Source organism: Mesorhizobium sp. INR15, assembly GCF_015500075.1.
Lineage (GTDB): Bacteria > Pseudomonadota > Alphaproteobacteria > Rhizobiales > Rhizobiaceae > Mesorhizobium.
The window spans coordinates 3,017,433-3,073,854 of the sequence record NZ_CP045496.1 but is presented as its reverse complement, the minus strand read 5'-3'; the positions used below and the strand labels follow the sequence as shown (position 1 = coordinate 3,073,854).

Below are 56,422 nucleotides of genomic sequence, written 5' to 3'. Positions count from 1 at the left end.
GTGATGAGCACCGTTGATCAAATGCAATCCAGAGGCTCCCTGATCGAGAGGATCGCCGCTGATCGTCCCTCGCTCAGCAAGGCGTTTGGCCGCATCGCCGATGTGCTGATCAGCGCGCCCGCCGAATTCATGGGCCGCTCCATCCAGGAAATCGCCGCCTCCGCCGGCGTCAGCGAACCTTCCGTCGTGCGCTTCTGCCGCCACTATGATTTTGACGGCGTTCCTGATTTCCGTATCGCTTTGGCCATGTCGCTGGTGGCCGAGAATGCCAATCCGAGCCGGCCCTTCCTCGAACCGACGATCGCCGACAAGGCCTTCGTCAACCGGGCGATGAAAATGGCCGTGGCCAGGGAGGCCGTGCAGCTGATCGACAGCGACCGCTCGCTGATCCTCGATTCCGGCTCGACGATCCAGTATTTCGCCCAGCATCTGCGCGCCGCCTCCGGCCGCACCATCCTCACCACCGGCCTCAACATTATCGAGACGCTGTGGGGCTGCCGGCAGCACACGGTGATGCTGCCCGGCGGCACGGTGCGCTTCGATGCGCGCGCGCTGACCGGCCGCATGGTCGAGCAGTCGCTTGAGAACATGCGCTTCGACACGGTCTATTTCGGCGCCGACAGCATCGACCCGGAGCATGGGTTGAGCACCTTCAACGAGGACGAGGCACACCAGAACGCGGCCATGGCCAATGCCAGCCGGCGCCTTGTCGTGCTGGTCGATTCGACCAAATTCCGCGCCCCAAGCCTGCACCGTTTCTGCGGCATCGAGCGCATCGACACGATCGTCACGGATCGCAACATTCCGGCAGATATCGAGAGCAGCCTGCGCGACCGTGGCGTCAAGCTTCTGATCGCGGACCACACTGGTGAAGACAGCATAAAATGAGCGCCAAGCAGCAGACCCGCAACGATCCCCTCGAACGCTGGGTGACCTTCAACGAAGCGATGGCGCAGCCAGGCATCTGGCGCGGCTGGGCCGATCCGCTCGGCCATCACGCCGAGGCGATAGCGGCCTGGATCGCGGAGCGCGGCCACGCCGAGATCTGGTTCTGTGGCGCCGGCACCTCCGCCTTCATCGGCGACACGCTGTGCGCCTATCTGAACGCGCCACCGCGCCAGCCACGCTTTCGTTCGGTGCCGACAACCGATCTGGTCAGCTGCCCCGGCAATTTTGTCCGCACCGACCGCCGCATCCTGGTCGTGTCGTTCGGGCGCAGCGGCAACAGTTCCGAGACGATCGGCGCGCTCGATCTGCTCGACGCCCATATGCCCGGCGCCGACCGTCTGCATTTCACCTGCAACGCCGCCGGCGCACTGGCGACGCGGCAGCCGCCCGGGCCCGGCGAGCAGCGCACCGTGGTGATGCCGGCCGGAACCAACGATGCCGGCTTTGCCATGACCTCGAGCTACACCACGATGCTGCTCAGCGCGCTGGCCTGTTTCGACCCGCACCCGCCGCTGGCGCTTGGTGAAACGCTTGGCCGTCTTGCCGATGCCGGCGAGACCGTGCTTGACGCGGCCCTGCTGGTCGCCCGCGCTGGCCGCCGGCCGCCGTCGCGCGCCGTCTTCCTCGGCTGCGGTCCCCTCACCGGATCAGCGCGTGAAAGCGCGCTCAAGGTGCTGGAACTCGCGCATGGCAACATCCCCACCGCCTGGGATTCGACGCTCGGCTTCCGCCACGGCCCGAAAGCCGTCGTCGACGCGGAGACCCGCGTGCATGTGCTCATGTCCAGCGACCCGCACACGCGCAGATATGACCTCGATGCCGCCAACGAGATCCGCGCCCAGTTCGGCGCCGGCTGCGCCGTCACGCTTGGGCCCGACAAGGCCAATGTCGACCTGCATGTGCCGATGATAGGCAACGATGCCTGGAGCAGCGTGCTTTATGTGCTGGCGGCGCAGATACAGGCCATCGCCTGGTCCGACGCGCTACGCATCAATGTCGACAACCCGTTCACCGAGGGCAATCTGTCGCGCGTCGTCGACGGCGTGACGCTCTATCCCTACCCGGCGGCGCACTGAACATGTTCGGCGGCATCGACCTTGGCGGCACGAAGATCGAGGCGTGCCTGTTCGACCCCGATCTGAAGGAGATCGCGCGGCGGCGGGTGCCGACACCCAGGCAATCCTTCGATGAATTGCTCGACGCGCTGGTCGCCCAGTATGAATGGCTGCGCGCCGAGGCCGGAACAGCCGCCCTGCCCGTCGGCGTCGGCATTCCCGGCCTCATCGAACGCGCGACCGGCCTGTCGCTGACCTCCAACCTGCCGGCCACCAACCGGCCGCTGCATGACGAACTGTCGCGCCGGCTGGGCTTTGCCGTGCCGGTCGACAATGATTGCAAGTGCTTTGCCCTTTCGGAAGCCAATGGCGGCGCCGGCGAAGGCTATGACACCGTCTTCGGCCTCATCCTCGGCACCGGGTGCGGCGCCGGCGTCTGCCACAAGGGCCAGCTGGTCGTGGGTCTGAACGGCTTGCCCGGCGAAGTCGGCCATTTCGGCATCGCCATGAATGCCGCACCGCAAGTCACCTTGCCGATGCGGCAGTGCAATTGCGGCCGCTACGGCTGCTATGAAACCCTGGTTTCCGGCCCCGGCATGACGGCGCTGGCCAGGAGCCTGAAAGGGCTCGACCTGTCACCGGAGCAGATCGCCAGCGGCGCTGCCGCCGGCGACGCCAATCTCGCCGAAATCCTCACCGTCTGGGCCGACATTGTCGGCGAGTTGCTGCGCACCATCCAGGGTACGATCGACCCTGACTGCATCGTGCTTGGCGGCGGCCTGTCGCGCATAGAGGGCGTTGCCGAATTGCTGGCGCGGCAAATGCCGGGACATTTCATCGGCGGCATGCGCGCGCCGGCGATCGTCGTTGCCAGGTATGGCGATTCCAGCGGCGTGCGCGGCGCGGCGATGCTGGCCGCGCGGCAGCCGGTCCATTCGGGCTGATCGCCAGGCCATCTCTGAACCGCGCGAAAAGTCGAAGTCGAAAGGTGAAAATGATGTCCGCGAAAACATCCCCCCTTGGCTATGTGCTGACACCATCGGGCTGGGTGCATGGCCATGTTGTCTGCGAGGATAGCCGCGTCGCCAGGATCGAGGGCGAGCCGGTGTTCGTCACCGACAAGCCGGACCTGCCGTATATCCTGCCCGGCTTCATCGACCTGCATGTGCATGGCGCGCAAGGCGTCGACTATTCCAGTGGCGAGGACGCCATCCGCCAGTTCACCCGCTTCCATGCCGCCAGCGGCACGGCGGCGATGGCGCCCACCACCTCGACATCGACGGTGGAGGTCATCGAACGGTCGCTGGCCGATATCGAGAAAGTGCGGCTGTCGCCGCGCCCCGACGAGCCCACTGTGCTCGGGGCACATCTTGAAGGCCCTTTCATCAATCCGGGCAAGCTCGGCGCCCAGCGCGATATCACGCGCAAGGGAGATGCCGCCCTTGCGCTGAAATGGGCCGGCATCTGCCGTCTGGTGGTCGCCACCGTCGCCCCGGAAATTCCCGGCGGCATCGAGGTCATCGAAGCGCTGACGGCGCGCGGCTGCCGCGTGCAGGTCGGCCATAGCCTCGCCACCTTCGAAGAGACCGCCAGCGGCTTCGCGCATGGCCTGTCAGGCTTCACGCACCTGTTCAACGGCATGTCGGGCCTCGACCACCGCAAGCCGGGCGTCGCCGCCTATGCCTTGGCCAGGGGCCGCTACGCCGAGCTGATCTGCGACCTCAACCATGTGCATCCGGCCCTGGTGCTGGCCGCCTATCGCGCCATTCCACGTCTCTATGCCATCACCGACGCGACCACCGCCGCCGGCTGCCCGGATGGAAACTACAATTTTGGCGGCGATCATCCGATCGTCAAGAAAGGGCTGACCATCATGCTGGCCGACGGCTCGTCTCTCGCCGGCAGCGCCATCACCATGCTCGACGCTTTCCGCAACCTGGTGTCGCTCGGCCTGTCGGTCGCGCAGGCGTCCGATCTCTGCGCCACGCGCCAGGCCGAATATCTCGACCTGAGCGAACTTGGCCGGCTGGTGCCGGGCAGCCTCGCCAGCTTCGTTGTCCTCGACAGCGCGCTTGCGTTGAAATCCGTCTGGCTGCGCGGCCACCAGACCCTCTGATCGAAGGCAACATCAGGAAGTCACCGCGCCGCGATGGCACGATGGCGATGGCGGCAATCCAGGCCATGGAACGATATCCTTGGCCGACCGTTTAAACGGTGGCGGAGGTCCCCATGAACGATGGCGCGGCAATGCCGGTCGGACGGGCGCTTTCATCGGCCGAGCTTGTCAACACGATGTCGCACTTCCATCGCGCGGAAATCGCCCGGATGGCAGGGTGGCGGGATCGGCTCGACAGAACGACGAATTGGGCCATTACCGTCGTGGCGGCGATGTTGTCCGTCTCACTCTCCACCGCCAGCGCCCATCATGGCGTCTTGTTGTTCGCCATGCTTCTGGTGCTGCTGCTGCTCTGGATCGAGGCGCGCCGCTACCGGTTCTTCGACTTCTACCGCGCGCGTGTTCGCCAGTTCGAGCGCCACTATTTCGCGCAAGTGTTCTCGCCGCAGCCTGAATTCGCATCGGACTGGCTCCTCATCGTCGCTGAAGGTCTGCGCGCACCGAAATTCCTGCTTTCGCAGCGTGTCGCCTTGGCGCGCAGGTTACGCCGCAACTACATCTATCTGTTCCTGATCCTCTTGCTGGCCTGGGTGCTCAAGATATCGACGCCCAGCCTGCAGAGCGCGGGGGTGAAGGTCGGCTTTGTCGGCTCGCTGCGTGAGGCGGTGGATGGCGCCGCGCTCGGTCCCATCCCGGGCTTTGCCATCGTGATTGCCGTCGCCGCCTTTTATGCCGCCTTGCTGATCGCCGCCTTCGTCACGATGGGTGATGACGGAGAACTTTCTTTTGGAGACGTTCACGTCTAGCCGCCATCGCTGCAACGCAACCAGTGCTCGCGCGTTGTTGCCACCAGTGCATTGGGTGTTGAGGGATTCATGAACCGGTTGCTTGCGGCGCCGAAACGCAGTTTCGCGGCGATACTGCTCGTGGCTCTGGCCTTGGCCATGGCATCCGGTCCGCTCCTGGCGGCGCAGCCAACCGGCCACAGCTCGGGTCTTGGCGGTTCGGCCGAAGGCATATTCATCGCCGAAATCGTTCTCTTGCTGATTGTGGGCCGTGGCCTCGGCGAGATTTTCCAGCGCTTTGGCCAACCGGCGATCATGGGCCAGCTGATCGGTGGCATCCTGCTTGGCCCGTCGCTGTTCGGCTGGCTGTTGCCATCGGCGCAGCACCTGATCTTTCCGACAGAACCGGCGCAGAAGAGCATGATCGATGCCGTCTCGCAGCTCGGCATCCTGCTGCTTCTGCTGCTGACCGGCATGGAGACCGATCTTCGGCTGGTGCGCCGCGTCGGTGCGGCCTGTTTCTCGATCTCGATCACAGGCGTCATCGTGCCTTTCGCCTGCGGCTTCGCGCTGGCGCAAGTGCTGCCGGACAGCCTGTTGCCCGACCCGACGCAGCGCATCGTCGCCGGGCTGTTTCTCGGCACCGCGCTTTCGATCTCCTCGGTCAAGATCGTCGCCATGGTAGTGCGCGAGATGAATTTCATGCGCCGTAACCTCGGCCAGGTCATCATCTCCTCGGCGATCATCGAAGACACGATCGGCTGGCTGATCATCGCCATCACCTTCGGCATCGCCACCAATGGCAGCCTGCAAGTGCTGCCGCTCATCACCACGGTCGCCGAGGTGGCACTGTTCATGGTGTTTTCCTTCACGCTTGGCCGCCGCCTGGTGTTCACGCTGATCCGCTGGACCAACGACACGTTTCGCAGCGAATACGCCGTCATCACCGTCATCCTCATCATCATGGGTGTGATGGCGCTGACCACCAACATGATCGGCGTGCACACCGTGCTCGGTGCTTTCGTCGCCGGCATACTGATCGGCGAGTCGCCGATCCTGTCCGATCACATCGAGGGCCAGTTGCGCGGCGTCATCACCGCGCTGTTCATGCCGATCTTCTTCGGCATGGCCGGGCTTTCGGCCGACCTCACCGTGCTCGCCGACCCGACGCTGGCCATGCTGACCGTGGCATTGGTGCTCATAGCTTCTATCGGCAAGTTCGGCGGCGCCTTCATCGGCGGCCGGTTCGCCGGCATGTCGCTCAAGGAAGCCACCGCCGTCGGCAGCGCCATGAACGCGCGCGGCTCCACCGAAGTGATCGTCGCCAGCATCGGCCTGTCGATGAACATTCTCTCCCACAACCTGTTCACCATGATCGTCACCATGGCGGTCATCACCACGCTCGTCATGCCGCCCATGCTGCGCTGGGCGCTTGGACGCCTGCCCATCGGCAGCGATGAAAAGCAGCGCGTCGACCGCGAATTGCTGGATGAGCGCGGCTTCGTCTCCAAGCTCGAGCGGCTGCTGCTGCTTGTCGATGACAGCAGCGTCGGCAAGTTCACCGCCTATCTCGCCGGGCTGGTCGGCGGCGGCAGCGGCATGCCCACCACGTTGCTGCACCTCAAAGGCGGACACATCGCCGGTCCGGCCAGTGACAAGGGGCCGGACCAGGCTTTGAAGGAAGTGAAGAAGGGCGCGGAAAAAAGCGCCAGGGCGGTTAGCAAGGCCGAGGACACCTCGGTAGAGAAAGTGCATCTGACCGCTCGCACCAAATCCGAAGCCACCGCCGAGACGATCGCCGAAGAGGCCCGCAAGGGCTACGGCCTGCTGCTGATCGGCCTGGAGAACACGCTCACACAAAAAGGCTCGTTCACACCGGCCTTGAACGATATCACCAAGGGGTTCGATGGCCCGCTGTGCCTGGTGCTGAATGGCGCCAAATCGGCTGGCAAGATGCCGATCCTGAGGCCGGGAACCAGCATTCTGGTTCCGGTCAACGGCACCGAGGTCTCACGCCGCGCCGCCGATCTGGCACTGGCGCTGGCGCGCCCCAACCGGGCTCGCGTCAAGGTTCTCTATGTGTCGCAGGCGCGCCAGGCCGGAAGTTCGACATCCGTGTCGCACCGCCGCGAGGAAGCCATGCTGAAGGATATCGCCGACCTCGCCGACCGCTACGGCGTGCAGGTCGACACCGCGATCCGCACCCGCGCCACGCCCGACAGGGCAATTGTCAGGGAGGTGACCAAGGGCGCCGTGATGGTGGTGATGGGCGTTACCCAAAGACCGGGCGAAGAACTGTTTTTCGGCGACACCGCGACGGCGGTTCTTGCCGCATCCAACTGCCCTGTCGTGCTGCTGGCCAGCGAACGCATCCGCCGTGCGGAAGCAAAGGTTGAGGGAGCAGAGGAGATTAGCGGCTGATCCGGACCAACGGCACGCGTGTTTCGACGCCTAGAGGCCGAAGAATTGCCGACCAATCACATATCCCAGAGCCGCGACAACCAGCGGAAACAGCGCCGGTGCAGCCTTGCTGAGGAAGGATACTTTCGTGGCTTTTGGCGGGACATACCGTGCATTGCCGAGATTCTTGGTCATCCAAACCCCCGATTTCCATATCCATTAGCCATCGCTGATTAACGACTTGTTAAGAAATTAGCTCGGATCGGATAGAAGCGCGGGTTCCACGTCCGCATCCGAATGCGATGAGCGATTCCGGCGGCTGCTCATGTTGAGCCGATTCTGGAAAATCCTGGTCAGAATGGCGCAGGCGGCCTCTGCCCTCTGCCTTTCCCGGCCGCACAGGATTAACCCGCCCAAGCTCGCTGGGGCACCGCTCACCTTGTCGTAGACCATCCACGTCCCGGATGGCTCCAGCAGGCATTCGAATCTGTTCCGGTCGTTCGCCATTGCCTTGCTCCCGCTTCCCTCAGGGAAAACGGGCGAGAAGCAAATGCGTTCGATCTGCTGTCAACTTTGGTTAAGTTGCCGCTAAAGAAGGCTCAACCTGAGCGGGCATCACCCTGGGACACAGCCCCCTTAATCCCGGTGACAAAATGCCTGCTTTCAAAAAAGTGAGATGCGCTCGGAACTTAATCGCGTTTCCGGTGTTCTGGCGATCGGGGTGCCTAAGCTTTCAGTCTTCGCTTTGACGGCCAATGCCGGGCATGTCCGCATCGCTGATTGTGGATGGCAAAGGCCTGGATGTCAGCGACGGGAAATCCGCGCCGACGAACTTACGAGACATCATGCCAGTTTTTAATGCCAGTCCTGCAACCGACCATGCCTTCCTGTCCGGTGGCGGCGAGCTCGGCTGCCTGATCGCCCGTTTCGACTGGGCCGCGACCTCGATCGGGCCGATCGAGGTCTGGCCGCAAAGCCTGAAGACGGCGGTGTCACTGATCCTGCGCTCGAAAGTGCCGATCGTCATGCTGTGGGGCGACGACGGCGTGATGATCTACAATGACGGTTATTCGCACTTCGCCGGTGGCCGCCATCCGCGGCTGCTCGGCTCCAAGGTGCGCGAGGGCTGGCCGGAAGTCGCCGACTTCAACGACAACATCATGAAGGTCTGCCTGCATGGCGGCGGCACGCTCGCCTACCGCGAACAGGTGCTGACGCTCAACCGCACCGGCAGGCCCGAGCAGGTGTGGCTCGACCTCGACTATTCGCCGGTGCTGGATGAGAGCGGCAAACCGGCCGGCGTCATCGCCATCGTTATCGAAACAACCGAAAAGGTTACCGCCGAGCGCTGGCGTGTCGGCGAACGCGACCGCCAACGCCAGATGTTCGATCAGGCGCCAGGCTTCATGGCCATGCTGTCCGGCCCCCGGCATGTCGTCGAGATGACCAATGCCGCCTACATGCAGCTTGTCGGCCACCGCGACATCATCGGCAAGCCGATCCGCGAAGCCCTGCCGGAAATCGAGGGACAAGGTTTCTTCGAACTGCTCGACCAGGTGTTTGGGAGTGGCGAGGTCTTCATTGGCTACGCCCTCAAGGCCGAGCTGGAACGAACGCCGGGTGCCGCCAAGGAAGACCGCTTCATCGATCTCGTTTATCAACCGGTGCGCAACCCGGGCGGCGAGGTCATCGGCATCTTCGTGCAAGGTGTAGACGTTACCGACAGGCTCGTCGCCGAAACCGCGCTGCGCCAGAGCGAAGCCCAGTTTCGTACCTTCGCCGAGGCAATGCCAAACCACGTCTGGACCGCTTCGCCGAAAGGCCTGCTCGACTGGTTCAACCCGCGCGTCTACGACTATTCCGGCAAGATTTCGGGCGAGCTCGACGGGCAGGCCTGGGCCGCTATCGTCCACCCCGACGATATCGGTTCAGCCGCCGAAAAATGGCAGGGCGCCCTCGCCGCAGGCGTCTTTTACGAGACTGAGTTCCGGCTGCGCCGCCATGACGGCGTCTATCGCTGGTTCATTGCTCGCGCCGTGCCGATCCGCGATGCCGAAGGCGAGATCGTGCGCTGGATCGGCACCAACACCGACATCGACGACCAGAAGCAGGCGACGCAGGCCCTGCTTGAAAGCGAGCGCCGCCTGCAGCTGTCGCAGTCCGCCGCCGGCATTGCCGCGCTTGAACTCGACATCGCCAGCGGAACCGTGGTCGGCTCGGAAAATTTCTGGAACCTGTGGGGGCTCAGCCCGCGAGAGAGCAGCCATATCAGCCTGCTCGAAAACATCGTCATCCCCGAAGACAAGGACATCCGCTCCAATCCCGAGACCCGCGAACGGGGCACGGCGGTACCGAGCGTCGAATACCGCATCCGGCGGCCCGACACGGGCGAAATGCGCTGGCTGTCACGCCATATCGACTTTGTCCATGACGAGACCGGCAAGCCGGTCAAGATGTTTGGCGTCATGCAGGATGTTACCGACCGGCGAGAGGCGCAGACGCGGCAGGAACTGCTGACGCACGAGCTTGAGCACCGCATCAAGAACATCCTCGCCATGGTCGCCGCCATCGCCTCGCAGACGCTGCGCAACACCGACATCGCCACGGCGAGCGCCACCTTCAACGAGCGCCTGCGCGCGCTGGCCAACGCGCACGATATTCTCAACAAGACCCGCTGGACCAGCGCCTCGATGCGCCAGGTGATCGACAACACCATCGCGGCCTTTCCGGCCGAACAGATCTCCGTCTCCGGACCGGCCCTGCCGATCAACCCGAAGATGGCGCTGACGCTGGCGCTGGCTGTCAACGAACTGGCCACCAATGCGCTAAAATACGGCGCGCTGTCGGTGCCCGATGGCAAGGTGTCGATCGAATGGTCGATGCATCCGCCATCCGAGGCCGGCGGCCAGACCAGGCTGATATGGCGCTGGCGCGAACAAGGCGGCCCAGCGGTCACGCCGCCGACCAGGCGCGGCTTTGGCCGTTTCCTGATCGAGCGCGTCTTCGGCACCGATTTCGGCGGGTCGGTACAGATCCATTACCATCCCGATGGCGTCGAATGTGTGTTGAACGCACCGGCACCCCAGTTGCCGACCGCGCGCTACTGACTACATAAGGCCTGTCATGAGCACACAGCCTCTCGCCACGGTCCTTGTCGTCGAAGACGAGGCCTTCCTCTTGTTCGCCATCGCCGACGAGTTGCGCGAGGCGGGGTACAACGTGCTTGAAGCCAGCAACGCGGACCAGGCGATCGCGCTTCTGGAGGCGCGCCAGGACATCAGCCTCCTGTTCACCGACATCGACATGCCGGGCTCGATGGACGGATTGCGGCTGTCCGCCGCCGTGCGGGACCGCTGGCCGCCGGTCAAGATCATTATCACCTCCGGCAAGCGCCAGCCGGCGCAGGAGGCGATGCCCAGCGGCGGCGTCTTCCTGCCAAAGCCCTATGCCCCGGCGGCGGTCGCCGCCACCATTCAGGGCCTGCTCGGCTAGCCGCGGGAAGGCTTCGTTTAAGGCCTTCAATCCACCTCGACGGCAACCACCGCCGCACAGTCGCCGGCTTTGACCAGGCCGGGAAAATGCCGTGCCGCCAGCAGTCCCGACATCTTCGCGCGGATCTCCTGCGGTGCCATGCCGGTGCGGCCGGTGGAATGGATGCGGGCCAGCACAGCGTCCTTTTCGACAGGCTCGCCCAGGTCGGCCATTGTCTCGATCATGCCGTCTTCCTCGGCGAAGGAGAAGCAGTCGCCCGACGGCATGTCGAGCCACTGCGTTCGAGTCTTCTCGACCGCACCAGCGACGATACCGGAATGGCGCAGCACATTGAGCACGCCGCGCCTTGCGATCCGCACGGTTTGCGCGCGCGAGGTACCGCCGCCGCCAAGCTCGGTGCTGACGAACACCTTGCCCATTTCCTCCGCCGCCGTGTCGTACATGCCGACGGCATCGATCTCGATCATGCGCATCGAGAACGGTGCGGAGAATGCCGCCACGGCGGCAAACGCCTTCTGCTCCAAGGCCTTGTCGGGCACCGTGTGAGCGGCACAAAAGGGCACGAAATCAAGCGTCTTGCCACCAGAATGAAAGTCGAACACGATGTCGGCTCGCGGCAGAAGTTCGCGCTGGAAGTAATCGGCGATCTTCTCCGTCACCGTGCCGTCAGGGCGGCCGGGAAAGCTGCGGTTCATGTTGCCTCTGTCGATCGGCGACGTTCGCGTGCCAGCGCGGAACGCGGGATAATTCATCGCCGGCACGATGATGACCGTGCCGCTGACCTGGCGCGGGTCAAGCGTGCGCGCCAGGTCGTAGAGCGCCAGCGGTCCCTCATACTCGTCGCCATGGTTGCCACCGGTCAGCAGCGCCACCGGACCTTGGCCGTTGCGGATGACGCAGACCGGGATCATCACCGAGCCCCACGCCGAGTCGTCGCGGCTGTAGGGCAAGCGCAGGAAACCGTGCTGGGCACCGTCGCGGTTGAAATCGACGGTAGGTGTGATCGGCGATGGGCGCGGACTGGACATCGGGCTCAATCCTTCACCACCAGCTTGCGCGGCACATTGGCCAGGCACTCCACGCCCGTGTCGGTGATCAGGATGGATTCGGTGATTTCCAGCCCCATTGTCTCCAGCCACAGGCCGGTCATGAAATGGAAGGTCATGCCTGGCTTGAGTTCGGTGCGGTCGCCCGGGCGCAGGCTCATCGTGCGTTCGCCCCAGTCCGGCGGATAGGACAGACCGATGGAGTAGCCGGTGCGGTTGTCCTTGACGATGCCGTATTTCTTCAGGACCGCGAAGAAGGCGTTGGCGATGTCCTCGCATGTGTTGCCGGGCTTTGCCGCCGCCAGGCCAGCGTCCATTCCTTCAAGCGTCGCCTTCTCGGCATCGAGAAATTCCTGCGTCGGCTTGCCGAGGAAGACGGTGCGCGACAGCGGGCAATGGTACCTGTTATAGCAGCCCGCGATCTCGAAGAACGTACCCTCGCCCGACTTCATCGGCTGGTCGTCCCAGGTCAGGTGCGGCGCCGATGCATCGGCGCCCGAAGGAAGCAACGGCACGATCGCTGGATAGTCGCCGCCGATACCGTCGACGCCCCGCGTGCCGACATCGTAGATCTCGGCGACGAGATCGCATTTGCGCATGCCGACCTCTATCTTGTCGACGATGCGCTGGTGCATCGCCTCGACGATCCGGGCCGCCTTGCGCATATAGTCGATCTCGGTCGGGCTCTTCACCGCACGCTGCCAGTTGACCAGCGCGGTTGCATCGACAAAGCGGGCATTGGGAAGATGCTTCTGCAAGGCGGCGAAGGCGGCGGCCGAGAACCAGTAATTGTCCATCTCGACGCCGACGGTAAGCTTGCCCCAGCCACGATCGGTCAGCACGCTCGACAGAAAGTCCATCGGATGGCGCTCGGTCGACTGCACATAGTGGTCGGCATAGCCGACGATGTTGTCATGCGCGAGATAGGCGGTGCGGCGGGCGCCATTGGCATCCTGGCCGCGCCCGTACCAGACCGGCTCGCCCGATGGCGGCACGATGACGGCCTGGTGCACATAGAACGACCAGCCATCATAGCCGGTCAACCAGGCCATGTTGGATGGGTCGCTGACGACAAGCAGGTCAACGCCCTTGGCCGCCATGGCTTGCCGGGTCTTGGCGAGGCGGTCCGCGTATTCGCCGCGCGAGAATTTCAGGTTCGGCTGCATTGTTCTTGGTCCTCGTTTGTTGGGCCTGGAGCCTGCTCCCGTGGCCAGCATCAGCTTTCGAAAATCGTCCCGGCTTTCACGGCCCGCGCACGATCGCGGGCGAGCGTGGCGATCGCCGTGTCCTGCACGCCGGTACCCGTAAGGTCGGCGAGGGTGATGTCGCTGGCCGAGCGCCTGCCTGGCCGTTCGCCAGCGATGATCTGGCCAAGCTCCGTCACTTCAGCGTCGGCTGCCATCACGCCCGCGGCGATCGCATGGTGCAGTTCGCCCAGCCGCCGCGCCTGGCGGGCGCTGTCGGCGACATAGAGGTCGGCCATGCGCAGAATGGCCGGCGCGATCTCGTTCTTGTGTTCGGCGTCCGATCCCATGGCGGTGATGTGCTGGCCGGCGGAAACGAAGCCCGCCTTGACCAGCGGCTCGGTCGAGGGTGTCGTGGTGACGATGATGTCGGCGCCGGCAACCGCTCTTGACGCATCCGGTTCGGCGCGCGCCAGAATGCCGAGCTTTTCGCGCAAGGTGCCGGCGATCTTTTCCGCCTTGACCGCATCGCGGGCCCAGATGCGTGCCTCGGCGATCGGCCGCACCAGCATCAGCGCTTCGAGCTGCAGCCCGGCCTGGACGCCGGCGCCAAAGATCGTCGCCACGGAGGAATCCTCCCGCGACAAATGCCTGGCCGCGACGGCACCCGCCGCCGCCGTGCGGACATCGGTGAGATAGCCGTTGTCGAGCAGCAGCGCCTCGACCAGGCCGGTCGTGGCCGACAGCAGCACCATCATGCCGTTGACGCTTGGCAGGCCAAGCTTGGGATTGTCGAAAAAGCCAGGGCTGATCTTGATGGCAAAGCCATCGACACCGGGCACATAGGCGGTCTTCACGTCGACCTCGCCGCGATGCTCGGGAATGTCGAGCCGCAGGATCGGCGGCATCGCCACAGGCAAGGTGGCGAGCGCGCGGAACGCATTTTCAACGCAGGCGACGGCATCGAGATCGAGTGTCACGATCTTGCGCAGGTCCGTCTCGGTGAGGATGATCATCCGGCTCATGCGGCGCGCTCCGCGAAGGTATCGCCGCAAACGATCCTGCGGTGCTGGTCCATATCGATATTGCGGCCAGAAAGCAGGACAACCACCGGCCCGTCGGCCTTGACCTTGCCGGCGAGCAGCGCGGCAATGCCGACCGCGCCGGCGCCCTCGACGATCTCGCGCTCCTGCTCGTAGGCGTGGCGTATGCCGGCGGCGATCTCGTCCTCGCTGAGTAGAATGACATCGTCGAGCAGGTCGCGGCACATGGCGAAGGTCAGCCGGTTGTCCAGCCCGATGCCGCCGCCAAGCGAATCCGCCAGCGTTGGCAATTCCTCCACCAGCACCGGACGGCCCGCATCGAGGCTGGCCTTCATGGCCGCGCCGCGCGCCATCGAGACACCGATGACCTTTGTGCGGGGGCTGACGCCCTTGACCGCGGCGGCAATGCCTGAAGCCAGTCCGCCGCCGGACAGTGGCACCAGCACCAGGGCGGCATCAGGAATCTGCTGGATCATCTCCAGCCCGAGCGTGCCTTGCCCGGCGATGACGGCGGGATGGTCGAAGGGCGGCAGCATCACCAACCCCTCCTCTGCCACCAGCCGCTCGACTTCCTGCTGCGCGTCGTCCTGGCTGTTTCCGACGATGCGCACCTCGGCCCCGAGCCGGCGGATTTCCGCAAGCTTGTTTTCGGGCACCAGCCGCGACATGCAGATCACCGCGCGCATGCCCTCGAGCTTCGCGGCATGGGCGAGCGCGCGGCCGTGATTGCCGGTGGACGCCGCCACCACGCCAAGCGCTTTCTCCTGAGCATCGAGCGAAGCAATCGCATTGGATGCACCGCGCAGCTTGAAGCTGCCGGTCGTCTGGCGATGCTCGAGCTTCAGGTAAACCGGATGACCCAACCGCCCGGAAAGACTCTGGGAAATCACGGTCGCCGTCCGCTCGATCCTGTCGGCGATGCGGTCGCGCGCGGCGCGGATATCCTGCAGCGTGACCATGGCCATGGTTCAACCGCGCTTCATCGGCAGCGTCATCAGACGGCCGAATTCGGGACGGGCGGTTTCATCGCCGCAGAGCCGCAGGCAATTCCAGGCGCTTGCCTGGTTGCTGGTCACCACGGGACGGCCAATTGCTGCCTCCATGCCGCTGATGGCGAGTGCTGCCCGCAGGGCCGTGCAGGACACAAACAGCGCCTCGGCGCTGGGGTCTGTTGCCTCGCGCGCCAGATCGACAAGTGCGTCCGGAGCGATGCGCGCCATCTCGCGATCATCCTCGAAACCGAGGCAGGTGAAGCTGACGATCTCGAACCCTTGCGCCGCGAAATAGGCCGCCATCGGCCTGGATGTCTCGACCGTGTAAGGCGTGAGGATGCTGATCCTGCGCACGCCGAATGCATTGAGCCCGCGCACGCCGGCCATCGGCGGCGTCACCACAGGCACGCCGGGCTTGGCTGCCGCGACCGCCGCCTCGATTTCGGCATCACCAATCACCACCGAGGCCGAGGTGCAGGAATAGCAGATGGCGTCGAGCGGCTCGTCAGGCAGGATCAGCGCCGCGCCCGCCGTCAGCGCAGGCTGCATCTTGCGCAGGTTCTCAGGCGTCGTCGGGTTTTTGTAGGGAATGCGCGCGACATAGACGCCGATCCGCTCGCTCGCCACCATGCGGCGGAAATCCGGCTCGCTGGTGTGGTCGGTGGCGAGAATGATCAGGCCGACGCGCCGCTCCAGGGGGCGGTCATCGAGCGGTGGCCGCTTCCAATGGACCTTGATTTCGGGCAAGGGCTTCAAGCTCTACCTCTCGATCTTGCCGTAACGGCGTTCCAGCCAGCGCAGCAGCACGACCGAACAAAGGCTGATGACCAGGAAGAAGGCGCCGACCAGCGTGATCGGCTCGATGTAGCGGTAGTAGGTGTTGGCCACGCTCTTCGCCTGGTTCATCAATTCCAGCACGGTGATCGCCGACAGGAGTGGCGTCTCCTTGAACATGGCGATGAAATAGTTGGCCAGCGCCGGGATCATCGGCGGGATCGCCTGCGGGATGATGATGTGCGACCACGTCTGCCGGGCATTCAGGTTGCACGCCTTGGCCGCTTCCCACTGGCCGCGCGGCACATTGTCGATGCCCGCACGATAAACTTCCGCCGTGTAGGTGCCGTAATGCAGGCCAAGCCCGATGACGCCGGCCACCAGCGGCGGCAACAGGATGCCGACATCGGGCAGCACGTAGAAGATGAAATAGAGCTGCACCAGAAGCGGCGTGCCGCGGATGAATTCGGCGAGGAAACCGACCGTGCGCGATAACGCCTTGTTGGGCGAGCGGCGTGCCAGTGCGATGCCAAGCCCGACAACCGCTGCCAGCAACGAGCCAAGCAGCGTTGCCAGGATGGTGATCTTCACCCCCTGGATCAGCGTCGGCATGATCTGCCAGACGAAATTCCAATCCCATTCCATCAGAAGACCCAATTTAACAGAAGGGCATTGGCCATTAGACGCGCACTCCGTCGAGGCCGCGCGCCATGCGGCGTTCCAATGAGCGCACGCCCCAGGAAATGAGCAGCGCCAGGATGAAATAGATGATCAGGATTGTGGTGAACGGCACCATCGTGTTGCCGGTCTGGGCGCGCACCACCTGCGCCTGGAAGGTCAGGTCGGCGAGCGAGATCAGCGACACCACGGATGTCGCCTTGAGCAACTCGATGGCGTTGTTGCCGAAAGTCGGCAGCATCACCAGAAGCGCCTGCGGCAGGATGACATGACGCATGCCTTGCCAGCGGCCGAGATTGAGCGCCACGCAGGCCTCATACTGTTCGCCGCCGATCGATTGCACGGCGCCGCGCACCACTTCGGCGGCATAGGCGCCGACATTGAGGCCCAGCGCCAGCACGCCGGCCTGCAGCGGCGTCAATTCGAGCCCGATCAGCGGCAGCACGAAATAGGCGAAGAACAGCTGCACGAAAATCGAGGTTCCACGGAAGAATTCGATATAGGCGGTAGCGAGCGCCCGCAGCACGAAGAAGCGCGACAGCCGCCCCATGCCGGCGACAAAGGCCATGAACAGCGCAAGCACCGACCCCATCAGCGTCAGCTCGATGGTGACAAGCGCTCCCTGCAATATCAGGCCGAAATAGCCGGACCACTGGGTCATGAGGATTCCACGTTGGCAGGTCTGGGTCCTTCTCCCCGCGAACGGGGAGAAGGAGGAAAAGCGCCTACTTGGCGGCGCAGAGCTTGTCGCGGGTCGTCGACATCGCCGCCGCGGCCGAGAAGCCGTAGGGCTCGATGATCTTGGCGAACTCGCCTGATTTCTTCAGCTTGGCCAGCTCGACATCGAAAGCATCGCGCAGCGCTTCGTCGCCCTTCTTGAAGGCGGCGCCATCGCAGTAGACCGGCGCGCCCTGCACCGGGGCAATGACTTCAAGGTTCGGATCGGCGGCCTTCTTCATCAGGTCGTTGATCGACAGGACCGGCAGCGAATAGGCATCGATGCGGCCGTCCTGCAGCATCTTCACGCCGCTCTGGCCATCCGGCACGACAATGACGCGCTCGCGCGGCACGCCGGCATTGAGCGCCAGCTTCTCCTCGGTGCCGCCGCCCGGTGCGCCGATGGTGGCGTTTGCGTCCTTGGCGACATCCTCATAGCTCTTGAAGCCCTTCGGATTGCCCTTCTTCACCAGCATCGCCTCGGCATCGCACAGCACCGGCTCCGAATAGGCGACTGCCGCGCAGCGCTCCGGTTTCATGAACAGGCCGGCGGTGACGACATCGAAGCGGCCTGCCTGCAGGCCGGGGATCATGGCGCCATATTCCGAGATCGAGGCGACGATGTCGGCAACGCCGAGACGCTTGAAGATTTCGCGCGCCACATCGGGCGCGGCGCCCGAAACCTTGCCGTCGGCGGCGACCGCTGTATAGGGCGGCTCATTGGCGATGGCGACACGGGCAAAGCCCTGCGTCTTCAGCTGTTCGAGCTTGCTGTCGTCAGCCGAACCGGCGGTCGAGGCGGCCAGAACCGCCGTCAGTGCAAGACCGGCGACGCCGGCCAGAATGCCAAGTTTCTTCATTGTTCCCAACTCCTTGTTTCTTGTCTTGATTAACTGGGACGGCTCCCCGCCCCCTTAAGGACGACTTCGCCGCCTCTTGCATGACGGTCAGACGCGATGTCCGGCCGCGATGATCTTCTTCAGGAAGCCTTGCGTGCGCTCCTGCTTGGGATTGCGGAAAATCTCGTCGGGTTTGCCTTCCTCGACGATCTTGCCGCGATCGAAGAACAGCACCCGGTCGGCGAAATCATGCGCGAAACCCATCTCGTGGGTGACCAGAAGCATGGTCATGTCGGTCTCGGCGCAAAGCCGCCACAACACGTTCAGCACCTCTTCGACCAGCTCCGGATCGAGCGCCGATGTCACCTCGTCGAACAGCATGATCTTGGGCTGCAGGGCGAGCGCGCGGGCAATCGCCACCCGCTGCTTCTGGCCGCCGGAAAGCTGCGCCGGCATCGCCTTGGCCTTGTCGGCCATGCCGACCATGTCGAGCAGCTCCATGGCCCGCTTCTCAGCGGCGGCGCGCGGCGTGCCCTTGGTCAGCATCGGCGCCAGCGTGACATTGTCGATGACACATTTGTGCGGAAACAGGTTGAACAGCTGGAAGACCATGCCGGTCTTCTGGCGCATCCTGGCAAGGTGCCGTTCGTCCGCCGGCAACAGCTGGCCGTTGCGCTCCATGTGGTAGAGCTGCTCGCCATCGATCTGGATATGGCCGGCATCGATCCGCTCCAGCGTCATCAGGATGCGCAGGATCGTCGTCTTGCCGGAGCCGGATGGCCCGATCAGCGCCAGCTTCTCACGCGGCATGACCTGCATCGACAGGCCGTCCAGCACCTTGAAGCTGCCAAAGCTCTTGGAGATGCCGTCGATCTTGATGATGGGCGCTTGTGTGGACAAATGAATTTCCCCTGCTGGAGAAGCCTGTGCCCTTAACGATGCGGAACGCGCCAAATCATGTCAATTGGGAAAATAATATCATGACAATTATTCTGATTCCGCACAATTCTTGAGCAACCAGGCAACGCCGGGCGCCGAGATTCGGGTCAGGCCGACCCGAGAATGGTGGCATCCGAGAACCGGAACGGCGCGTACTTTTCGTACGTGAGTACCGGAAGCGCAGGATGCTGACATTCGCAGGCCGGCATCACCCGAATATCGACGTGCCGGCTAGATAGCGAGCAACAGATGCTCAGGATCGCCAAGCAACAGCTTGGTGACAACGCCGAGGCCGGCGCGCAGTTCCCCTTCGGTGGTCGAGCCCAGCGAAATGCGCACCGCCGGGTGCCAGGGCGCATCCGAGATGCGGAAGGATGTGCCGGGCGCGATCGCCACGCCTTGCAGGCGGGCCTGGGCGACAAAACTCTCCTCGGCCCGGTCGGCGGGCAGTTGCAGCCACAGATGCAGGCCGTCGCGATGCGCGCGATAGTCGACGCCCGCCAGGACCTCGGCGGCTATGTCCATACGGCGCCGCAGCGCCGTCCGCTGCCAGCGCACAAGTTCCATCGCCGTGCCGTCGGTCACCCATTTGGTGGCGATCTCCGCCACCAGCGGCGTCGCCATCCAGTTCGAAACCAGGTGACGGTTGGCAACAGCGGCGACATAGCGGTCCGGTGCGGCGAGATAGCCGATGCGCAGGCCAGGCACCGTGATCTTGGTGAAGGAGGTGACGTAGAGCGTGCGCTCCGGCGCGAAGGCCGCGACCGGCGGCGGCCGATCCTCGACCAGCGGGCCCAGCACATCATTTTCGATGATGGCGATGTCGTGCTTGCGCGCCACGGCGGCGATTTCGGCGCGCCGTGCCGCGTCCATCAGCGTCGCCGTCGGGTTGATCACCGACGGCTGCACGAACACGGCGCGTATGTCGGAAAGCTTGCAGGCCTCGTCGAGCGACGCCGGGATGAGGCCATTGCCATCGATCGGCAGGCCCTGGAGGTTAAAGCCGAGATAGCGGGCCAGCGGCACCAGCGTGTGATGACCGATCGCCTCGGTGGCAACCGTTGAGCCCGGCGGCGCCACGCTCATCAGCGCCACCGTCATGCCGGCCGTGGCGCCATTGGTCAGGCTGACATTCTGCGCGGAAATGTCGAGCCCGCACTGCCTCAACCATTCCACCGCCACCGCGCGGTGGCGTGGAAACACCATGTTGGGCCGGAACGACAAAGCTGAACTTGATGGCAGGTTCTCCGCCAGCCAGCCCAGCGCCTGCTTCAGCCGCTCCAGATGCATCGGCTCGCAGACCGGCTTCAGGATCGAGAGATCGATCACCTCGCCCAGGCGCTCCGGCAGATATGGCGGCTCCGGTTCGCGGCGCTGCGTCTGGACAAAGCTGCCACGGCCGATCTCGCCTGAAATCAAGCCGCGCCGGATCAACTCCTCATAGGCGCGGCTGACCGTCTGCACCGAAAGCTTCAGGTCATCCGCCAGCCGGCGATGCGTCGGCAGCCGCGTGCCGTTGGCAAGCCGCCCGTCATGGATCGCGCGCGCGATCTGATCCGCCAGCGACAGGTAGGCGGGCCGCCGGATAAGCGCGGGATCGGGTTGCCACAATGTCATGACTTATTAGAGATCGAAATCAGTGCAATTGACAATCGAAATAATGCGCCATCATGTTACGATGGACGAAAAAGTGGACATGATGGCTGCACCGAAACTCGACCCTATCGACCTGAAAATCCTCGACGCCATCCAGCGTGATGGCCGCATCACCAAGCTGGCGCTGGCCGACAAGGTCGGCCTGTCGCCGACGCCGTGCTGGATGCGGCTGCGCAAGCTGGAAAAGGCCGGCATCGTCTCCGGTTATCATGCCTCGATTGCCATCCGCACCGTCGCTCCTGTCGCCACCGTCTTGATGGAAGTGACGCTGGCCAGCCACCGCCAGGCCGATTTCGACCGTTTCGAGCGCGTCATCCGCGACATTCCCGAGATTGTCGCCTGCTGGTCAGTCGGCGGCGGTGTCGACTATGTGCTGAAGGTCATGGCGCGCGACATCGATGCCTACCAGCGGCTTGTCGACGCCTTGCTCGACCGCGAAATCGGCATCGACCGCTACTTCACCTACATCGTCACCAAGACGGTGAAGGACGAGACCGTTTTGCCTGTCGCCGACCTGCTGCCGTTGCAGCCGTAGCAACCGTTCGGAGAGATTGTCCGGCTGGGCGGCATAATAGAGAGAGTCTCTCTATGAAGAGCGGCTGAAACAGTCCCTTCCTTCGCGCCACGCCCCTACTCTTGCGGACATCACCCAACCGGGAGCAACAAATGATGTCCGCGCACTTTGCCCGTTCGCACCGCCACGAAGCGCTTGACCGCCTCGCCGATCGCCGGTTGCTGCGCGAACTCGCCTATGTCGACGGCCACTGGACGGCGAGCGATGCGGCGGAGAGCTTCGAGGTCACCGATCCGGCGACCGGCGCCACCGTCGGCTTTGTCGCGGCGCTCGACGCCGGGCAGACAACGAAGGCCATCGACGCGGCCTCGCGCGCCTTTCCGGCCTGGCGCTCGGCCTTGCCGCAGGAGCGCTCGCGGATATTGCGAAAATGGTTCGACCTGATCATCGCGGCGAAAGACGACCTCGCGCTGCTGATGACGCTGGAACAGGGCAAACCGCTGAAGGAGTCGCTCGGCGAGATCGACTACGCCGCCTCCTTCGTCGAGTGGTATGCCGAGGAGGCAAAACGCCTCAATGCCGAGAGCGTCACCAGCCACCTGCCGGGCGCCGAGATGATGGTGCGGCGCGAGCCGCTCGGCGTCGTCGGCGTCGTCACGCCGTGGAACTTCCCCTCGGCCATGCTGACCCGCAAGGCCGCCGCCGCCCTTGCCGCCGGCTGCACCATCGTTGCGCATCCTTCTTCGGAAACGCCGCTGTCGGCGCTGGCGCTTGCCGAACTCGGCGAACGCGCTGGCCTGCCCGCCGGCGTCTTCAATGTGCTCACCGGCAAGGCTTCGACCATTGTCGGGCGCATGTGCGAAGACCCGCGCATCCGCGCCATGAGCTTCACCGGTTCGACCGAGATCGGCCGGCTGATTGCAGCCCAGAGCGCGCCGACGATGAAGCGGCTGGTGATGGAGCTTGGCGGCCACGCGCCGCTGATCGTCTTTGCCGACGCTGACCTAGACAAGGCCGTGAACATCGCCCTCGATGCCAAATTCGCAACCTCGGGCCAGGATTGCCTTGCCGCCAACCGCATCTATGTCCAGCGTCCGGTCTACGACCGTTTCTGCGCCGCCTTCGCCAGGCGCATCGAGACGCTGCGCACCGGCAATGGCCTCGCAGATGACACCGACGTCGGACCGCTGATGCATGAGCGCGCGGTCAACAAGGTCGAGGAACAGGTCGCCGACGCACTCGCCCATGGCGCGCGCTGCCTCACTGGGGGCGGGCGGCATCAGGCCGGGTCCCTGTTCTACCAGCCGACCTTGCTGGCCGATGTCGCCGACGACGCATTGATCATGCGCGAGGAAACCTTTGGCCCGGTCGCGGCTGTCACGCCCTTCGACAGCGAGGACGAGGTGATAGCCCGCGCCAACGCCACCGAATATGGCCTCGTCGCCTATGTCGTGACAGAGAACGGCGCGCGCCAGCAGCGCCTGGGCCGCGCGCTCGACTACGGTATGGTTGCCATCAACCGCGTCAAGATCACCGGCGCGCCGATCCCCTTCGGCGGCGTCAAGCAATCCGGCATCGGCCGCGAAGGCTCGCGTCACGGGCTCGAAGCTTTCACCGATCTGAAGTATCTCTGCCTGGACCTCGCATAGGTTCGTCCGGCCCATCGCTCAAGGAGTCAAAAAATGCTCGACCAGTCCAACGAACTCGCCGCCTGGGATCGCGACCACTTCTTCCATCCCTCGACCCACATGGGCACCCATTCCCGGGGTGAATCGCCGACCCGCATCATGGCCGGCGGTGAAGGCGTCACCGTCTGGGACAACAATGGCAAGAAGAGCCTCGATGCCTTCGCCGGCCTCTACTGCGTCAATGTCGGCTATGGCCGCCAGAAGATCGCCGACGCCATTGCCGCGCAGGCCAAGAACCTCGCCTATTACCACGCCTATGTCGGCCACGGCACCGAGGCCTCGATCACGCTTTCCAAGATGATCATCGACCGCGCGCCGAAAGGCATGAGCCGGGTCTATTTCGGTCTGTCGGGTTCGGACGCCAACGAAACCAACATCAAGCTGATCTGGTACTACAACAACGTGCTGGGACGGCCGGAGAGGAAGAAGATCATCTCGCGCTGGCGCGGCTATCACGGCTCGGGCGTGATGACGGGATCGCTGACCGGGCTGGACCTGTTCCACAACGCCTTTGACCTGCCGCGTGCGCCGGTTCTGCACACCGAGGCGCCCTACTATTTCCGCCGCGCCGACCGCTCGATGAGCGAGGAGCAGTTTTCGCAGCATTGCGCCGACAAGCTCGAGGAGATGATCCTGGCCGAAGGGCCGGAAACCGTCGCCGCCTTCATCGGTGAGCCGATCCTCGGCACCGGCGGCATTGTGCCGCCGCCTGCCGGCTATTGGGAAAAGGTCCAGGCCGTGCTGAAGAAGTATGATGTGCTGCTGGTCGCCGACGAAGTGGTCACGGGCTTTGGCCGGCTCGGCACAATGTTCGGCTCCGACCATTACGGCATCAAGCCGGACCTCATCACCATCGCCAAGGGCCTGACCTCGGCCTATGCGCCGCTGTCGGGCGTCATTGTCGCCGACAAGATGTGGCAGGTGCTGGTGCAGGGTTCCGACAAGCTCGGCTCGCTCGGCCATGGCTGGACCTATTCGGCGCATCCGATCTGCGTTGCCGCCGGTGTCGCCAATCTCGAACTGATCGACGAGATGGACCTGGTGACGAATGCCGGCGAGACCGGTGCCTATTTCCGCGCCGAACTGGCTAAGGCCGTCGGCGGACATAAACATGTCGGCGACGTGCGCGGCGACGGCATGCTGGCGGCGGTCGAATTCGTCGCCGACAGGGATGACCGCGTGTTCTTCGACCCTTCGCTCAAGATCGGGCCGCAGGTCGCCACGGCATTGGCCGCAAGCGGCGTCATCGGCCGCGCCATGCCGCAGGGCGACATACTCGGCTTCGCGCCGCCGCTCTGCCTGACCCGCGAGGAGGCCGACATCGTCGTGGCCAAGACCGCTGATGCCGTGAACAGCGTGTTCGCCAATCTCTGATTGGTCGACAGTTGCCGCTACCTTTCATCCGCCTGCCAGCATCTTCTCCCCGAAAAGAACGGGGAGAAGGTCAAGCGGAGGCGCCCCGCCCCCTGGGGTCAGCGGCGCACGACCAGATAGTTTTCCGGCGTGTCGTGACGGTGCCCCGACCACGACGCCTGCGCATCGACCTCACGGTCGAGCCAGAGATCGGCGACCGCCGCCTGGACCGCATCGGCGCCCGCCCGCTCGAGCAGGTCGAACGCGCCGATATTGTCTTCGTATTGCTCCAGCGTCCGCGTGCCGATCAGCACGTTGCTGCACAGCGGGTTGGTCAAGGGATAGGCGATCGCCAGCTGCGCCGGCGTGGCGCCCAGCTTGCGTGCCGCCTCGGCAAACGCGCCCTGGCTGGCGCGGATCGCACCCTGGATGCCGCCGACATCAAGCGCGATAATGCGCGAGGTATCGGTGGCGAACAAAAGCCCGCCTTCCATCACATCGGACGCCTGGATCGAAATCCCGGTCTTGTCGATCAGTTGCTGGAACGGCGCGCCTTCGGCAATGGTGCGGCGGAACACGCTGTATTTAAGCTGCGCGAACTGCGGCACATCTATGCCGAGCTCCAGCGCCTGGTCATGGATCGCCTGGATCTGGTCGGCCGACCAGTTGTTGACAGCCCAATAGCCGATCTTGCCGGCCTTCTTCAGCGCGTCGAGTTGCATCAGCAAGGGCGTGAAGTCACGGGTCTCATAGAGGATATCGCCCAGCACCACATATTTGGCGTGCTCGGCACCTTGCCGCCAGAGCACATTGTCGACCTGTTCGACAACATTGACCTGCGGCTTCGACAGCCATGCCTTGACCGCGATGTCATAGTCGCGGTTTTCCTTGGCGCCGACCGCCTTCATCGCCTGGGCGAAGATCAGGTCGGTGGGATGGTCGTAGGGATCGATCGAGTTCGGTCCCTTGGAACGGTAGACGCCGACATCGAACAGGTTGACGCCGGCATCGAGCGCCTTGCGCAGGAGCACGGTGATATCCTCGAACACACCCCTGTCCCACGTATGCCAGGAGCCGAGCGCCAGCGCCGACACCTCCTGCGCGGCAGGCCCGATGGATCTCTGCTGAATTTTCGTCATCTCATCAACTCCGTTTCAGTGTTTACAGGCGCGCGGCATCGATCACCCGCGAGGGGTGCCAACTGCTCCAGCGATTTGGTCGTTCAGGCTTCGCGGGACGAGTAGATTTGCCCAACGAACTTGCACAGCCGCGATTCCGGCGGCTGCCGCAGCAGCTCTCCCGCCGGGATCAGGTTGAGCAATTCTCCATCCTCCATGAAGGCGATGCGGTCCGAGACGTCGCGCGCGAAATCGAGCTCGTGCGTGACGATCATCATGGTCATGTTCGTGGTCTGGGTCAGTTGCCGGATCACCTTGAGCACTTCGCCGACGCGCTCCGGGTCGAGCGCACTGGTCGGCTCGTCGAACAGCAGCACCTCCGGCTGCATGGCCAGCGCGCGGGCGATCGCCACGCGCTGCTGCTCGCCGCCGGAAAGCTGCGAGGGATAGGAATGGGCGAGATGGCCGAGCCCAACCATCGTCAGCAGCGCCATCGCCTCCTGCCGCACCGGTTCGGGCTTTCGCTTCAGCACCATGACCGGCGCTTCCATGACGTTTTCCAGCGCCGTCTTGTGGCGGAACAGATGGAACTGCTGGAACACCATGCCGACGCGCCGGCGCTGCGCCGCCACGTCCTTCTCGGCCAGCGGCGTCGCCTCGTTTCCCGTCATCGAGAAACCGATCAGAGTGTCGCCGATCCAGACCTCGCCTTCGGTTGGCGTCTCCAGCCGGTTGACGCAGCGCAGCAGCGTCGATTTCCCCGAACCCGACGGGCCGATGATCGACACCACTTCGCCCGGCTCCACAGCCAGTGAAACATTTTTCAGTACCACCCGGTCGCCGAACCTCTTCGAGAGATTGGCGAGACGCACGCGCGTACCGGATGGCGTTGCCCTCACGACGGTCAGATGCGGGTCCCTAGAAGCCACGGCTCATCTTCTTTTCAAGTTGCACCTGCCCCAGCGTGGCGAGTGTGGTCAGCACCAGATACCAGGCGGTCACCACCATCAGCAGCGGGATGGTCTCGAAATTGGTGGCGTAGATGCGCTGGGCGGTGGTCAAAAGCTCGGTGTAGCCGATGACCTGGACCAGCGACGTCGCCTTGAACATGCCAATCGCCTCATTGCCGAGCCCCGGCACGATGACCCGGAAGGCCTGCGGCAGGATGATGCGGCGCATCGACAGATGCGGGTTCATGCCGAGTGCGATCGCCGCTTCCTGCTGGCCACGGTCCACCGCCAGAATGCCGCCGCGAATGATCTCCGACGTATAGGCCGCCTGCCCGAGCCCGAGCGCCAGGATGGAGGCAGTGAGCGGGCTGATGACGCTGTTGGTGTCGACCGACCACAGCTTTGGCCCGCCGAAGGGAATGCCGACCGACAGCCGCGGCAAAAGCACGGCAAGGAAATAGGTGAACAGGATCAGCACCAGCAGCGGCACCGAGCGCATGAAGTTGACATAGAGCCAGGAGAGCGCCCGCAAGGTCGGATCCGGGCTGCGCCGCATGAAGGCCAGGATGACGCCAATGACGATGGCCAGCGCCATCGACAGCACCGTCAGCATGATGGTCTTGCCGACGCCGGCTATGATGCGGGCGTCGAAGAGATAATCCATGAAGGTTGCCCAGTGCAGCGCCGGGCTGGTGGCGAAAATCTCGGCGCCGATGGCCAATACCAGCAAGGTCAGCGCCGCGCTGACAAGGCGGCCGGGCTGGCCGCGCTTGGCATAGCGGATCACCGGCGCCACCGCGCCGGTTTCCGCCACCACATGAAGCGATCTCTCGGGCATCATTCGGCTGGCTTGGTGTTGACCATCAGCCGGTCGGCAAGGATTTCGCCGAAGCCGTATTTGTCGAGCACCGCCTTGAACTTGCCGTCGGCGATCGCCTGCTGCACGCCATAGGAAACCAGCGCCAGCATATCCTTGTTGGCGACCGGAACGGCCACGCCCCACATCCATTCCGAACGCTTGCGGAAGCCTTCCGCGTAGACCTTCGGGTTGTTCTTGATCAGCTCGTCGGCGGCGAAAATGTCGGTGACGGTGGCGTCGGCACGATCGGTCTGCACCGCCAGGAATGTCGGCGGCTGTTCGCCGAACTCGACCTCGACAATGGCCGGCTTGCCTTGCTTGACGCACTCCGCGCTGATCGCCCGCACCGTCATCAGTTCACCCGAGCCGGTGGCCGCCGACATGCGGCGCCCGCACAGGTCCATCGGCGCCTTGATGCCGAGCGGATTGCCGGCCGGCACCAGGAACGAGTCCGAATTCCAGAACAGGTTGACGAAGGTGAACTGGTTGTGGCGGCTTTCATAATCGCCGATGCCGGCCACAACGTCGGTGCGCCCGCTGATGGCGGACGGCATCAGCGCTTCCCACGAGCTGCCGACGACATCCACCTTGACCCCGGCTTCCTCGCCCCAGATGTGAGCGAATTCGGCCAAGATGCCTTGCCCCACGGTCGAGCCAGGATCGCAGAAGGAGATCACGCCGGTGGCGCAGAGCATGCCGGCATGCACCCCTTCGTCGAGATATTTCCGCGGCACCACCGGCTTTTCCACCGCCTGCGCCGCTGTGCCCGTCAGCGAGGCCGCGGCGCACAGCACGGCCACTCCCAAAACCGCGGACATGGTTCTGGCTGCGTTTTTCCTGATCATCTCTTCCCCTCCCAGTCGCAGCGGCCTTGGCCATGCCGGTGGCTGCGATCGCTTGTTTGTCCACGGCCTCCCGCCATGCACCAGCACGATGATTAACACGTTATCTATCTGAGTTTGTCAATATCTTATCTATTAATTTCTTATCGATTATGCCTTATTGAGTGACAGGCGGCGGCGGACTGATTTGCCTCAGGCAATCGGAAGATGCCGCTGGACAAAACGGCTCTTGGGCCGTTCAAAGGTGGATCAAAGGGAATGGGAACGTCCGCGATGGTTTGGCAACGGATCGACACGGCGCCACAGGTGGCGCGATGAAAAAGCCGCGCGGCTCCAATCCCGACGCCAAGGCAGCCACGCCGGAGACTGTCTCCGGGCCAGCCGGTTTTCTGGCCGACGAAACCTCGCAGACAACGACATTGTGGAGCCTGGTCGAGCTCGCGGTGCGCGAGATCCCGCGCCGTTTTCCCGAGATCGCGCCGGATGCGATGCGGCTGTGCATGAGCCTGTCCTGCGGGGCCGACCTCGTCTCCTACGACATCAGCGCCACCATTCGCGAACGGCAGGGATCGGTGCCGGTTATCAACCCCTTGCTGGTGCTGTCGCTGTTCGAGGAGATCGAGATGCGCGACCTGACGCGGCTGTGCAACCGCAGCCGCGCGGCGATCTCGACAATCGTCGATGAACTGTTCGAACTGGGCTACGTGACGCGCCGCATCTCGCCGGACGATCGCCGTGTGGCGATCATCAAGATCACCCCGGCCGGCCATGAGGCGTTCCGGCGGATGTTCGTCCAGTACAACAGCCGCGAACAATACTGGGCCGGCGCGCTGACCGCCGAGGAGCAGAAGCAGTTCGTGACCTTGCTCGGCAAGCTGGTGAATTCGCGGCTGACCGACCAGGACACCAGGCTGCGGCGATAGGTTTTCCCTACCCCCCGAGATAAAGCCGGTGCAGTTTGTCCGGCGACTTGAGCAGCCCGGCGCAGTCGCCGTCATGGACGACGCGGCCGCGGCGCATGACATAGGCGCGGTCGCCGATCGACAAAGCGAGTGCGGCGAACTGTTCGACCAGCAGCACAGCCAGGCCATTGTCTGCGAGCTTGCGCACCGCGCTCATCAGCCGGGTCACGATCACCGGCGCCAGTCCCGCCGACATCTCGTCGATCAGGAGCACCTTCGGCCGTGTAAGAAGAGCCCGCGCGATGACCAGCATCTGCTGCTCGCCGCCTGACAAGAGGCTCGCCTTGACCGTGCGGCGCTGCACCAGTTCGGGAAACAGCGCATAGGCTTCCGCGATGTCGGCGGACGGATGCAGGCTGACCCTCAGGTTCTCCTCGGTGGTCAGTTGCCGGAACACGGTGCGCCCCTGCTCGACATGGGCAAGCCCTTCGCGCGAACGCACGCCGGGCCGCGCCTTCTGGATCTCGCGGCCATCGATGGCGATCGCGCCGCCGGCGACCGGAATGATGCCCGACAGGCCTTCGAGCAGCGTCGTCTTGCCGGCGCCGTTGGCGCCCAGCACGACGCTGATGGCGCCGCTTTGCGCCGCGATGTCGACCTCTGACACAACGGGCAGTTCAGCGCGGTTGATGGAGAGCGAGGAGACGACCAGCTTGCTCATGCCGCGACACTCTCTTCCTCGATGCCGAGATAGGCCTTCTTCACCGATCCCTGGTCCAGCACCTTGGCGGGCGGACCCGAGGCAATGACGCGGCCGAAATCGAGCACGGTGATCTCCGAGCAGACGGCGCGCACCAGATCCATGTCATGCTCGACCAGAAGCACCGCCGAGCCGAACAGTTTTGGGATTTCGGCGATGCGTTGCCCCAGCCGCACGCTCTCCTCATGCGACTGGCCGGCTGCCGGCTCGTCGAGCAGCACCACCGCCGGGCGCGCGGCGACCACGCCGGCGACATCGAGCAGGCGCCTGGTGCCGGCATCGACCGAAACGACAAGCGCATCGGGATGCGGACAATCCAGCCAGTCGAGCAGCGCCTTGGTCTCGCTGGCCGACAGGCCCTTGGCCCCCAGCGCGATATAGCCGCCGACGGTGAGTTCGGGCGCGATTCGGTTGGTCTGCCATGTCCGGCGCACGCCTTCGCGGGCACGCAGATGCGCCGGCATGCCTTCCAGCGGCTTGCCGCCGAGCTTGATGCTGCCCTCATAATTCGCCAGGAACCCGGCGACGGCATCGATGAAGGTCGACTTCCCCGCCCCGTTGGGACCGATCAGCCCGGCCACCGTGCCGGCGGCAACCGTCAGGCTGACGCCGTCGAGCGCCACCACGCTGCCATAGCGCACGGTGAGGTTTTCGATGGTGAGCGCGGCACCGGTTGGATGCGCGACGGCCGCCGGCAGGTCGCTCGCCTGGCCGGTCGCGGCCTTTGGCTGGCGCGCCGGCAGCAGTTTGCGGAACTGCCGCCGAAAGGTCTCGCTCATCGTCTCGCCGGTCGACAGCGCCTGCGTGGCGCCGATGGCGAACAGCACGTTGCCGATGTCCTGCGGCAGGTCCAGCCGGCGCAGGATTTCCGGGAACATGACGACCAGCACGCCGCCTATGATGGCGCCCTCGGCGAAATGCGCGCCCGTCATGACGGCCACGGCGTAGAGCGACAGGGACTGCATCATGCTGAAATTCTCGGAAACCAGCGTGCCGAGATAGCCGGCCAGAAGCCCGCCCGAAATGCCGGCGACAAAGGCCGAGATGGCGAAGGCCGACAGCTTGGCCGTGGCGATGCTGACGCCATGCGCCGCCGCCGCGCGTTCAGAGTGCCGCACGGCCAGCCAGGAGGCGCCGAGACGCGAGCGGCTGAGGATTTCAAGCGCCACGGCAATGACTACGTAGAACAGCAGCACAAAGACAAAATAGCCCTCGTCGCTGTCGAACAGTTCCGGCCTCGGCACTTGCAGGAAGTCGGTCTGGCCGGGATAGGTCATGGTCGCCAGGATGGTGTCGAAAGCGGTGGCGAAGGACAGCGTGACGATGGCAAGGTTGATCCCGCGCAGCCTGAGCGCCGGCAGGCCGATGGCGACGCCAAGCGGCACCGCCGCCAGGCCGCCGATCAGGATCCAGACGGCAAGGCCGCCCGGTGCTTCGGCGAGATTGAGATAGCCGACGGTCCAGGCGCCGACGCCGGCGAACGACATCTGGCACAGCGCGATCATGCCGGTGCGCCCGGCGACGAGACCGAGGCTCTGCAGCGCGACGCCGGTGATCAGCACCGATGTCGCCAGGAACACCCAGTAGGACGGCAGGAGGCCGGCGATGACGCCGCCAAGGATGACCGCCGCGATGACAACGACCAGCGAGGCCCGGAGACTAGCGCGCTTCATCCCAGCGAGCCTCCCGCTGCGACCAGAGCAGAACGGCGAGCACCACCAGGAAGGGAATGGCGCTGCGGTATTGGCTGATGCTGTCGACCGAGCTTGCCATGCCTTCGATGACGCCAAGTGCGATGCCGCCGGCCAGCGTGCGCCAGAAGCTGCGGAACAGGCCGACAAGAGCCGCCGCCAGTGCCGGTACCACGAGCAGGCTGAGCGTCATGAAATTCGGTGAGCGCTGCGGCGCGATGATCATCAGCGCGAATGTGGTGAAGGCGCCGGTCATGCCCCAGACCAGCAGCGACAGAAGCTGCACGCGGATGCCGAGCAGCTCAGCCGCCATCGGCCGGTCGGCCAGCGCGCGCAGATTGAGACCAACCTTGGTGTTGTTGAGGAACAGGTCGGCAAGCACGGTGAAAAGTGCTGCCAGCCCGATCGTCAGCACCGAGGCGATGGTGACCTCGACGCCGGCCATGCGGAAGGCGGAACCTGGAAACAGTTCCGGCATATTGTGCGGATGCTGGCCGCCGGTGAGCCGAAGCCCGACCGCTATGATGCCGACCAGCAGCGCGACGGTGACCGCCGCCTTGGTCGAGGCGCTGGCCTCGCCGAACCACCTGGTCATGATGAAGCCGATGAGAACACCGACCCCGGTGCCGGCAGCGACACCCGCCAGCACCGATGGCCAGACCGGGAAGCCCGCTTCGAAGAGCGCGATCAGCACGAAGGTGCCGGCCGTGCCGATCGCGGCGCCGGTGAAATTGACCACGGCGACCAGCCGGTAGGTGAAGACGGCGCAGACGCCAAGCAAGGCATAGGTGCCTCCGGCTGTCAGCCCCGCCACGGCGGATGTGAGCAATGCGTTCATCAGATGTCCAGGTTACAGGAAAGTCCGGAAAAAAGGGCGGCGGGTTGGGGCCGCCGCCCAAGGGTCATGCTGTCAGGAGTGCCGGGTCACTTGACCTGCGGCAGCACAACCCACTCGGGCGTCTCTACGGTCCAGGCGCCCTTTTCCAGCTTCATCACCTTCGTCGCCTGCATCGGCGAATGGACCTTCGCCGTGCCGAAGACGTAAGCGCTGCCGGAAAGCGGATTGGTGATCGGCTGCATGTCGTGCAGCGCCTTGGTCACGCTTTCACGCGTGACTTCACCATCAATGGAAGCCACCACCTTGAGGAACAGCTGGGCGGCGAGATAGCCGCCTTGCGAGAAGGCGGTCAGCGGCCGGCCGGCCTTCTGCATGTCGGCCACCCACTGCGCGTTGGCCGGCGAACCCTTCTCGGTGAAGGGCTCCCATTCGGTGCCGACATAGATCGGCTGCTTGGTGTCGGCGAGCGCGGAGGCAACCTGCTCGGTATAGCCCGGCGCCAGGAACAGCCAGTTGATGCCGGTGATCTTCTGCGCGTCCACGGTCTTGATCAGCTGCACCACCTGCGGCTCGACCTGGTTGGTCAGCACCGCGTCGCAGCCGGCATCGCGCGCCTTGATGACATAGGGCGTGAGATCGCCCTGGAAGGGCAATGTCAGGTCGATGAGATGGATCTTCTTGCCCGAGATCTTTTCCCAGTTCTCGATTGCCTTCTTGTAGGCCTCCTGCGTGCCGCCGATGATGATGAAGAAGGCGCAGAGCTTCTCGCTCTTCAGCTGGTTGGTAGCGTAATAGGCCATGGCGGTCGACAGCGTGTAGGGCCCGACATTGACCGGGGACACATTGGGCGACGAGAAGCAGGCGGCGTCGACGCCGAGGCCTTGCACGGACAGGATCTTCTTGCGGCTGTAGGTGGCGGAATTGACGGCGCAGTCGAGCAGGCTGCCCGAACCGACCAGCGCCACGGCTTCCTTGTTGTCGATCAGGTCGCGCGCGGCTTGCGCGGCAACCGCCGGGTCGGCCTTGTCGTCGGCGATCGTGTAATCGATCTTGCAGCCGCCGATGCCGCCGGCGGCGTTGACGGCATCGAAGGCTGCCTTGGTCGCCTTCGGCACTTCGCTGAAGTCGGCCGGGCCGGTGATGGTCGACACCGCGCCGACCTTGATCGTTCCGTCCTTGCAGGTCGGGCCGGCGGCGGAAGCCGTCCCGGCCATGGCGCTAAGGCTCAAGCCGGCGAATGCCGCGATGAGCAGGCTGGATTTCCATTGCATGTCTGTCTCTCCCCTGTTTTTTCTGTTGCGTTTCATGGTCATGCGGCGTGGCGCACCGGCGCGCCGATACTGGCTGCGTCGATGGCCGCGAATTTTGTCAGCGTGCGCGCGATCGTCTCCCTTGGAATGTCGCGCACGATAAAGACCAGCCGCGTGCGCCGGTCCGCCGACGGCCAGGCATCGAGCCGGACAGGCGGATGGAAGACATGCTGCACGCCATGCAGGACGAGCGGCCGTTCCGGCTCCTCCGTCACATGCACCAGCCCCTTGAGCCGCAGCAGGTCCTCGCCCTTGAGCGCCGCGACATAGTCGAGCCAGCGCGCGAAGGCCGCCCATTCGATCGGCTCATCGATGACGAAACTGTAGGACTGGATGCCGTGATGATGATGGCCGCCTGCCTGATGGCCCCCTTCGTGATGGTCATGGCCGAGATGGCCATGGTCATGATCGCAGTGCGGCCCGCATTCATGCCCGTGGCCGGCACCCGCCATCTCCAGCCAGCCGGCGATCCGGTCCGCTGTGGCGCCAAGATGCTGATTGTCGAGGATGTCGAAATCCGCCTCGCCATTCTGCGCCCGGCTTTGCCGCGCCGTCGGCGCCAGCGCTGCCAGCCGACGCTCCAGGTCAGCCAGGCTGTCCGCCGGGACCAGATCGGCCTTGGTGATCAAAAGCCGGTCGGCGACCGCGACCTGCTTGGCTGCTTCGGCATGGCGCTCAAGCGTCGCCGGACCGTTGGCCGCATCGACCGTGGTGACGACGCCGGCGACAAAGTAGCGGCCAGCGAGTTCCGGCTCGGCCATCAGCGTATGCAGGATGGGAGCGGGATCGGCGAGACCCGTCGTCTCGATGACGACATGCGTGATGTCAGGCACCTCGCCGCTCCTGCCGCGCAGGTCGAGCGCCTTCAGCGTTGCCACCAGGTCGCCGCGCACCGTGCAGCAGACGCAGCCATTGTCGAGAAGCGTGAATTGCTCCTCGCTCGCCTCGATCAGCAGATGGTCGAGCCCGATGGCGCCGAACTCGTTGATGATGACGGCGGCGCCCACCAGCGACGGCCGGCGCAGCAGCCGGTTGAGCACCGTGGTCTTGCCCGAACCGAGGAAGCCGGTGAGGATGGTCACCGGAACCGATGCGCGCGGCAGCGGTTCAGGTCCGCTCATAGACGACCCTCCCCTCGAACCAGGTGGTCATCACCTTGGTATCGGCGATCTCGTCGGCCGGCGTTTCCAGCACGTTGCGGTCGAGCTTGATGAAGTCGGCCGACTTGCCGATCTCGATCGAGCCGACCCTGTCGGCAAGGCCGATGGCGCGGGCCGAGTTGATGGTGAAGATTTCGAGCGCCGTAGCGACATCGATCGCCTGTTCCGGCCACAGCGCGACACCGGCGAATTCGCCGCTCGGGTTGCGCCGTGTCACCAGGCCCTCGATGCCGTTCCACGGATCGGGGTTGGGCATGACCGGCCAGTCGGAGCCGCCGGCCAGCAGCGCGCCGGCGGCCAGCAGATCCTTGTTTGGCCAGAAGCGCAGCGCGCGCGCCTCGCCCATCGTCTGCTTGTGGCCTTCGAGGAAGCTGGTCGGATACCACAGGAACGGCGACAGGTCGGCGGCCACGCCAAGCTCGGCGAAGCGGGCGATGTCTTCAGGCGCGATGTAGCTGGCATGGGCGATGTGATGCACGAGCTTGGTCGGCCCGTTGAAGGAGCGCACGACATCGATGGCATCGAGCGCCTGGCTGACGGCGGCGTCGCCGGCGCAATGGATCTTGACGCCAAGGCCGAGCTTTTCGCATTTGCCCACCCAGCGGATCAGGTCCGGCACGGTGACGATGGTCGAGCCACGGAAGCAGCAGCCGACGATCGGATCCTCGGTATAGGGCTCATGGAAGGCGGCGGTGCGGGCGCCCGGCACGCCATCGAGGAACACCTTGACGAAATCGGGCCTGGCATGGGCGCTGCGATACTGGTCGCGCAGCGCGATCAGCTCGTCGCCGGCAATGCCGAACATGAAGGACGGCTCGACGGCCGGCATCGCCGACACCGACCAGGCCGTCAACTCGCCGCGATCATCGAGCCCCTTCAGCGCCGCGAGGATAGGCTGCATGGCGGCGGCATCGAGAAAGGCGGTGACGCCGTAGGAATTGAGCGTCGAGATCGCCTGCGCCATAGCCGCGCGGTCCATCTCCTCGGTATAGTGGCCGGACAGCGCGATGGTGCTCTCGACGATGCCGGCGGCGGATTCGATCATCATGCCGGTCGGCGCGCCAGTCGCCGGGTCGCGGCCGATCGAGCCCTTTTCCGGGTCCGGCGTGGCGGCGGAAACGCCGGCCAGCCGCAACGCTTCCGAATTGATCCAGCGGTTGTGGTAGGTATCGTCGCGCAGCATCACCGGGCGGCCCTGGCTGACCTTGTCGAGCGCGGCCAGTGCCTCCAGCGTGTTCAGCTTCGGCAACAGGTCGCTGCCCCACTGCCCGCCGATGATCCATGAACCTTGCGGCGCCTTGGCGGCCGCCTCGCCGATACGCTCGAGCAATGCCTTGAAACGCGCCGTCGGCGAGAAGCGCAGTTCGAACAGTTCGGCCTGGCCGCCCATCATCAGATGTGCGTGCACGTCGACAATGCCCGGCATCAGCATGGCGCCCTTGAGATCGACGACCTCGGTCGATGGCCCGGTCAGCCCGGCAACGGCATCGGCGCCACCGACCGCCACGATGCGCCCGCCCTTGACGGCGACCGACGAGGCCCATGGCCGTTCGCGATCCAGCGTGTAGATGCGGCCATTGCTCAGAACCAGGTCGGCACTTCTGTCAGGCATTCGTTTCTCTCCTCCCTCGCCACCAGTGGCACCGCGCCAACCGGTCCGGCGACTTCGCCAATCCGCCCCGCGCCGCCTTGCCGGCCCGCGAGACCAAATCCGCACTATTTTCAGGTTCCCATTCGGTTCATCATATGAACCAGTGTTTTATATGTTATAGACAGACTGCAAGGCGCGCGCGTCGCTGTCAAGTTAATTCACACGCTAAGTATCTCGGAAAGTCTGCGATGAGCACGGTTGGCAAGGCGGTTGCGCTGCTGGAACATTTCACGCTGAAGGAGCCGGAAATCGGCCTGTCCGAACTTGCCCGCAAGGCCGGCCTCGACAAGGCGACCGCCAGGCGGCTGCTGATGGCGCTGGCCGAGCATCGGCTGATCGAACAGGAGCCGCAAAGCCGCCGCTACCGCCTTGGCGCCGGCCTGTCGCGGCTGGCCCGCATGCGCGATGCGCATCTGCCTTTCGTGCGCGTCGCCGCCCCCATGGTGCGCGACCTGGCGCTGGAAACCGGCGAGACCGTGCATCTGTGCGAATTCAGTGCCGGCGCCCTGCTGACGGTGCATGTCGAGCTTTCAGCCCGGGCCAACCGCGTCAATGTCGATGTCGGCCAGGTGCTGCCGCTGCATGGCACGGCATCGGGCATCGCCTTCCTCGCCTTCTCGCGCCCGGAAACCGTGGAAGCCTATTTCGGCAAGCCGCTGGCCGCCTTCACCCCGCACACGATGACGACGCGCGACAAGGTGATGACGGCGGTGCAACTGGCGGCAACGCGCGGCTATTCGCGCAGCGCCCAGGGCTATGAGGAAGGCGTGCACTCGATCGCCGCACCGATTCTCGGCTCCGACGGTTTTCCCCTGGGAACGCTGGCCGTGGCCTCGCCCGTGTCGCGCGTCGACGACACGACCGCCGACCGGCAGGGGCAAGCCGCACGGCAGGCCAGCGCCAGGATTTCCACCCATCTCACCGGCGAACAATGGCATGCATCTGTGCCGTTGCGGCAGAGATAATTATCATGTTAAGTTCCTGTCGGCCGCAAGCCCGCGACAAGACGGGAGGTTTCTTTGGAGGAGGAGACACATGCACGCTTCCGCCCATCATGTCAGCATCGCCGACGGCGAAGCTTTCCTGTCGACATCGCGCCTGTTGTTCGGCCCGATCACGCAGCGCTTCTCGCGCGGCACGGTGCCGTCGATCCCGCAACTGGTTTCGGTCAATCTCGGCGCCTGCCGCCTTTCGGAGATCAAGGCCAACTCGCATCTGGTCGTCAACGACCGGCTGTTCTGGCGCAGCTTCGACCCGGACGCGATCAAGATCCTGATGCAGCTGAGGGGCCGCAGCCGTTTCGAGCAGCAGCAGGTCGCCGTCGATCTCGGCCCGCAATCGGCGATCATCTATGACCCTGTGCGCAGCTATTCCCTGCAGAACCTCTCGGATGTCGACCAGCTGATCCTGCAGGTGCCGCGCTCGACCTTCGGCGACGAAACGCTCGCCCGCCTCGCCGCCCCCTTGCCCCTGCCCGGCAATGACGACAGCCTCACCCACATCGTCTCCGGCCTGATGCAGATGGCCATCGGCGAAGCGCACAGGCTGGACGAGGCCGGCAGCCGGCGGGTCGGCGAAAGCCTGATCCAGCTGGTCAACGGCCTGATCCAGGCCAAGCCCATGGCGCCCGAATTCCGCCGCTCGCCGCTGGAGGCGCTGCGCGAGCGCATCGTCGCCTATATCGACGCCAACCTGGCGCGCAGCACTCTGTCAGCCGAGGAGATCGCCCGCCACATGGGCTGCTCGCGCCGCTACCTGCACCGCGCCTTCGAAGGCGAAGGCGCGACGCTGGAACGCTTCGTCTGGGATCGCCGGCTGGAGCGCAGCAAGGAAGAGCTCCTGTCCCCCGCCCGCGCCTCGGCCTCGATCTCCGAAATCGCCTTTGCCTGCGGCTTCAACTCCAGCGCCCATTTCTCGCGCGCCTTCAAGAGCAAGTATGACGTAGCGCCGAGGGAGTTGCGCGACAGGATGCGGGCGGTGGTGCATTGAGGGAGACGCGGCGTGAATGGATACTTTGCGCCTTATATCGGACCTTCATCTCAGATTTGCGGCGGCTTAACAGTCTTATGAGGTCTGTTCGAAGCTTGGTGGAGCGTTATTAGCACAATAGAAAGCCGCACTTAGTTTCCGTACACAACAGCCTATAAAGCCGTTTTTCCCCGTTGCTCGCGCGGGGTGTCCGGAAAACGGTCATTTTCCGGACATTGGCATCTCAGCGAATTCGACATCTAAGAAACTGGCGCTAATTCGTGTGGAAAAAAGGCGGATGGATACAATTGGCATCGACCTCACGGCAGCTAAAAGTCCAAAACACCAAGCGCACAGCGGATTGGCGTCGAGTCACATGGGCGGTTGCAGAACAACGGGATGATGCGGGAGCAGGTCGCTCCAGCTAGGGCGCGTTTTTCCGCCGGAAAATAAACGCGCCCTACACGTAATTTTGTCGCTGCATTCCAGGTTGGGGAGTTGTGATGGTCATCGGCCTCCACTGGAGCAGTGCTACCGAATAAGCTGCGACATGGAGAGACATTGAAGACCGTCCGCGACGCAGCTTGCAGTCGATGATGCCTTCAGAGTTGTGACCAACCCCATCGACCGGAATCTCAAGGCCGGTCGTGAAGGTCGCGTCGAACGCGAGGAAGAGGACGGCCTTCGCGATCTCCTCCGAGGTCCCGAAGCGCTTCATCGGGATGATGCCGAGTGTGTGCCCCTTCACGTGGGCCCGCATCTCCTCCGTGGAAAACACCTTTTCGAGGATGCCAGTGTCGATGGGACCGGGCGACACCGCGTTGACGCGGATGTCTTGGGGAAGAAGCTCAACGGCAAGCACCCGGGCGAAGGATCGCAGCGCAGCCTTGGCGGCTCCGTATGTCGCCTGGCCGGGCAGTCCCTTGACGTTGGCGACAGAGGTCGTGAGGACGACTGAGCCACCCCGATTAATTAGCGGCGCGAGCTTCTGGACCGCGAAAAACGGTCCCTTGGCGTTGAGGTTGAACATCTCGTCGTAGATGGCCTCTGTCACGTTCGCGACAGGCGTTGGAGTGCTGAACCCGGCGTTGACGAAAAGCAGGTCGATGGTGCCGAACTCAGTCTTCACCTGAGCGACGAGTGAGTCGATGTCGGTCAACGACCGCGCGTCGCTCGAAACCACGATGACGTCGTTCCCAAGCTCTTTCCGCGCCGATTCAAGGCCCGCCTGCGAGCGACCCGTCACCAAGACCCGCGCGCCCCCATCGAGGAGCATCTTCGCTGTCGCAAGCCCCATGCCGCTCGTACCGCCGATAATCACTACTTTTTTATCTTGGTATCGTTCCATGCGCACTCTCCTTGCGACGCCAGGGGCGTTTGGTTATTTTTGAACTTATTTGTATGATAATGAGGCGCAGAGACGACGGTCAAAAATATTTTGAACTATTTAGTACAAAATTTTGTTAGGATCGTGTGGACGCAAGGGTGCTGGGTTAGACGAGTCGACGCCGGAGACCTTGACCACGGCCTGCCACGCGGCTTCCTGGCTGGCGCGATCGTAGAGGTGTGCCTGGCGCTGCACCTCCATTGGGCCTGAGAACTTCCCTTGAGCCGAGGCGAAGAATTGCCCTGAGACGTCGGTTCCGAACTCCGAAGCCTGGAGATACCGACGGGCCGCGGTCTCCGGCGTCTGATTCATGCCGGGAATGAGGTTCACGATTGGAATCATCAGGTACTTCAACAACGGGCCAGCGTTTCGCGCCACCTTGGTGTCGTTCGACGCACCGGGCGAGACAGCGTACACGGCCATGCCGGAGGGTAGCCTGCGCGCCAGCGCCGCGACCCACCAAGCGATGATGAGCTTCGCGTCGGCATAAGCATTGTTGGGCGCGTACTTCACGTTCGGCCCGTTGCGAATCAGGGCTTCAACAGCGGCGGTTCGGTTACCCTGGTAACTCTTGGCCGCGAAGGCTGGCAGGTCGGTGTACTTGAACATGGGTACGCCCCCGCGGGCAGGCTCCGCGCTGGTGATAACAATGCGCGCGTTGGGGCTAAGAAGGTCGGCGCGAAGCAATCCGACAGTCAGTTGGTGATGGCCGATCAGCGGGGCCTGAGAAGCCTCAACGCCCGCCGCAGTAATCACGCGCTTCTTGGTTGGGACCAATCCGGCATTGAGCAGCAGGAAATCGACCGCCCGACCTTGTTTGACCAGCTCGGCGAGCGCGGACTGGACGCTGGCCGGCGTGTCCATCTCCAGCTCCAGCGGCGTGAATATCTCTCTTTTGGTTTCCGCTGCGAGTTGAGCCGCCGCCTCCTTGGCCCGAGCCAGGCTGCGACCGGTGATCATGATCTCGCCCCAGCCCTTTTCGGCAAGAGAGCGGGCTGCTGCATAACCGAGCCCGGAGGTGGCGCCGGTGACGAGTGCTATCGAATGTTTCATGGGCGGCTCCTTGGTGAAGGTTAAGGGAGAAGGAGTCCCAGCGTAGGGCCGCCTTGTCATTTTTGAACTGTTCGATTATATATTTGTGCAAAGATCGGGGTCAAGGAGTTTAGAACTAAAATGTTTCAAAATACTGAGAGGCCTCGTGGACGCCCCCGTAACTTCGACGAGAGGGACGCGCTGGAAAAGGCGACCCGGGTGTTCCGGTCGAAAGGCTACGACGGAGTGACGATTGACGATCTCGTCGAAGGTATGGGGGTGGGACGGCCAAGCCTGTATTCCGTCTTCGGCGACAAGCGGACGATATTCTTGCGTGTCCTTCGGGCGTACGCTGAAGCGAAGGGTGCTCGCGCTGCCAAGGCGCTCTTCTCGCCGACGACTCTTCGCGATTCGCTCGGCGGCTTCCTGAGGCACGCCGTGGAAAGTGCGACCGATGAAGGATCAGCCCCGGGGTGTCTTCTGGTGTGCGTTGCGCCGCTCGTTGACGATGCCGAGGTCCGGCAGTTCCTGCAGGACGCCGTGGCTGGCGGCATGGCGCTAGTTGAACGGCGCTTCTACGACGCGATCAGCGCGGGAGAGGTACCGTCTGACTTTCCGGTATCCGCGCGCGCGAGCCAGGTCCTCGACCTGTCGCGCGGTCTGACAATGCGTGCGCAGATGGGCATGCCGCGCAAGAGGCTACTGAAAGACGCCGAGGAAGCGGCCGACTTGGTGCTGTTGCCGCGGCGTGGAAATGCGGCGCCAGAGGGTTAATGTCGCGCTTCATGAGCCATTGATTTTATTCGAGAGTATCCCACTCTCCGGGGTCACCATAACCTTTGAAATCATTGAGAAAAATATGCCAGGGCTCACAGTTGGCCCACGCCGGGCCCACGGCTCCCGATGGCAACAAGAAAAGGGCGCTCGAAAGCGCCTCCTCATCCTGCCCTCGGTTCTTCGTCAGCGGACGATCCGCAAATTGGTCCGACTCTTCATTTGATCTCGCTTGTCTTCACCCCGGTTGATTGCACGCGCGATGTCGACGGCGATGCGCTTCTTGTTGGCTTCGCGCACATATTCGTCGGTCACAGTCATCGAAGAATGCGCCATTGCCTCCGAATGCACAGCTCTTGTCAAAAATGGACTGGATGACCGCGCCTGTGTGTCCGGAAAAGTCGAGCTTAAATCAGCTACCGCCGAGGTGAAGATCGCGCTCGGAAACACTATGTCTCGCGTCGCCTGCAGACCGATCACATTGATCTGTATCAGATTCACCGCCCGGGGCCGGACACGGACATCGCTGCTCCACCTCCAGAATTCCGCATCGGTGGCCCCCGAGCAGCGATCGTGGAACAGCCGATCAACATGGCGGCAGACTGCGCCGGTGCGGTTCACTAGCCGCTCAAGCGCCAGCATTGTATGGTGCAAGGGCGGCCGCCAAAGCCGGCTGAAGCTTTTCCTTCTGGGAGGCGGGGCATGCCAATGACGGACTATTGCGCACCGATGCTGCTGTTTTTCGCTCTCGGGGTCGCGGGCGCGATGTCGGGCTGTTCGGGCGGACCGCCGCCGCCGGTCACCTTCACCCTGACGGACCTTGGCACGCTCGACGGAACCGAAAGCTATGCCTGCGCGGTCAATGACGGCGGCCAGGTCGCCGGCTACGCCACCACGAAGGACAATGGTTCCGACGCGGCGGGATCGCGGCCACCGGGCAGCAGCCCGAACGTCCACACCGTCAAGTGGACCGGGAAGGCCGTCGTCGACCTAGGTGCGATTGGAGGAGCCCCCGGTTGTTCCCAGGGCATCAACGATGCCGGGCAAGTGGCCGGCTATTCCCGCGTCGCGGGCACAACCAACGTCCATGCAACGCTTTGGAACGGCACGGCCCCGACCGACCTCGGCACTGTCGCCGGCAACATCAGCATCGCCGTGGGCATCAATGCCAAGGGTGAGGTGGCCGGAGATTCGACAATCGGTGACACGCGCCTCGAACACGCCGCGCTCTGGAGCGGCGGCACCGCGACCGATCTCGGCACCCTTGGTGGACGCACCAGCACAGCCACCGCCATCAACGACAGCGGTTCGGTGGTCGGGTTTGCGGACATGACCGGCGACTTTAAGATCCATGCGGCGCTCTGGAAGGGAGGGGCTCCAATCGACCTCGGCACTCTCTCCGGCGGCGACTATAGCTTTGCCATGGCCATCAACAATCGCGGCGTGGTTGCCGGCTATTCCATGCTCTACGCGAATACGGAAACCCATGCGGCCGTGTGGGTCGGCTCGAAAATCGTCGATCTGCGTGCGCTTGGCGGCGAGTTCAGCACGGCGCTCGGGATCAACGATGTGGGCCTCGTGGTCGGAGACGCGGCGCTCAAGGGCAATTCGCCAACTCACGCCGCCCTGTGGATCGGGACGGCGATCTACGACCTCAACGATCTGTTGGACTCCAGCGGTCGCGGCTGGACGCTCTTCGAAGCGCGAGACATCAATTCGAGCGGCCAGATCGTCGGGAATGGCCGCTCGCCGTCGGGGGAGCCGCACGGATTTCTGCTAACGCCGACAAAACCCATTCCGCTTCCGGCGAAACACAAGCCGTAGAACGCGGCCCCGCTTGTCGCGTCGAGTGTGGACGACGTACCCAATAGCGTTGGTGACGGTCGTTCGCCTGACCTGCCGGTCGGCTCGAACGGCGCTGCTGCGCCTCACGCCGCCGTTCGAGGCGGTGATGGCCAATCTCGCAAGCCGAGGTTCGGTCAGCTTCTGTCAGGATCATTCGCCACGCCAACATGCCGGTCTTCACTTTCCGCGGGGCGGAGGCTCTAATCCCGCTTCAAAGGCGGTCCTGGATCGCGGAGCGTCGGATCGCGGAGGTGATGTCACATGGTGGATTCCAGCCGGATCGACAATCTGATCGCCGTGGTGCCGACCGCCCTGGCGCTTCGCGCCGGGCTGGACCTTGGCATCTTCACCCGGCTCGGCGACAGCGCGGCGACGGCCGACAGCCTTGGCGCCAAGCTCAACATCGAGCCTGACCGTCTGGCGCGGCTCCTCTACGCGCTCGCCAGCATCGGCCTCCTCGACGTCAAGGATGGTCAGTTTCGCAACGGTGCCGAAGCGTCGGCTTTCCTCGACGCGTCGAAGCCGGCCTATCGCGGCGGCGATCACAAGCTCCTGCGTGAACTCTGGAGCGCCGACCTGCTGACAGCGGAGACGCTGCGCCAGAACCGGCCGGCAGCGCTGCACGATTTTTCCGAAGCAGGCCCCGAGGAAGCGGCCGCGTTCAGCCGCATGCTGGCGCCGGGCGGAGTAATTTTCGGCCGGCATCTGGCTGAGGTGATGGACCTCTCCGCGATCGGTTCGGTGATCGACATCGGCGGGGGCGCCGGGACCATTCTCGTCGGGCTTCGCGAGCGGTGGCCGCACCTGGCCGCAACGCTGATGGAACTGCAGACGGTCGCGGCGGCTGCGCCGGCCATTCTCTCGGAATACGGTGCCGGTGACGTGGTCGTCGAAGTGGGCGACATAACCGTCGCGCCATCGACCGGCCGGCACGATCTGGCGATCCTGAAGGCCGTCGTCCAGGTCCTCCCGCCGGACCAGGCGCGCGGTTCGATCCTGAACGCGGCGCGCTGCCTCGCACCAGGAGGCGAGATCGCGATTGCTGGGTGGGGTGTCGTCGATGACGACCGCCTTGGTCCACCCGAGGGTGTCTTTTTGAACCTCACCTTCCTGAACCTCTATCGCCACGGCGAATCCTACACCGAGGGCCAGTATCGCGCATGGATGACCGAGGCTGGCTTCAGGGATATCTCGAGGTCGCGCCTGAAGGACGGCTGCACATTGTTTCGTGCGCGCCTCGCGGGCTGATCGCGGCTGGTTTCGGACGCAAGGTCCTAAGCCGCTCCGACGGGCACCAAAACCGGGGCACCATGGACTGACCGCCTCCTCGGTATTGCGAAGCCGCGAATCTGTGCTAAGCCGCCGCCCAATCAACAAAAGGACGACACCTGTGAGCGAACTGACCGTGGCCGCGGCGACCGAAAGCATCTATGCCTCGCTTCAGGCGGACAATGCCGACATCGACGCTCATATCGCGGCGTTGAAGGCGGCGCTGGCGCGAGAGGGCATGAAGGAGGCGGTGTTCGACCCGACCAAGCTTGCGCAGAACAACCGCCAGGGCCGCAAATTCATGCAGGCCTATTTTCGCAAGCGCGGCGTCAGCGTGAGTTTCTCGGAGCAGTAGAACCCCGCGCAGCCGGTCCCCCCTTTGCTCGACTGGTCCGAGCGGTTTGCCAACTTGAGTTGGGACCGACGAAGCTGATGGCGGAGATTGCACCACCTTCAGCCGTTCGCCGGTTATGACTTTCAGGCTGCGTTTGATCGCTGTTAGCGAAGCCTAATCTGGCAAATAGGCGGCACTCCAGGAAGCACTGGCGGCACCCGAGTCCAGCATCCTGTCGATTTCAGCGTCATCATAGCCGACTGAGGCGAGGACGGCGCGGGTCGACGCGCCGTATTTCTCGGCCGGGGCGAGAGCGCGGACCTTTCCCCGGCTGGGCCGGACAGCGAAAGGATCCAACTGGGTCACCACGTGGCCGCTTGGATGGTCCGGGAAGATCGAGAAAGAATAGCTGCCACATTCGATACCGGGCTTCCCATCCGCCATTCTCGCACCGCGGCTTCGGATCGTCTCGATGTTGTCGCAGAGCGAAGCACCGATGTCGGCGTCGACCAGGCGCTGCTGCCAGGTCTCCGCTGATTCCGTCATGAACGCCCTGGTCAGATGGGTTTTCCGGTCAGGCTTTGGTATCGAAGCCAGTCCGCTCAGGCCGCTGACCCTCTCGAACCGTGGCAGGTCGGCTTCGCCAGCACAGAGCAGGATCGAACCGCCGGCTGCCGTTTCGTAAAGTCTGGACAACGCATCGAAGCCTTTTGTCTCGCGGCCCGCCGGCTCGTCAAACGGTTGACGGCCCGCATAGTCGTAGCAGAACGGAATCTGCGCCAGGCCGGTCAGCGCCGACAGCGACGTGCGTGGCCTCCCGACAATGCCGGTCGTCGATTTCTGGTAAAGCGCGGTGGCCACGCCGAGAGCCGCGCCAAAGCCGCACATGACATCGATGGTGCCGACATGGGCGTGTTCTTCCGGCGTCCGCATCGATCCGCCAAACCGCAGCATGATGCCGGTCGCCGCCTGGACCAGATCGTCATAGCCGAGATAGTTCGTGCGAGGCCCGGCGCGGACGCCGCTGAAGCAATCGAGTTGGCAGAAGATTGCCTGAGGATTGAGAGCCTTTATGCTCTCGAGATCGAGCCCCATGACATCGACCTGGCGGTCGGTGGCATTCCAGACAACGACGTCAACCGACTTCACCAGTCTCTCGAATGCCTCGCGCCCGTCGGCGCTGCCAATGTCCAGCAGCGCGGATTTCTTGCCGCGCATATGGGACATGCCGAAAATCACGGTATTCCAGCAATCGTAGAACGGCTTTGCCGGATCGACCTTGATCACCTCCGCGCCGAATCGCGCCAGGTAAGCGGCCGAGTGCGGGCCGGCAATGACGTTGCAGAGATCGAGAACCCTGATTCCGTCCAGCCAGCCGGCGGATGCATCCGTGGCCGGAGCAGGCAAAAGCGGACCTGTCACGTCCGCCAGCCTCGCCAGTGCCTCGTCGACGGTTCCCCAACAGCGCGGCGTTGGGCTCAACATGGCCTCGCCACTTTCCTGCAGCCACACCATCGGCCCCGGCTGGATCATACGGCCCAGCACGGGATCCTCGACCTCGATCATCAAGCCGGCGGCCTTGGCATGATCGTCGGCGATCCATTCCCGCAGCCAGCGCTGCGGCGCTCCCGGAAACAGTCCTTCACCGAAGATCCGTTCCCATTCCGCTGCCGGGCGTGTCAAGAAAACCGCCTTCATCCGCGCGGCGATCTTGTCCGCCCAGAATTTCGGCAGCGGATAGACGCCAAGCGACACGTCCGACGACCATTCGGAGACGGGAAGATAGGTGTCGTCTTCCTCGCGTAGTCCCTCACCCACGAGTTCATCGTAAAGGCCGAGGGTCCGCAGGCAGCGTTTGGCGTGGTTCTTGTGGCTAGGGCAGACGACATAAAACATGCGGCCGTCGCGGCACATGTAGCTGCGATAGAAAGGATCGAGGAACTCCTGCAAATCACCGTAGGACATGTCCATCGGCAGGCCTTCGCGACGGCGCCGCTCGATTTCACGCTCGCGCTGCGTCTGGTAGCGAAGCGGATAGTCTTCGATCTCTATGGAATTGTAGGACAGGCCCTCCATCACCGCGCAGGCGAGCGGCACCTCGATATGGTCTCCGTGGCCGGTGCGCTGGCGGCTTTGAAGAGCCAGAACGGCGGCGGAAGCCGCAAGCATGGTGCCATAGGCGGAGGCCAGCGGCAGCGGCGAGAAGGATGGATTGATCCCCATGAGCACCCGGTTCAAACCCATGTCGGTGAAGACGCCGGACGAGGCGGCGATGACAGTCTCGAAGGCCCGCCAGTCGCGGCGCAGCTGATCGTTCGAGGCAAAACCGGGGATCGACAGCGTGACCAGTTCCGGGCGGGCTTTTCGCAGCGCCGCGAAGTCCATGCCGAGCCGGGCCAGGACACCGGGCCTGAAATTCTCGATGACGATGTCCGCCTCCGCGACAAGCGCCCTGGCCTGTTCCAGGCCCAAGGCGGTTTTCAGATCGATGGTGACGATCATTTTGTTGCGGTTGAGGACCGCATTGGCGGGATTGTCCCAGAGCGGGCCCGAGGGTGGATCGACATGCACGACGGTCGCGCCGAGATCGCCAAGGATCATCGCCACCGCGGGGCCGGCGATATACTGGCCGAAGTCGAGGACCCTGATGCCCGACAGCGGCAACACTGAGCGCGAGATCGATGTCATGTGGGTGATCCTCCCCGCGCTTTCTTCAGTGTCCGCCTTGCCGCGCGTCGGCGATGATCCAGCGCGCCGCCTTTTCGGCGATCATCATGGTTGGAGCACTGGTGTTGCCGCTGGTGATCGTCGGCATCACACTGGCGTCGGCGACACGCAGACCATCGATGCCGCGCACGCGCAGCCGGCTGTCGAGGACAGCCATCACGTCGTCTTTTCCGCCCATCCTGGCGGTTCCCACGGGATGGAAAATCGTGTTTGCGATGTCGCCCGCGAGTTTGGCCAGATCCTCGTCACTCTGGAATTCGATGCCGGGCTTCCATTCGACGGGATTGTATCTGGCAAGGGCCGGCTGGGCGACGACCGACCTGACCTGCCGGATGCTGTCGGCGGCGATCTTGCGGTCCTCCTCGGTGCTCAGATAGTTGGGCGCTATGGCAGGCACCTCGCCGCGCCGTCCGGAACGAACCCGCACATTGCCGCGGCTGGTCGGATTGAGGTTGCACACGCTGGCGGTAAAGGCCGGGACAGAATGCAGCGGTTCGCCGAAAGCATCGAGGCTGAGCGGCTGAACGTGATATTCGAGATTGGGATGCGTCTGGCCAGGATCAGAGCGGGTGAACGCGCCGAGCTGTGATGGCGACATGCTCATCGGGCCGCTGCGCTTCAAGGCATATTCCAGCCCGATCATGGCCTTGCCGACAAGACTGTTGGCGAGCGTGTTGAGCGTCTTGGCGTTGGTGACCTTGAAGACAGTGCGGATTTGCAGGTGGTCCTGCAGATTTTCTCCAACGCCGGGGAGATCGAGTTCGACATCGATGCCGGCACGCTTCAGAAGCGCCGCCGGGCCGATGCCCGAGAGCTGCAACAGCTGCGGCGAACCTATGGCTCCTGCCGCCAGGATGACCTCGCTGCGGGCCTCGACCGACACCGGTTGGTTACGTCTGTGAAGAGACAGCCCGGTGCACCGCTTGCGCCCATCCGGCGCGGTTTCGATGTGGAGCTTGTCAACCTCGGCTTCGGTCCAGACTACCAGATTGCGGCGATGGCGGATCGGCCGCAGGAAGGCTTTCGAGGTGTTCCAGCGCCAGCCGGACTTCTGATTGACCTCGAAATAGCCAACGCCTTCGTTGTCGCTGCTGCTGAAGTCCGGAGAGCGCGGAATGCCCGCCTGAACAGCGGCATCGGTGAATGATTCCAGGATGTCCCATTTGAGGCGCTGCTTTTCGATACGCCATTCGCCGCCATGGCCATGCATGTCCGAGAACCGGCTGTTGTCGCCGGTGACTGGATCGGCGCCGTTGTCGAGGCGATGGTGATCCTCATGCGCCTTGAAGTCCGGCAGCGCGTTTTCCCATGACCATTCGCCATCGCCCGTGACCGCCGCCCAATGATCGTAGTCGCGCGACTGGCCGCGCATATAGATCATCCCATTGATCGACGAGCAGCCGCCGAGCGTCTTGCCTCGGGGATAGCGCAGCGAACGGCCATTGAGGCCCGCCTCGGCCTCGGTTTTGTAAAGCCAGTCGGTACGCGGGTTGCCTATGCAGTAGAGGTAACCCACGGGTATGTGGATCCACGGGTAATTGTCCTTGCGGCCAGCCTCGATCAACAGAACCCGTCTGGCGGGATTTTTGCTCAGGCGGTTGGCAAGCAGGCAGCCGGCCGAGCCGGCGCCGACGATGATATAGTCGAAAATATCGGTATCCGGACGGATGTTCCGTGCTTTCATGGCTTGCGTCTCCCGCTGCCAGCAATGAGCGGACGGGCGCGACCGACGAGGCCAAAACCCCGCCATTCATTATAATTCCGATCAGCCCCTACAAACATGGAAATCCTCCGAGGCCGACATAACGGCTATTCCTGCGCTGAATCCAATGATAAATGCGAGAAAGCATTATAAGGAAAATTTATATGGCGGATCACCTCGATCTGAGGGTGCTGAGAGCTTTCGTCGCCGTGGCGCAGGAAGGCAACGTCACGCGGGCGGCCGAGTTGCTGCATCTCACCCAGCCCGCCATCAGCCTTCAGCTCAAGCGCCTTTCGCTGGACCTCGGCGTGACATTGTTCCAGCGGACGGCGAGCGGGCTTGAAGTGACCCGTGACGGCGCGCTGCTCGCCGCCAAGGGCCAGCAGGTGCTGGCGCTGGCTGCCGAGTTCAGGCAAACCGCCAGACATCTCAATGCGCAGCTGCGCGGCAAACTCAGGATCGGCACGATCATCGACCCTGAATTCACCCGCTTGGGCGCGTTTCTCCAGGCCCTTGCCGAAAGTGGTCCAGGTATGGACACGGAGCTTCGACAAGGCATGAGCGGCGAAGTTGCCGTCAGATTGAAGCGCAATGAACTGGATGTCGGCTTTTTTCTCGGCGACCTCGATGATTTCGGCACCAGCACCAATTCCCTCGATTCCGGATCCGACGCCCAATTCTTTTTCAGGCAATTGTCGCGCCTGACCTATCGCGTCGTGGCGCCGCCTGCCTTCGCCAGCATGGTGGCAGGGCGGGACTGGAAGGAGCTCGCCGAGCTTCCGTGGATCGGCACGCCGCCGGCGTCGGTCCACAATCGGCTGCTCGCAAGGCAATTGGGTGGCCTCAAGCAAAATGTCGTCGCACTCGTGGATCAGGAATCCTCGATGCTGGCGATGGTTCGTACCGGGCTTGGACTAAGCCTTTGCCGGGAATCCATCGCGCTCAACGAACGCCAGGCGAACGGCCTGGTTATCGCCGAAAAGGTCAAGCTGGAGACAAGTCTGAGTCTTGCCTGCCTGCTCGCGCGCCGATCCGATCCAAATGTCTTGCTGGCCTTCGACGTGGTCGACCGGATCTGGCGCGGCGAACATCAATTGACACCGAACTTGCCCCTGACGCCGAGCAAATAGCCCGGCGTTGACGATCAAGCCCTATCGGGTGCTCGGCGCGCAGGTCCGAATGCCCTCAGCCCCTCGGGGCGGCGTTGCTACCGCTTCCGGACCGCGTAGGTCAGGTGAGTCACACGCTGCGTCGGCTCCGAGCGGACCACATCCAGGGCCACGCGGCCCGCGTGCACGCCCTCGAACAGGCGGATTCCGGAGCCGAACAGCACGGGCGCGAGCGCGATCGAAAACTCGTCGATCAGGCCGGCATTCACATATTCCAGGATCATTGCGCCGCCGCCCGCGATGCGAACATCTCGATCGCCGGCGGCCTCGCGGGCTTGGCCGAGCGCGATCTCGATGCCGTCATTCACGAAGTGGAATGTGGTCCCACCCGCCCGCTTCCAGGGAGCACGCTTCTCGTGCGTCACGACGAAGACCGGCGTGTGGAATGGCGCTTCCTCCGGCCACGCCTGTTCGCCGAGCTCGAACAGGCGCTTGCCCATCACGCTGGCGCCAGTGCGCTCGAACGTTTCGCGCACGATGTCATTCTCGCGCCCTTCCTCGCCGCCCTCGCTAAGCTTCAGGTTCTCCCGGAAGAACCGCTGCGGGAATACCCACTGCTGCAGTTCCATCCATTGCGCGGTCCAGCCCGGTTCGCCCATGCGCCCCTCGGGCGCGATGAACCCGTCCAGTGACATCGTCACACTGAAAAACACTTTTCCGGCCATCAGTCCTGAACTCCATTCTGGATGATTTCGGCGACGTAGGCCGCCAGGTTGCTCAAGGTCTGCTGGCCGCCCTCGATCGCGTGGTACTTCTCGACCGCCTGGTCGCGCAGCGCCTTGGTGGGGAACACCGTGTGCATCTCGATCCGGGTCGCCGCGCCGACGGGCGCGAATGTCAGGACCGACTCGAAGGCATTCGGGTCATCGCGGGACTCACCATGCAGCAGCTCGATCCGCTCAGGCGGCGCGATCCTGGTCCAGGAGATCCACTCCTGGTAGTCCGTCCCGTCCGGTCCGTGCATGACGAAGTCCCATACTCCGCCGGCATGGAACTCGAACGACCGCGTGGTGGTGGTGAACCCCTCCGGTCCCCACCATCGCGACAGGTGCCGGACTTCCGTGAACGCCTCGAACACCAGCTCCCGTGGAGCATTGATGACACGGGAAATCACGATCTCCCGGTCCGCGGTCGCTGATTGTGCCAGCGTGTCCGGTCCTGTCGCCACCATCGCTCACTCCTCCTGTCTTTCCTGCTTCAATTCCTGCACATAGGCGTCCAGCCGGTCGAAGCTCTCGTTCCAGAACCGTTCGAACCCGCCGCTCCACTCGTGGACCAGTCGCAATTTTCGGGCGTCAAGGCCGTACAGGCGCTGCTTGCCTGCCTTGCGGTCCCGCACCAGCCCGACCTCCCGCAGCACCCGCAGGTGCTTGGACGCCCCCGGCTGGGTCATGCCCAGATCCTGGGCCAATTCAGTCACTGGCCGCTCACCCGCCCGCAGCAACACCAGGATCTCCCGTCGCCGCGGCTCGGCGATCGCGTTGAAGATGTCCGACGTCGTTGCCGCTCGTGCCATGGGAGCATACATATACCCATATCGGCATATGTCAAGCACTGGCGTCAACGGCGTCGATTCAAGGTTGAAGAACGAGAACGGATCACCATCCCATCAGCCCTTCCCCGCCGCCTCATACCGCGCCCGGCTGAGGCTGACGAAAGCCGAGACCGCAGCGCAAGAGCCGGCCAGGATCAGCGCGAGATTGGGGGCGTTGGCCAGCGGCACGGTTGCGAAGATAAGCGACATTGATATGGCGCCCAGCGTTTGTCCCATCAGCCGTGCCGTGCCTTGCATGGCGCCTGCCGCGCCGCTGCGTGCCTTGGGTGCGGAGAGCAGCAGGATGCGGTTGTTGGGTGTCTGGAACAGCCCAAAACCGGTGCCGGCGATGACCGTGCCTATGAGGAAGGCGATTGCCCTTGGGTCGGGCGGGGTCAGGCCGGCGATCAAGAGGCCGATCGCCAGCAGACCACCGCCGGCAGCGCACAGCCACGCCGTCTTGAAACGGTCGGCCAGCCGCCCCGAGATCGGCGCGATGATGATCGTCGCGATCGGCCATGGCATCATGTAGAGCCCCGCCTGCACCGGCGACATCTGCAACGTGTGCTGCAGGTAGAAGGGCAGCGCCACGTAGCTCAGCATCTGGCCGGTGAAGCAGGCGACCGAGGCGATGACCGCGACCCGGAAGGCAGGCTCGGCCAAAAGATCCGTCGGCACTAAGGGTGCGGCGCTCTTGCGTTCGACGAACAGCAGCGCGGCGAGACACAGGACGGAGCCGCCGATCATGATCGAGCCACTGACCGGCGCGCTGGCGATCCGCTCGGCCCCGGAGAAGAACAGGATGAACATCGCAGTGTTGGCGCCCAGGGCCGCGATGTTGAGCTGCCGCTTCACCCCGTCCATCTGGCCGAGCAGGCCGCCAGCCAGCAAAACGATAATCCCGAGCGGAATGTTGACGGCGAACAGCCACGGCCAGCTGGCGACCGACAGGATGGCGCCGGCAACGCCGGGGCCGGCGGCGGCGGAAATCGCGATGGTCATGGCGTTGAAGCCGATAATGGTTCCAAGTAGCCGCTGCGGCACCGAAACGCGCAGGTTCATCGGCCCGGTAGCCATGATCGCGCCGGCGCCCAGCCCCTGGACGAACCGGGCGGCCACCAGAACAGGCAGGCTGCCGGCGAAGGCGCAGGCCGCCGACGACAGCGTGAACAGCGCGACGCCGAGCAGAAAGACACGCCGCGCGCCGTAAATCTCGCCCAATGCGCCGCAAGGCAAAAGCGCGACAAGCACGGCAAGCTGATAGCTCGAGACCACCCATACCGTACTGCTGGGATCAGCATTGAGCGAAGCCGCGATGGATGGCAGCGCGACATTGGCGATGGCGCCGTCCAGCACGACGAGCACGAGCGCCATCAGCAGCACCCCGACCGCCAGGTGGCGACGGGGCGCCGGCAGGCCGTCATGGGCGGGACTTATCGTTGCGGCTATGGACATGGGAGCCTCACTTGGTTGCTTGTTGCCGCATCGATACCGCTCGCCTGAAGATTGCACCAGACGCAACGCAGGAAACTGACCATTGCGCCTGACGCCTCACCTCGTTAACATCGCGCATGCACGATCTCGACCTGAACCTCCTGGTGGCGCTCGATGCCTTGTTGCGCGAGCGCAGCGTATCGGGTGCCGGCAAGCGGCTTGGCCTCAGCACATCGGCGATGAGCCGCACCCTGTCGCGATTGCGGCTGGCATTGGGCGATCCCATTCTTGTTTCGGCGGGACGCGGCATGGTCGCGACGCCGCATGCCGAAGCGATTGCCGAGGAGGTGCGATCGCTGACATCAGCCGTGCAGGCCGTGCTGCGCCCTTCCCCGGAGATCGATGTCCGCGACGTCAGACGTGACTTCACCATCCGCGCCAATGAAGCCTTCGTGCTGCTTCACGCCGCACGCCTCAGCATCGCCGTCAGCAGTGCCGCGCCCGGGATCCGGCTGCGCTTCGCGCCGAGGCCCGACAAGCGCATCGAGCTGCTGCGCGACGCCATGATCGACCTCGACATCGGCGTGCTTCCGGGCGATGGCGCCGAACTGCGCGGCCAGGCGCTGTTCGAGGATCGCTTTGTCGGCGTGGCGAGGGCCGGACACCCGCTTCTGAAGCGCAAGATAACGGCCGAGCGCTACGCGGCGGCAGGACATGTGGTCTCCTCGCGGCGAGGCGGCATCGTCGAGCCGGTTGACGAAGCGCTGGCCAGGCTCGGCCTGTCGCGAGAGGTCAATCTGGTGGTGCCGAGCTATCCCTCGGTCATCGCGGTCGCCGCCTCATCCGATCTTGTCGGGCTGGTGCCGCGCGCCTACGCGCTGGTGGCGGCAGGCGAGACCCAGATGTTCGAGCTGCCGGTGGCGATCCCCGGCTTCACCATCACGCAGACATGGCATCCGCGCATGGACGCCGACCCCGTGCATCGCTGGCTGCGGGCGCTGATCTTCGAGGCATTCCGGTCGTAGTCATGGCCCCTGGAACGCATGACGGCGTTGACCGCGCGCCAATACACATGCGCCAGCGGCTCAAGACGGCTGCACCGAGGATTAACTGTCACCCCCGGCTGGGATACGATGCCGCGAACGGGGAGAACACGATCCGATGAGTGAGATTGCAGTCGCGGCCATCGTTTTTGTCTGCCTGGTGTTTGCGTCGCTTGGCGCGATCTTCATTTCCTCGATGCTGCCGACGCATCATCGCAGTGACGATACGAACACGATCGTCCGGCTCTTGGCGAACCTCTTCGTCGTGATGACCTCGCTTGTATTCGGCCTGATGATCAATTCGGCCAAGAACACCTATGAGAGCACCGATGACAGCGTCCACTCCTTCGCCACCAACCTGATCCTGCTTGACCGCACCTTGCGCACCTACGGTCTTCTGGCCACTGACGCGCGGTCGCGCCTGGTTGTCTACGTCAGGGAGGGCATCGCCAATCCCGCCCGTGCCGACGACCCTTCGAAGGACAAGCCTGATACCGCCGGCCGCGACCTCGACGCGCTTGGAGACGCGCTTGCGGCGATCACGCCTGCGGATCGCTACCACGAGGCCCTGCTCGTCGATGCCAGGCAGCAGTATCGTCGCCTTGTCGAGCAGCGCTGGGCCATCGTGGAGCAGTCGGAGGGCTCGATACCGATGCCGCTTCTCGCCATGCTGACCGCGTGGATGACGCTGATCTTCGGAAGCTTCGGCTATCGCGCACCCAGGAACGTCATCGTCATCGGCTCGTTTGTCCTGTCCGCCTTGCTCATCGCCGGAGCCTTCTACCTGGTTCTCAGCATGGATGTGCCTTTCTCGGGACTGATCCAGATTTCCGACATGCCGCTTCGCCGCGCGCTTCAGGAGATGGTGCACTGATGCCATCCGGCCTGCCCCAGCCGACAAGGCGCGGTGATGTTGGCTGGGCATGCCGTGCCAAGCTTGCCGGTCGCCGGGTTCCTCAAGCATCTGCGCCGGAGGCTAGCGTCAGGACCTTCTATGCCGGCATGGACGGATCGGTGTTGGGAGGCAGCGCCTCTTCCGCCTCATGATCGTCGGGCAGGACCTCGCCGTTCACGTTTTCGGGCCGGCCTATCCAGATCGGATCGATCAGATGATCGCGCCGGGGGTTCGTCGTATTGGGGTGGACGAGGATGCTGAGGCCCCGGTGGTTCAGCATCAGCCACGGAACGAGGGAAGCGAAAACCTCGTTCGCGAACGAGACCTGGTACATCGCCTGGTCATGCGGCCCGACCTTTTGATCGTGCCAATTGCCCAGTCGCACACGGAAGCGTTCGCCGATGCGATCCCGCAGCCATTCGGCATGCTGCCGCTCGGTTTGCCCATCGTAGTAGATATGGGCGTGATAGCTGGCAATCTCCGCCAGCGGTCTTGGATTGATGGTGTCTTCGTTCATTTCATCACCTCCCTCGTGGATCGCGGCCATTGGCCGGAGCAACCTCAATCACACCTTCTGGCGGTTTAGCCGCTCAAGCGCATCGACGATCAGGTCACAGAATTTCGGATGGTCGAGCTTCATCGCCACGGTGTGGCGGAAATCGACCTGCTCGCCCGCCGTGCCGCCGAAATGATGCATGCCGCCCATCTTCTCGAAATTGCAGACTGTCATGCCCTTGGTCCAGCGGCCGGCAAGCTCGACGCGGATATCGGCCTTCTCGGTGGTGAAGACGGTCGGGTCGATCATCGCCGCGACACAGCAGGCGTCATGGATTGCGGGATACTCGATCTGCAGGAGGCCGCCATGCGTGGTCGCGATGAACTCCCAGATGTCGAGGATGAACTTGGCCATCGGGCCGCCGACCGCGCGCACCCTGTCCTGCAGGTCCGGAGTGGCCAGCGCCTGGTGCGTCAGGTCGAGCCCGACCATGGTGACGTCCCAATCGGCGCG

General features: G+C 64.0%; 53 protein-coding genes (1 of these 53 running past the window's edge). 21 read left to right on the top strand and 32 right to left on the bottom strand.

All coding sequences use genetic code 11. The features are described 5' to 3' along the window. Positions 1-3: 3 nt before the first annotated feature. The 6 genes from GA829_RS14890 to GA829_RS14865 all read left to right on the top strand — a co-directional run bounded on the left by GA829_RS14890 (position 4) and on the right by GA829_RS14865 (position 7,325). Positions 4-888 (top strand): transcriptional regulator, encoded by an 885-nt coding sequence (locus tag GA829_RS14890; protein WP_195179212.1) that lies wholly within the window; start codon positions 4-6, stop codon positions 886-888. Next, entirely contained in the window at positions 885-2,024 is a 1,140-nt protein-coding gene (locus GA829_RS14885; RefSeq protein ID WP_195179211.1) for an AgaS family sugar isomerase, read from the top strand. Before GA829_RS14890 ends, GA829_RS14885 begins: the two co-directional genes overlap by 4 nt. A gap of 2 nt (positions 2,025-2,026) precedes the next feature. After that, complete coding sequence (locus tag GA829_RS14880; protein WP_210337767.1) at positions 2,027-2,947, top strand: ROK family protein; 921 nt, start codon at positions 2,027-2,029, stop codon at positions 2,945-2,947. 53 nt (positions 2,948-3,000) lie between these two features. Continuing rightward, positions 3,001-4,119 carry an N-acetylglucosamine-6-phosphate deacetylase gene (locus GA829_RS14875; RefSeq protein ID WP_195179210.1) on the top strand — a complete coding sequence of 373 codons (1,119 nt, stop codon included), beginning with the start codon at positions 3,001-3,003 and terminating at the stop codon, positions 4,117-4,119. A 113-nt stretch (positions 4,120-4,232) separates the two neighbouring features. Further along, positions 4,233-4,925 (top strand): DUF2270 domain-containing protein, encoded by a 693-nt coding sequence (locus GA829_RS14870; RefSeq protein ID WP_195179209.1) that lies wholly within the window; start codon positions 4,233-4,235, stop codon positions 4,923-4,925. A 138-nt stretch (positions 4,926-5,063) separates the two neighbouring features. Further along, the gene (locus tag GA829_RS14865; protein ID WP_195179654.1) at positions 5,064-7,325 is read left to right on the top strand and encodes a cation:proton antiporter domain-containing protein; all 2,262 of its coding nucleotides are present in this window, start codon (positions 5,064-5,066) and stop codon (positions 7,323-7,325) included. 30 nt (positions 7,326-7,355) lie between these two features. On the opposite strand, the gene GA829_RS14860 is transcribed toward GA829_RS14865, so the two are convergent. Continuing rightward, positions 7,356-7,499, bottom strand: a complete 144-nt coding sequence (locus GA829_RS14860) for a hypothetical protein (RefSeq protein WP_195179208.1) — start codon at positions 7,497-7,499, stop codon at positions 7,356-7,358. Between the two features lie 650 nt (positions 7,500-8,149). Here GA829_RS14860 and GA829_RS14855 point away from each other — a divergent pair. Further along, on the top strand, positions 8,150-10,411 hold the full coding sequence (locus tag GA829_RS14855) for a PAS domain S-box protein (protein WP_195179207.1): 2,262 nt from the start codon (positions 8,150-8,152) through the stop codon (positions 10,409-10,411). A gap of 16 nt (positions 10,412-10,427) precedes the next feature. After that, positions 10,428-10,796, top strand: a complete 369-nt coding sequence (locus GA829_RS14850; RefSeq protein WP_195179206.1) for a response regulator — start codon at positions 10,428-10,430, stop codon at positions 10,794-10,796. A gap of 26 nt (positions 10,797-10,822) precedes the next feature. On the opposite strand, the gene doeB is transcribed toward GA829_RS14850, so the two are convergent. From doeB to ehuR, 10 genes are all read right to left on the bottom strand, one after another. After that, the gene (gene doeB, locus GA829_RS14845) at positions 10,823-11,824 is read right to left on the bottom strand and encodes a N(2)-acetyl-L-2,4-diaminobutanoate deacetylase DoeB (protein ID WP_195179205.1); all 1,002 of its coding nucleotides are present in this window, start codon (positions 11,822-11,824) and stop codon (positions 10,823-10,825) included. 5 nt (positions 11,825-11,829) lie between these two features. Beyond that, complete coding sequence (gene doeA, locus GA829_RS14840; protein ID WP_195179204.1) at positions 11,830-13,008, bottom strand: ectoine hydrolase DoeA; 1,179 nt, start codon at positions 13,006-13,008, stop codon at positions 11,830-11,832. 50 nt (positions 13,009-13,058) lie between these two features. Continuing rightward, complete coding sequence (gene eutC, locus GA829_RS14835; protein ID WP_195179203.1) at positions 13,059-14,051, bottom strand: ectoine utilization protein EutC; 993 nt, start codon at positions 14,049-14,051, stop codon at positions 13,059-13,061. Then, positions 14,048-15,034 carry a hydroxyectoine utilization dehydratase EutB gene (gene eutB, locus GA829_RS14830; protein WP_195179202.1) on the bottom strand — a complete coding sequence of 329 codons (987 nt, stop codon included), beginning with the start codon at positions 15,032-15,034 and terminating at the stop codon, positions 14,048-14,050. Before eutB ends, eutC begins: the two co-directional genes overlap by 4 nt. A gap of 3 nt (positions 15,035-15,037) precedes the next feature. Continuing rightward, on the bottom strand, positions 15,038-15,817 hold the full coding sequence (eutA, locus tag GA829_RS14825) for an ectoine utilization protein EutA (protein WP_195179201.1): 780 nt from the start codon (positions 15,815-15,817) through the stop codon (positions 15,038-15,040). A gap of 3 nt (positions 15,818-15,820) precedes the next feature. Beyond that, entirely contained in the window at positions 15,821-16,480 is a 660-nt protein-coding gene (gene ehuD, locus GA829_RS14820; RefSeq protein WP_195179200.1) for an ectoine/hydroxyectoine ABC transporter permease subunit EhuD, read from the bottom strand. Positions 16,481-16,514: 34 nt separating this feature from the next. After that, a complete protein-coding gene (ehuC, locus tag GA829_RS14815) occupies positions 16,515-17,174 on the bottom strand; it encodes an ectoine/hydroxyectoine ABC transporter permease subunit EhuC (protein ID WP_195179199.1) in 660 nt (219 codons plus the stop codon). Between the two features lie 64 nt (positions 17,175-17,238). Continuing rightward, the gene (gene ehuB, locus GA829_RS14810; protein WP_195179198.1) at positions 17,239-18,090 is read right to left on the bottom strand and encodes an ectoine/hydroxyectoine ABC transporter substrate-binding protein EhuB; all 852 of its coding nucleotides are present in this window, start codon (positions 18,088-18,090) and stop codon (positions 17,239-17,241) included. An 87-nt stretch (positions 18,091-18,177) separates the two neighbouring features. Further along, the gene (ehuA, locus tag GA829_RS14805; RefSeq protein WP_308462336.1) at positions 18,178-18,969 is read right to left on the bottom strand and encodes an ectoine/hydroxyectoine ABC transporter ATP-binding protein EhuA; all 792 of its coding nucleotides are present in this window, start codon (positions 18,967-18,969) and stop codon (positions 18,178-18,180) included. A gap of 270 nt (positions 18,970-19,239) precedes the next feature. Next, positions 19,240-20,625 carry a MocR-like ectoine utilization transcription factor EhuR gene (gene ehuR / locus GA829_RS14800; protein ID WP_195179197.1) on the bottom strand — a complete coding sequence of 462 codons (1,386 nt, stop codon included), beginning with the start codon at positions 20,623-20,625 and terminating at the stop codon, positions 19,240-19,242. An 82-nt stretch (positions 20,626-20,707) separates the two neighbouring features. Between ehuR and GA829_RS14795 the strand changes: the two genes are divergently transcribed. The 3 genes from GA829_RS14795 to GA829_RS14785 all read left to right on the top strand — a co-directional run bounded on the left by GA829_RS14795 (position 20,708) and on the right by GA829_RS14785 (position 24,240). Continuing rightward, positions 20,708-21,199, top strand: coding sequence for an Lrp/AsnC family transcriptional regulator (locus tag GA829_RS14795; protein ID WP_195179652.1), 492 nt, complete (start codon positions 20,708-20,710; stop codon positions 21,197-21,199). 134 nt (positions 21,200-21,333) lie between these two features. After that, entirely contained in the window at positions 21,334-22,827 is a 1,494-nt protein-coding gene (locus tag GA829_RS14790; protein ID WP_195179651.1) for an NAD-dependent succinate-semialdehyde dehydrogenase, read from the top strand. A gap of 33 nt (positions 22,828-22,860) precedes the next feature. Then, positions 22,861-24,240, top strand: coding sequence for an aspartate aminotransferase family protein (locus GA829_RS14785; protein ID WP_195179196.1), 1,380 nt, complete (start codon positions 22,861-22,863; stop codon positions 24,238-24,240). Positions 24,241-24,338: 98 nt separating this feature from the next. Here GA829_RS14785 and GA829_RS14780 read toward each other — a convergent pair whose 3' ends face one another. The 4 genes from GA829_RS14780 to GA829_RS14765 form a co-directional block, all read right to left on the bottom strand. Then, positions 24,339-25,358 carry an aldo/keto reductase gene (locus GA829_RS14780; RefSeq protein WP_195179195.1) on the bottom strand — a complete coding sequence of 340 codons (1,020 nt, stop codon included), beginning with the start codon at positions 25,356-25,358 and terminating at the stop codon, positions 24,339-24,341. Positions 25,359-25,441: 83 nt separating this feature from the next. After that, a complete protein-coding gene (locus GA829_RS14775) occupies positions 25,442-26,266 on the bottom strand; it encodes an amino acid ABC transporter ATP-binding protein (protein WP_258052295.1) in 825 nt (274 codons plus the stop codon). Next, a complete protein-coding gene (locus tag GA829_RS14770; protein ID WP_195179194.1) occupies positions 26,256-27,128 on the bottom strand; it encodes an amino acid ABC transporter permease in 873 nt (290 codons plus the stop codon). Before GA829_RS14770 ends, GA829_RS14775 begins: the two co-directional genes overlap by 11 nt. Then, on the bottom strand, positions 27,125-27,991 hold the full coding sequence (locus GA829_RS14765) for a transporter substrate-binding domain-containing protein (RefSeq protein ID WP_195179193.1): 867 nt from the start codon (positions 27,989-27,991) through the stop codon (positions 27,125-27,127). Before GA829_RS14765 ends, GA829_RS14770 begins: the two co-directional genes overlap by 4 nt. 311 nt (positions 27,992-28,302) lie before the next feature. Between GA829_RS14765 and GA829_RS14760 the strand changes: the two genes are divergently transcribed. Then, positions 28,303-28,911 carry a MarR family winged helix-turn-helix transcriptional regulator gene (locus GA829_RS14760; RefSeq protein ID WP_195179192.1) on the top strand — a complete coding sequence of 203 codons (609 nt, stop codon included), beginning with the start codon at positions 28,303-28,305 and terminating at the stop codon, positions 28,909-28,911. Positions 28,912-28,918: 7 nt separating this feature from the next. Here the strand turns inward: GA829_RS14760 and GA829_RS14755 are convergent, their stop codons facing one another. The 6 genes from GA829_RS14755 to GA829_RS14730 all read right to left on the bottom strand — a co-directional run bounded on the left by GA829_RS14755 (position 28,919) and on the right by GA829_RS14730 (position 36,261). Continuing rightward, positions 28,919-29,611, bottom strand: a complete 693-nt coding sequence (locus tag GA829_RS14755) for an ABC transporter ATP-binding protein (RefSeq protein WP_195179191.1) — start codon at positions 29,609-29,611, stop codon at positions 28,919-28,921. Next, positions 29,608-31,323, bottom strand: coding sequence for a branched-chain amino acid ABC transporter ATP-binding protein/permease (locus GA829_RS14750; protein WP_195179190.1), 1,716 nt, complete (start codon positions 31,321-31,323; stop codon positions 29,608-29,610). Before GA829_RS14750 ends, GA829_RS14755 begins: the two co-directional genes overlap by 4 nt. After that, the gene (locus tag GA829_RS14745; protein WP_195179189.1) at positions 31,310-32,179 is read right to left on the bottom strand and encodes a branched-chain amino acid ABC transporter permease; all 870 of its coding nucleotides are present in this window, start codon (positions 32,177-32,179) and stop codon (positions 31,310-31,312) included. Before GA829_RS14745 ends, GA829_RS14750 begins: the two co-directional genes overlap by 14 nt. 86 nt (positions 32,180-32,265) lie before the next feature. Continuing rightward, the gene (locus tag GA829_RS14740; protein WP_195179188.1) at positions 32,266-33,450 is read right to left on the bottom strand and encodes an ABC transporter substrate-binding protein; all 1,185 of its coding nucleotides are present in this window, start codon (positions 33,448-33,450) and stop codon (positions 32,266-32,268) included. Between the two features lie 38 nt (positions 33,451-33,488). Continuing rightward, positions 33,489-34,610, bottom strand: coding sequence for a CobW family GTP-binding protein (locus GA829_RS14735; protein WP_195179187.1), 1,122 nt, complete (start codon positions 34,608-34,610; stop codon positions 33,489-33,491). Beyond that, positions 34,597-36,261, bottom strand: coding sequence for an amidohydrolase (locus GA829_RS14730; protein ID WP_195179186.1), 1,665 nt, complete (start codon positions 36,259-36,261; stop codon positions 34,597-34,599). Before GA829_RS14730 ends, GA829_RS14735 begins: the two co-directional genes overlap by 14 nt. A 227-nt stretch (positions 36,262-36,488) precedes the next feature. Here GA829_RS14730 and GA829_RS14725 point away from each other — a divergent pair, with 227 nt between their 5' ends. Then, positions 36,489-37,265 carry an IclR family transcriptional regulator gene (locus GA829_RS14725; RefSeq protein WP_195179185.1) on the top strand — a complete coding sequence of 259 codons (777 nt, stop codon included), beginning with the start codon at positions 36,489-36,491 and terminating at the stop codon, positions 37,263-37,265. Between the two features lie 70 nt (positions 37,266-37,335). Next, positions 37,336-38,289 (top strand): helix-turn-helix domain-containing protein, encoded by a 954-nt coding sequence (locus tag GA829_RS14720; protein WP_195179184.1) that lies wholly within the window; start codon positions 37,336-37,338, stop codon positions 38,287-38,289. Positions 38,290-38,728: 439 nt separating this feature from the next. On the opposite strand, the gene GA829_RS14715 is transcribed toward GA829_RS14720, so the two are convergent. Both GA829_RS14715 and GA829_RS14710 read right to left on the bottom strand, forming a co-directional pair. Continuing rightward, the gene (locus GA829_RS14715; RefSeq protein ID WP_195179183.1) at positions 38,729-39,616 is read right to left on the bottom strand and encodes an SDR family oxidoreductase; all 888 of its coding nucleotides are present in this window, start codon (positions 39,614-39,616) and stop codon (positions 38,729-38,731) included. A gap of 99 nt (positions 39,617-39,715) precedes the next feature. Next, complete coding sequence (locus GA829_RS14710) at positions 39,716-40,708, bottom strand: SDR family NAD(P)-dependent oxidoreductase (protein WP_195179182.1); 993 nt, start codon at positions 40,706-40,708, stop codon at positions 39,716-39,718. A gap of 120 nt (positions 40,709-40,828) precedes the next feature. Here GA829_RS14710 and GA829_RS14705 point away from each other — a divergent pair, with 120 nt between their 5' ends. Further along, positions 40,829-41,461, top strand: coding sequence for a TetR/AcrR family transcriptional regulator (locus GA829_RS14705; RefSeq protein ID WP_195179181.1), 633 nt, complete (start codon positions 40,829-40,831; stop codon positions 41,459-41,461). 186 nt (positions 41,462-41,647) lie between these two features. Here GA829_RS14705 and GA829_RS36690 read toward each other — a convergent pair whose 3' ends face one another. After that, positions 41,648-42,103 carry a hypothetical protein gene (locus GA829_RS36690; RefSeq protein WP_258052294.1) on the bottom strand — a complete coding sequence of 152 codons (456 nt, stop codon included), beginning with the start codon at positions 42,101-42,103 and terminating at the stop codon, positions 41,648-41,650. Positions 42,104-42,190: 87 nt separating this feature from the next. Here GA829_RS36690 and GA829_RS14695 point away from each other — a divergent pair, with 87 nt between their 5' ends. From GA829_RS14695 to GA829_RS14685, 3 genes are all read left to right on the top strand, one after another. Further along, entirely contained in the window at positions 42,191-43,285 is a 1,095-nt protein-coding gene (locus GA829_RS14695) for an HAF repeat-containing protein (protein ID WP_195179180.1), read from the top strand. Positions 43,286-43,567: 282 nt separating this feature from the next. Next, positions 43,568-44,554, top strand: a complete 987-nt coding sequence (locus GA829_RS14690) for a methyltransferase (RefSeq protein ID WP_195179179.1) — start codon at positions 43,568-43,570, stop codon at positions 44,552-44,554. A 142-nt stretch (positions 44,555-44,696) separates the two neighbouring features. Beyond that, positions 44,697-44,930: a hypothetical protein gene (locus GA829_RS14685; RefSeq protein ID WP_195179178.1), complete on the top strand. Its 234-nt coding sequence runs from the start codon at positions 44,697-44,699 to the stop codon at positions 44,928-44,930. 153 nt (positions 44,931-45,083) lie between these two features. Here the strand turns inward: GA829_RS14685 and GA829_RS14680 are convergent, their stop codons facing one another. After that, positions 45,084-47,597, bottom strand: coding sequence for a CoA transferase (locus GA829_RS14680; protein WP_195179177.1), 2,514 nt, complete (start codon positions 47,595-47,597; stop codon positions 45,084-45,086). Positions 47,598-47,622: 25 nt separating this feature from the next. Then, on the bottom strand, positions 47,623-49,320 hold the full coding sequence (locus GA829_RS14675) for a GMC family oxidoreductase (protein ID WP_195179176.1): 1,698 nt from the start codon (positions 49,318-49,320) through the stop codon (positions 47,623-47,625). A 182-nt stretch (positions 49,321-49,502) separates the two neighbouring features. On the opposite strand from GA829_RS14675, the gene GA829_RS14670 reads away from it, so the two are divergent. Continuing rightward, on the top strand, positions 49,503-50,468 hold the full coding sequence (locus GA829_RS14670) for a LysR family transcriptional regulator (RefSeq protein WP_195179175.1): 966 nt from the start codon (positions 49,503-49,505) through the stop codon (positions 50,466-50,468). Between the two features lie 77 nt (positions 50,469-50,545). On the opposite strand, the gene GA829_RS14665 is transcribed toward GA829_RS14670, so the two are convergent. The 4 genes from GA829_RS14665 to GA829_RS14650 all read right to left on the bottom strand — a co-directional run bounded on the left by GA829_RS14665 (position 50,546) and on the right by GA829_RS14650 (position 53,424). Beyond that, positions 50,546-51,172, bottom strand: coding sequence for a dihydrofolate reductase family protein (locus tag GA829_RS14665; RefSeq protein WP_195179174.1), 627 nt, complete (start codon positions 51,170-51,172; stop codon positions 50,546-50,548). Next, a complete protein-coding gene (locus GA829_RS14660) occupies positions 51,172-51,678 on the bottom strand; it encodes an SRPBCC family protein (protein WP_195179173.1) in 507 nt (168 codons plus the stop codon). Before GA829_RS14660 ends, GA829_RS14665 begins: the two co-directional genes overlap by 1 nt. A 3-nt stretch (positions 51,679-51,681) precedes the next feature. Beyond that, positions 51,682-52,023 (bottom strand): ArsR/SmtB family transcription factor, encoded by a 342-nt coding sequence (locus tag GA829_RS14655; RefSeq protein WP_195179172.1) that lies wholly within the window; start codon positions 52,021-52,023, stop codon positions 51,682-51,684. Positions 52,024-52,116: 93 nt separating this feature from the next. Then, positions 52,117-53,424: an MFS transporter gene (locus tag GA829_RS14650; RefSeq protein ID WP_258052339.1), complete on the bottom strand. Its 1,308-nt coding sequence runs from the start codon at positions 53,422-53,424 to the stop codon at positions 52,117-52,119. Between the two features lie 188 nt (positions 53,425-53,612). Between GA829_RS14650 and GA829_RS14645 the strand changes: the two genes are divergently transcribed. After that, complete coding sequence (locus GA829_RS14645) at positions 53,613-54,500, top strand: LysR family transcriptional regulator (protein ID WP_195179170.1); 888 nt, start codon at positions 53,613-53,615, stop codon at positions 54,498-54,500. Positions 54,501-54,636: 136 nt separating this feature from the next. Beyond that, entirely contained in the window at positions 54,637-55,392 is a 756-nt protein-coding gene (locus tag GA829_RS14640; protein ID WP_195179169.1) for a bestrophin-like domain, read from the top strand. A 118-nt stretch (positions 55,393-55,510) separates the two neighbouring features. On the opposite strand, the gene GA829_RS14635 is transcribed toward GA829_RS14640, so the two are convergent. Both GA829_RS14635 and GA829_RS14630 read right to left on the bottom strand, forming a co-directional pair. Further along, positions 55,511-55,960 carry a DOPA 4,5-dioxygenase family protein gene (locus GA829_RS14635; RefSeq protein WP_374940404.1) on the bottom strand — a complete coding sequence of 150 codons (450 nt, stop codon included), beginning with the start codon at positions 55,958-55,960 and terminating at the stop codon, positions 55,511-55,513. Positions 55,961-55,978: 18 nt separating this feature from the next. Beyond that, positions 55,979-56,422, bottom strand: partial view of a nucleoside hydrolase gene (locus GA829_RS14630; protein WP_195179168.1) — the end only. It continues 531 nt past the right edge of the window; 444 of the gene's 975 nt are visible here — the last part of the coding sequence; its start codon lies off the right edge, out of view; its stop codon occupies positions 55,979-55,981.

What these genes read in the sequence shown, in the direction of transcription:
- GA829_RS14890 (WP_195179212.1), top strand. Translation starts at nt 4, where the DNA reads ATGAGCACCGTTGATCAAATGCAATCCAGAGGCTCCCTGATCGAGAGG.
- GA829_RS14885 (WP_195179211.1), top strand. Translation starts at nt 885, where the DNA reads ATGAGCGCCAAGCAGCAGACCCGCAACGATCCCCTCGAACGCTGGGTG.
- GA829_RS14880 (WP_210337767.1), top strand. Translation starts at nt 2,027, where the DNA reads ATGTTCGGCGGCATCGACCTTGGCGGCACGAAGATCGAGGCGTGCCTG.
- GA829_RS14875 (WP_195179210.1), top strand. Translation starts at nt 3,001, where the DNA reads ATGTCCGCGAAAACATCCCCCCTTGGCTATGTGCTGACACCATCGGGC.
- GA829_RS14870 (WP_195179209.1), top strand. Translation starts at nt 4,233, where the DNA reads ATGAACGATGGCGCGGCAATGCCGGTCGGACGGGCGCTTTCATCGGCC.
- GA829_RS14865 (WP_195179654.1), top strand. Translation starts at nt 5,064, where the DNA reads ATGGCATCCGGTCCGCTCCTGGCGGCGCAGCCAACCGGCCACAGCTCG.
- GA829_RS14860 (WP_195179208.1), bottom strand. Translation starts at nt 7,499, where the DNA reads ATGACCAAGAATCTCGGCAATGCACGGTATGTCCCGCCAAAAGCCACG.
- GA829_RS14855 (WP_195179207.1), top strand. Translation starts at nt 8,150, where the DNA reads ATGCCAGTTTTTAATGCCAGTCCTGCAACCGACCATGCCTTCCTGTCC.
- GA829_RS14850 (WP_195179206.1), top strand. Translation starts at nt 10,428, where the DNA reads ATGAGCACACAGCCTCTCGCCACGGTCCTTGTCGTCGAAGACGAGGCC.
- doeB (WP_195179205.1), bottom strand. Translation starts at nt 11,824, where the DNA reads ATGTCCAGTCCGCGCCCATCGCCGATCACACCTACCGTCGATTTCAAC.
- doeA (WP_195179204.1), bottom strand. Translation starts at nt 13,008, where the DNA reads ATGCAGCCGAACCTGAAATTCTCGCGCGGCGAATACGCGGACCGCCTC.
- eutC (WP_195179203.1), bottom strand. Translation starts at nt 14,051, where the DNA reads ATGAGCCGGATGATCATCCTCACCGAGACGGACCTGCGCAAGATCGTG.
- eutB (WP_195179202.1), bottom strand. Translation starts at nt 15,034, where the DNA reads ATGGCCATGGTCACGCTGCAGGATATCCGCGCCGCGCGCGACCGCATC.
- ehuD (WP_195179200.1), bottom strand. Translation starts at nt 16,480, where the DNA reads ATGGAATGGGATTGGAATTTCGTCTGGCAGATCATGCCGACGCTGATC.
- ehuC (WP_195179199.1), bottom strand. Translation starts at nt 17,174, where the DNA reads ATGACCCAGTGGTCCGGCTATTTCGGCCTGATATTGCAGGGAGCGCTT.
- ehuB (WP_195179198.1), bottom strand. Translation starts at nt 18,090, where the DNA reads ATGAAGAAACTTGGCATTCTGGCCGGCGTCGCCGGTCTTGCACTGACG.
- ehuR (WP_195179197.1), bottom strand. Translation starts at nt 20,625, where the DNA reads ATGACATTGTGGCAACCCGATCCCGCGCTTATCCGGCGGCCCGCCTAC.
- GA829_RS14795 (WP_195179652.1), top strand. Translation starts at nt 20,708, where the DNA reads ATGGCTGCACCGAAACTCGACCCTATCGACCTGAAAATCCTCGACGCC.
- GA829_RS14790 (WP_195179651.1), top strand. Translation starts at nt 21,334, where the DNA reads ATGTCCGCGCACTTTGCCCGTTCGCACCGCCACGAAGCGCTTGACCGC.
- GA829_RS14785 (WP_195179196.1), top strand. Translation starts at nt 22,861, where the DNA reads ATGCTCGACCAGTCCAACGAACTCGCCGCCTGGGATCGCGACCACTTC.
- GA829_RS14780 (WP_195179195.1), bottom strand. Translation starts at nt 25,358, where the DNA reads ATGACGAAAATTCAGCAGAGATCCATCGGGCCTGCCGCGCAGGAGGTG.
- GA829_RS14770 (WP_195179194.1), bottom strand. Translation starts at nt 27,128, where the DNA reads ATGATGCCCGAGAGATCGCTTCATGTGGTGGCGGAAACCGGCGCGGTG.
- GA829_RS14765 (WP_195179193.1), bottom strand. Translation starts at nt 27,991, where the DNA reads ATGATCAGGAAAAACGCAGCCAGAACCATGTCCGCGGTTTTGGGAGTG.
- GA829_RS14760 (WP_195179192.1), top strand. Translation starts at nt 28,303, where the DNA reads ATGAAAAAGCCGCGCGGCTCCAATCCCGACGCCAAGGCAGCCACGCCG.
- GA829_RS14755 (WP_195179191.1), bottom strand. Translation starts at nt 29,611, where the DNA reads ATGAGCAAGCTGGTCGTCTCCTCGCTCTCCATCAACCGCGCTGAACTG.
- GA829_RS14750 (WP_195179190.1), bottom strand. Translation starts at nt 31,323, where the DNA reads ATGAAGCGCGCTAGTCTCCGGGCCTCGCTGGTCGTTGTCATCGCGGCG.
- GA829_RS14745 (WP_195179189.1), bottom strand. Translation starts at nt 32,179, where the DNA reads ATGAACGCATTGCTCACATCCGCCGTGGCGGGGCTGACAGCCGGAGGC.
- GA829_RS14740 (WP_195179188.1), bottom strand. Translation starts at nt 33,450, where the DNA reads ATGCAATGGAAATCCAGCCTGCTCATCGCGGCATTCGCCGGCTTGAGC.
- GA829_RS14735 (WP_195179187.1), bottom strand. Translation starts at nt 34,610, where the DNA reads ATGAGCGGACCTGAACCGCTGCCGCGCGCATCGGTTCCGGTGACCATC.
- GA829_RS14730 (WP_195179186.1), bottom strand. Translation starts at nt 36,261, where the DNA reads ATGCCTGACAGAAGTGCCGACCTGGTTCTGAGCAATGGCCGCATCTAC.
- GA829_RS14725 (WP_195179185.1), top strand. Translation starts at nt 36,489, where the DNA reads ATGAGCACGGTTGGCAAGGCGGTTGCGCTGCTGGAACATTTCACGCTG.
- GA829_RS14720 (WP_195179184.1), top strand. Translation starts at nt 37,336, where the DNA reads ATGCACGCTTCCGCCCATCATGTCAGCATCGCCGACGGCGAAGCTTTC.
- GA829_RS14715 (WP_195179183.1), bottom strand. Translation starts at nt 39,616, where the DNA reads ATGGAACGATACCAAGATAAAAAAGTAGTGATTATCGGCGGTACGAGC.
- GA829_RS14710 (WP_195179182.1), bottom strand. Translation starts at nt 40,708, where the DNA reads ATGAAACATTCGATAGCACTCGTCACCGGCGCCACCTCCGGGCTCGGT.
- GA829_RS14705 (WP_195179181.1), top strand. Translation starts at nt 40,829, where the DNA reads ATGTTTCAAAATACTGAGAGGCCTCGTGGACGCCCCCGTAACTTCGAC.
- GA829_RS36690 (WP_258052294.1), bottom strand. Translation starts at nt 42,103, where the DNA reads ATGCTGGCGCTTGAGCGGCTAGTGAACCGCACCGGCGCAGTCTGCCGC.
- GA829_RS14695 (WP_195179180.1), top strand. Translation starts at nt 42,191, where the DNA reads ATGCTGCTGTTTTTCGCTCTCGGGGTCGCGGGCGCGATGTCGGGCTGT.
- GA829_RS14690 (WP_195179179.1), top strand. Translation starts at nt 43,568, where the DNA reads ATGGTGGATTCCAGCCGGATCGACAATCTGATCGCCGTGGTGCCGACC.
- GA829_RS14680 (WP_195179177.1), bottom strand. Translation starts at nt 47,597, where the DNA reads ATGACATCGATCTCGCGCTCAGTGTTGCCGCTGTCGGGCATCAGGGTC.
- GA829_RS14675 (WP_195179176.1), bottom strand. Translation starts at nt 49,320, where the DNA reads ATGAAAGCACGGAACATCCGTCCGGATACCGATATTTTCGACTATATC.
- GA829_RS14670 (WP_195179175.1), top strand. Translation starts at nt 49,503, where the DNA reads ATGGCGGATCACCTCGATCTGAGGGTGCTGAGAGCTTTCGTCGCCGTG.
- GA829_RS14665 (WP_195179174.1), bottom strand. Translation starts at nt 51,172, where the DNA reads ATGGCCGGAAAAGTGTTTTTCAGTGTGACGATGTCACTGGACGGGTTC.
- GA829_RS14660 (WP_195179173.1), bottom strand. Translation starts at nt 51,678, where the DNA reads ATGGTGGCGACAGGACCGGACACGCTGGCACAATCAGCGACCGCGGAC.
- GA829_RS14655 (WP_195179172.1), bottom strand. Translation starts at nt 52,023, where the DNA reads ATGGCACGAGCGGCAACGACGTCGGACATCTTCAACGCGATCGCCGAG.
- GA829_RS14645 (WP_195179170.1), top strand. Translation starts at nt 53,613, where the DNA reads ATGCACGATCTCGACCTGAACCTCCTGGTGGCGCTCGATGCCTTGTTG.
- GA829_RS14640 (WP_195179169.1), top strand. Translation starts at nt 54,637, where the DNA reads ATGAGTGAGATTGCAGTCGCGGCCATCGTTTTTGTCTGCCTGGTGTTT.
- GA829_RS14635 (WP_374940404.1), bottom strand. Translation starts at nt 55,960, where the DNA reads ATGGCCGCGATCCACGAGGGAGGTGATGAAATGAACGAAGACACCATC.